The organism is Rhodospira trueperi, from assembly GCF_900101965.1.
GTDB classification, from domain to species: Bacteria; Pseudomonadota; Alphaproteobacteria; order Rhodospirillales; family Rhodospirillaceae; genus Rhodospira; species Rhodospira trueperi.
Genome location: NZ_FNAP01000012.1, coordinates 1 through 57671, shown reverse-complemented (window position 1 = coordinate 57671; position 57671 = coordinate 1). Strand labels below are relative to the sequence as shown.

Sequence of the window (57671 nt, the reverse complement as noted above, 5' to 3'; positions counted from 1 at the left end):
GTGCCCTGTGCCGGGGGCTGGTCTCCCGGGCCGCGCGCGCCGTGACGCGCACACCGGCCGAGACCGTCTTGAATGCCGTCGAAGGTGACGCTGAAGACCACGGCCATGAAACCACCGCAACACCGGCGGTGCCGGACTACTTCGCCTCCTTCGACCAGTGCCACACCCTGATCGCGGAAATGCGGCCGTTCCTGGCCGACGCCATCCGCGACCTGGGGATCGATCCGCGTGGCAAGTCGGATGTCGAGCTTGCGCGCGAGATCATGGCGCATCAGTGCGCCACGCCCGCGAGACAGCGGACCGATGCCGACGACACGACCCCGGCGGATGCGCCGGGGCCGGCCGGCGACCACTAGAAAAGGTCAAGCGCCATGCCATCATCGGAGACCGTGGAGCGCTATGGGGACGGCTACCTAGAGGAACGCAATCTCGTCCAGCGCTGGCCTACCCCCATCCCGCAGATTCTGAACCTGGTCCTGCTCGGGGCCTTGTTCTATGCAACCTGGTGGATTTTCCAGGATCCGCGCGGCTGGATGCGGCTGTACACGCCCTACGTCGGCTACATGTACTGCCGCTGGCTGCTCATCATCCTCATCTGGATGGTCTACATCTTCAACTACTGGCCATTCCGACGGGCCTGGCTGGAACGCACCCATCCGGTCATCAAGGCGGTGCTTCTGTCCGCCATAGCGGTGGCCATCATGGCAGTGGTGATCAAGGGCTTCTTCGAGGGGCTGCTTGGCAACTATGGCATGGCCTACTTCAACCCGGAGCAGATGCAGAAACTCGGCATCACCGACTTCTTCGCCGAGGAGTATGCCGCGCTGGCCATCCTGATGTTCGCCGCCTTGGCCTCGTGGCTGTCGCCGGCCTGGATCGTCGGCATGGAGGGCGCCCCCTGGCAACGGGAACGCCAGCCGGTGCGCGGCCTGACCATCCTGCTGGTGACCTTCTTCCTGGCCACCATCATCTTCTTCATGACCATGCATCCGCACATGGGCATCCTGTACGAGCAGTGGCAGTCCTTCGCCGCTATCGCGCCGCCCTGGTGGCACGAGTTCGCCGACACGGTCAGCGGCAACTTCCATGTCTCGTGGATCATGTGCTGCACGGTCGTGGTCTGGTTGGTGGAGACGATTTGGGAGCGCTATCCGTTCCGCGTCATCCGCCACGACTGGGCGCGCCGCTTCGCGACCTTCTTCGGCATCATCGCCATCGCCTTCGCCTGCCACTTTTTCCTGTATTTCGCGCAGGAACTGTGGTGGGGCGAGGCCGTGCGTGGCACCCGTCGCCTGTATGCGCCCGACTGGCGTTGGCTGCATGTGGGCGAGACGATGATCTTCTTCCTGCTGCCGGCCCTGTTCATCACGTTCTACCTGAACAATTGGCCGCGCAAGGGCAGCCCGACCTATCGGGTCGCCGTACGTACCCTGGTGACCCTGGTCGCCGCCATTGTCATCTACTGGCTGTACTACAACACCAGTCATCTGTTCCTGGGCACCCAGAGGGGCTTCAGCCATCCGCAGCAGTTCCCCATGATCCCGACCATCTGGCTGATCAACATCATGCTGATCAATCATTGGTTCATGGACAACTGGCCGGGCTGGAAGATCGCGCCGCAGACCAGCGCCGAGGCCGCCAAGGACGAGACGGTTCTCGACCCCGCCCTGAAACCCGCCGAATGACGAGAGGTGGACGCCATGAGCAGCTACACCAAGGGCCTTCTGGCCGGTCTTCCGCTGGGCATCGTGCTCTTCTTCATCGTCGTTTACGCGCTGAAGTGGGGCGGCACCTTGCCCGTCATGATGGATTGGTAGGTTGATCCCGACCCGCCGGCCGGCGCCCGGTTCCGCGCGCGCCGGCCCGCCCGGGTCGAAGCACTGGGAGTCACGACAGATGACCGATTCCTCCCAAAGCCCAAGCAACGACCGTCGCGCCTTCCTGCGCGGCGCGGTCGGCGGCACGGCGCTGGGCGCGCTGGGCATGATGGGCGCCTACTCTTACTCGCCCCTGCGCCATGGGCACTTTGACACCGCCGAGAGCGAAAAGACCGACATCGGCGCCGTCAGGTCGCTGAAGGTCACCAACATTTCCGAGACAAGCTGGTTCAGCAACGCCGATCTGATCGGCGACATCCGGGGCGCCGGTGGTCTGCTGGTCAACCAGTACAAGTTCAACTGGCCGCCCTTCGCCGACAAGAACGGCGCATTGGCCGAGGGCTCCTATGCCGACGGCATCAAGCACATCAAGGACGACCTGCCCAACAATCTGGAGCGGGCCTGGGCGTTCCAGATGGAAAATGCCGTGCACCCGGAGAACGCGGGCGGCTATGCCGCGCTGCTGGAAATCGAGATGCGCGACGGCAGCACCAAGAAGCTCCTGCTCGATTCCGGCTGGTCCTACGACTGGATCGACAAGGCGTTCCAGCGCGAGGGCATCGACACCATGCTGGCCAACGGCGAGATCGACGCCCTGATCATCTCGCACGAGCATTTCGATCACTTCTGGGGCTTCCCGGTGAGCATGAAGTATGCCCCGGAGATCGACGTGTATGTCCCGGACGGCTTCTATGAGGAAGGCTTCCAGTACGTGAAGGATTCCGGGCACCGGGGGAAACTGCACGTCATGAAGCCAGGCTTGACGCCGCTGTTCGACGGGGTCGCCATCTACAACTTCGCCATTCCCATCATCACCCGGGTCTACGGCGAGAACTCGCTGTACGTGAACGTCGAGGGCAAGGGGCTCGTGTCGGTGACCGGATGTTGCCACCAGGGCATCATCCGCTTCGCGGAAACGGCGCTCAAGGAAATCCAGATGGAGAAGCTGTACGGCATCTACGGCGGCCTCCACATCAGCCCGTTCGACGACTGGGATCCGAAGTACGACGACCTCGTCTTCACGCTGGGCGACTACGGGTTCGAGAAGATCGGCGCCAACCACTGCACCGGCCTCCTGACGGTGAAGAAGTTCATCGCCCGGGGTTTGCCGGTGGTGCAGGGCACCGCGCGCTTCGGCAGCAAGGATCCGGTCTACCTGGGCAACGGCGACCAGATCGGATTCGGCCGCGAGGTGCCGCTGATGAGTCCGGTCAGCGCCGAAGCCGCGCCCGCCGCCTACAGTCCGCCCGCCAGCGGCGGGGACGACGGCGCCGTACAGGGAGCCACGTACTAGCCCATGAAACACTCCCTCGCGGGGGCCGCGTTCGCGGCCCTCGGCCTGCTGGCGGCGCCGTGCGGCGCGCTGGCGGCCGACATCACGTTCCTTTCGGTGGGCGGCCCGCCGTCCATCGCCAAGGCTCACACCTTCGGCGCTATCCTGCGGGCGCTCGACAGTCAGCACGCGGCCAGTGTCTCCGATGCAGAGGCCGGCGGCCTGCTGGACGCGCTCAAGGCCGATGCACTCCTGGCCACCTTCGACGTGCCGCCGGAGGCGCTGAAAGGCGCGGACCTCGACGCGCTCGGCCTGGTCGATCTGGGGCCAAACCAGATGGGGGCGCTGCCGGAACGGCATACCGTGGTCACGCGCGCCTTGACGGAGGCGGCTCCGGAGGTGGTGGCGTTCCTCAACCTGTTCTTCGTCTCCTCCAGCCGGCTCGACGAGATGGGATCGCTGGTTCAGGACGAGTCCATTGCCCAGGCCGATCTGGACGCCTGGGTCCAGGCCAACGAGCCCTGGATCCGCAACATGCTGGCCCTGTGTCCGCAGTTCAGCGCCGGGGCCTGCGAAACGGACGGCGACAGCAACAGGCCGTTCAAGGCTCAGGACTGGTACGGCACACCCGAGGCCGACCGCTGACCGCGGTACACCGTCCCCGGCCGACCTTCGTGGCCGGTCGGGGTCGGCGCCGGGGTGTGCGATTCTGTTTGCCATGCGCCTCCCTGTTCCGGATTGCTCGGGATTGGCTCTATGCCGCCGCGCTCCGGAGTGCCTGCGCCACCCGCGATGTCGGTTCACGCCCGAGGCTCTCCGAAATCGCCCGGCCGGCCTCGGCGACGCGTTGCAGCGAAACCCCGGTGTGAATCCCCATGCCGTCCAGCATGAAGATCACATCCTCCGTGGCCACGTTGCCCGACGCGCCCTTGGCGTAGGGACAGCCGCCCAGCCCGGCGACGGAGGTATCAACGGTGGGTACGCCCAGTTCCAGGACGGCGAGCAGGTTGGCCAGTGCCTGGCCATAGGTGTCATGGAAGTGCGCCGCCAGACGCTCCACCGGGACATGCGCCGCCACCGCCTCGATCATCCGGCGGGCCGCCAGCGGGGTGCCGACCCCGATGGTGTCGCCCAGCGAGATTTCGTCGCAGCCCATGGCGTGCAGGTCGCGGGCCACGGCGGCCACGGCCTCCGGCGTGACGGCGCCCTGATAGGGGCAGCCAAGCACGCACGAGACATACCCACGCACCCGCCATCCATGCTCGCGGGCGCGCGCCACGACGGGTCGGAAGCGCTCCAGGCTCTCGGCGACGGAGCAGTTGATGTTCTTTTTCGAGAACGCCTCGGAGGCGGCTCCGAACACCGCGATCTCATGGACGCCCTCGGCGGCCTCCGCCGCCGCCATGCCCTTTTCGTTGGGTACCAGAACCGGGAAGCGCACGCCCGCCGGCCGCTTGATGCGGGCCAGCACGGCGTCGGTATCCGCCATCTGAGGGACCCATTTCGGACTCACGAAGGCGCCGGCTTCGATCACCCGCAGCCCGGCGTCGGCGAGGCTGTCGATCAACGCCACCTTGGTGTCGACAGGAACCCTGGTCGGCTCGTTCTGCAAGCCGTCGCGAGGCCCGACCTCGACAATGGTTACGAAATCCGGCAGTGCCATGGGGTCCTTCTCCCTGTCTGTTGGCATGGTCTGTCAAGAGTGATCCGCTCAGGTCTTCGGCGTGTGGATGGCCACCAAGCACCGGGGGGCACCCCGGATCGCGACGGCGGTTTTCTCAAACATCATACGATCAGAGTGCACTGCGTGAGTCGGAGCGCCCGCAACGGGCTCTAAGAAAACGCTGCGGCCATAACCGGTGCTCAGCGTGACGAGGTCGAGCCCGTTGCCCACACGCTGACTGAGAGGGCTCGGCCCGGTGAACAGGTCGGCGGCTTGGGTCAGGTTTCTGCTGTTCTGTGTTCATGCCGCCGGAGCACCCGCGCAATGCGGTCGGCGGCGATCCGAGAAAGCGGCCCGATCGCGGCGATGGGCCACAGGGGCGACACGGCAAAGGCGTGCCGAACGGTTTGTCCCAGCGTGCCGGACTCTCGACCAGAAACCTGCAATACAAGCCGATGAACAACCTCCTTGGCGTGAAAGCAGAGCAACCTCTTCCTGCTGATGTGATCGACGGTTGGTGCAGCAAGCCAACGTGCGGCTAGGTCCAGGTGCTCACGGACCAACTCTACCTCAGCAGGAGAGCGGTCATGAATGGTTAGTGAGCCTGCATGGGCGCGGTAGATGTAGACCGTCTCTGAGATCGAGCGGATTTTCACTTCAGCGAGCACGGCGCGGAGAAGCCACTCCCGATCAGCGGCGATTCTCAAGCGTTCATCATAAAGGCCAATTCGTTCATAAGTCGTTTTTCGAACGGCGTTGGCGTTTATTGCTGGCGCGCCAAACAAAACGTTCCTCATGGTCAGCGTCGGCAAGAACATATCGTCCAGAATAGGAGCTTTTTGTTCGAGGCCGTTGGTATCGAATCTGACATAACGGGCGACACCTCTTACGATGTCCACGTCCGGGTCGGCAGCGGCGCCAATTGCGGTCAAAGCGCCGGGAGCCAGCCTGTCGTCACTGTTGAGGTGGACGATCAGTTCACCCGAAGCGGCCTGAATCGCACGGTTGAGCGCTTGATAGATACTTGTGCCCGGCGCATCGATCAGCCGTGCAACAGGGTGCGCCGAAACAACCTCGCGCGTGCCATCGGTCGATCCGCCATCAACCACCAAACATTCAAGGACGGCATCCGCTTGGTCCGCGACGCTGTCAAGCGCGTCGGCAATCATCGTGGCCCGATTAAGCACAGGAACAACGACCGAAATCGAAGGCATTAAGGGATCTCTCCGGTGCGGTATTCGGCACGATACCCATGACGCGAGACGGCGTTTTTTTGTACCGCCAGACCAGTCAATCCGATCGTCTGCCGGTACTTAGTCGGCTTTTTGCCGATCCATGAGGTGGCGTTCCCAGTCGAGGGCATTGCGTACGATGCCCTCAAGGTCGGCATGAGCCGGCCGCCAGCCAAGCGCAGTGCGGATCTTATCGGATTTGGCGATGATGGCAGCCGGATCGCCGGCTCGGGCCGGGGCAAGCTCAACCTCGAAGTCGACGCCGGAAACCGACTTCACGGCCGAGATGACCTCTCGAACAGAGAAGCCCCGCGAGTAACCGCAATTGAAAACATTCGATTTGCCGCCGCGACGCAAGTGCTCGAGGGCCGCCACATGCGCCATGGCCAGATCCTTGACATGGATGTAGTCGCGGATACAGGTGCCGTCGGGGGTTGGGTAGTCGGTGCCAAAGATCTGCATCTTTGGCCGGCGACCGAGGGCGGTCTCGCACGCGACCTTGATGAGGTGGGTGGCGCGCGGCGTCGACTGTCCGCCGCGCCCGGCAGGATCGGCACCGGCGACGTTGAAGTAGCGAAGCGCCACGTATTCGAAATCGTGAGCCGTCGCAACATCGGCCATCATCTCTTCGCTCATCAGTTTGGAGCGGCCGTATGGCGACAGTGGGAAGAGGCGCGCGTCCTCGCTCACCGGGTTCTCTTCCGGATTGCCGTAGACGGCGGCGGTGGAGGAAAAGATGAACCGCGTGATGCCGCACTCAACCGCCACCTCGATGAGATTGCGGGTATTGGCGGTGTTGTTGCGATAGTAGAGCAGGGGATTCTCGACCGACTCCGGCACGATGATTGAGCCAGCAAAGTGGATGATCGCGTCAATTTTCCGCTCGCGCAGCACACCGCGAACGAATTCCTGGTCGCCGATGTTGCCGACATGCAGCGGCACGTCTTCGGGCACCGCCCAATCGAACCCTGTCGACAGATTGTCGATCACCGCGACGGTTTCGCCCGCATCACGCAGTTCCAGCACCATGTGGCTACCGATGTAGCCGGCCCCTCCGGTCACCAGGACGGTCATTTTTGACATCTCTTCAAGGCAGTGGCACAGGCGCCTTTGTGTGCTGAGGCACGGTTGTGAAACAGGGTTCTGTGCCGATTACGACGCCCAATTCTCCTCCAAAGTGGTGCGGGACTCAACCCGGCGCTGATCGGGCCCCAAGGCTCCGAACACGGATGACAGGCGTGTTTCGAGGTCGCCGTTGTCTCTCGTTGGCGTCCCCTCTTAACCGGCGGTACACCCACAAAACAGTTCGCTTTTCAAACGAATCGCCGGATCATGGTCGGACGCTCGGACCCGCCGGGCACCCGTCGCGCGCCGAAGCCGGCGTTCGCCGGGTTCTTCCTTGGAGGATCCCACCAATGAGGAAACTGACGGCGCTCGCCGCCGCGCTGGCGATCGGGTGGTCGGCGCCCGCGATGGCGCAGGACCTGTCTTTCATGCTGACCAACAGCACCGGTGTGAGTGTCACCGCGTTTCATGTCTCGCACACGGGAACCAACTCTTGGGAAGAGGACCTGTTGGGCGGCTCGTACCTGCCGCACGGATATGAGGTCGAGGTCTTTATCGCCGACGGACGACGGACGTGCATGTACGACATCCGGTCGGAATTCGCTGATGGCGACGTGGTCGAGGACTTCGACGTCGACCTGTGCTCGTTGGCGTCATACGATCTTCATTAGGGCCTGTTGAGGAACGGGGGATGTGGTCTGGCCTCGGCCTGTGTGGCCGCGCGGGGGCCGCTTGCGGTGCCCGGAGCGTGACGACATGCTCCCGGACCTCTGTCCGGCGCGAACCGAGCCAGGAAACCGAGAGCCGCGCAAGGGCGGCGGTCAGCCGCTTCAGGGTGATCGTCGCCGCAGCCTGCTCACGGATCCCGCCCGCTACTCCGCCGCCGGTTTTTCGGCGCTGTCCGCTGTCTTCGCGGCCTCGATCTCGGCGGCCTTCTTCTCGACCAGGGCCACGACGTGGTCGATCATCTCGGCGTTGCCGATGTTGTGGTCGGCGACCCCTGAAATGTAGACCTTGTTGGCCGAGCCCTCGTTCGCCAGCGTGCCGCCGCCGGTGATGCCGATATCGGTCTCGCGCGCCTCGCCCGGGCCGTTGACCACGCAGCCCAGGATGGACAGCGACACCGGCGTGCCGATATGGGCCAGCCGCTCCTCCAGGATCTCCACCGTCTTGATGACGTCGAAGCCCTGCCGCGCGCAGGACGGACACGAGACGATGCGGACACCCCGGTGGCGCAGGTCCAGGCTCTTGAGGATGTCGAAGCCGACCTTGATCTCCTCGACCGGGTCGGCGGACAGCGACACCCGGATGGTGTCGCCGATGCCCTTCTTCAGCAGCCAGCCCATGCCGATGGAGGACTTTACGGTGCCGACGCGGGTGCCGCCGGCCTCGGTGATGCCCAGGTGAAGCGGGTAGTCGCAGGCCTCGGCCAGGGCCTCGTAGGCGGCGACGGCCAAATAGACGTCGGATGCCTTGACGGAGATCTTGAACTCGCGGAAGTCGTTGTCCTCCAGCACCTTGGCGTGTTCCAGGGCGCTTTCGACCATGGCCTCGGGGTTGGGCTCGCCGTATTTTTCCAGCAGGTGCTTGTCCAGCGATCCGGCGTTGACGCCGATACGCATGGAACAGCCGTAATCCTTGGCCGCCTTGACCACCTCGCGCACGCGCTCCTGCGAGCCGATGTTGCCGGGGTTGATGCGCAGACAGGCGGCGCCGGCCTCGGCGGCCTCGATGGCGCGCTTGTAGTGGAAGTGGATGTCCGCGACGATGGGCACGCCGACCTGCCGGACGATGGCCCTCAGGCCCGCCGTGGCCTCCTCGTCGGGGCACGAGACGCGCACGATGTCGGCCCCAGCTTCCTCCAGGCGCTTGACCTGCGCCACCGTGCCGGCCACGTCGGCGGTGATGGTGTTGGTCATCGACTGCACGGTGACGGGCGCGTCGCCGCCGACCGGCACCGGACCAACGAAAATCTGACGGCTCTTGCGACGCGTGATCTGGCGATAGGGGCGGACGGACATGGGATCCCCTTGAGAGTCTGACCGGACGTTCATGGACGCAGGCGAACCCGCGCGAGACCGGAGTGTGCGAAACGCCCTTGGTATAAGGGGTTCGTGCCGTCCGATTCAAGCTGTCCGGACGGCGTTCAGCAAGTCTCCAAGGGCTCTTGATCGGTCATCGAGGCTGACGTCGGATTGAGGCTTCAGGCCCAGCATCGCCACGGCGCGCCGGCCAGGGCGCGAGGCCGCCACCGCCGCGGCCGCATCCGTCCCGGTTCGAGGCACGGCCTCGAACGCAAGAGGCGCGGTGAGAGGTGGACCGCGTTTTTTCATCCGGTCGGTCAGCCTCTTTTCCCCGTCCAGCAACCATCACCAAGGCTTCTCCGGACCTCTGGTTTGGTGGAGCGGCCGGACCTCGCACCGACCATCCGTCTTCGGGACGCGGCTCAGCCCGATGTCCCGCAGGATCCAGTCGCTCAATCCGGCCGTCTGTCGCCGCGAACGCGCGCACCCCAGCCGACCGCGTGGCGACAACCCAGACGAGACGCGGTCCGGCGCTTGGTCCTCTCTCGGCGGCCCGGCCAATGCCATTCGCGCGGCCTCAAGCAGCGCGCGGATGCTCAGCATGGCGCCCGCCTCCGGGCTGCGCGCAGGCCGGCGCCGATCAGGCCGTACAAGCTGGCGGCCACGACCAGGAACGCCACCACCTCGTGAACCGCGACGGACTCGCCCAGGACGACGACGGCCAGGACCATCGTCACCGCCGGCCACGGTGTGGTGATCGAACTGGCCAGCGAGACGTCGATGGAGCGCACGGCGTGGAACCAGACGATCAGTTCCACGGTATAGACCGCGCCCATCAGCAGCGCCCAGGCCTGGAAGTCCCAGCGCCCCAGACCCTCGGCGAGCACGCCGGGGTCGAGCGCCAATGCGACGAAAAGCAGAACAACGGTCGAGACCATGACCCGAAAGAAGGTCACCTGAACCGGTGTGATGGGGGTGCGGCCCAGTTCCTCCTTGATGAGGACGTGTGCCACGCTCCACAGAAACGGCACGCCCAGGGCAACCAGGAACCACGGCGAGACGCCCGCAATATGCCATGTTCCGCCGGTTCCCAGGTAGTACAGGCCGACCATCAGCCCCGCCGTCAGCGCCAGTTCCAACGGGGTCTTGGCCCGCTTCAGGAACAACGCCTCCCACAACATGGCGAACAACGGATAGGCCTGGATGGCAATGGCGGCGCTGACTGCCCCGGCCCTCTCCACGCCCAGGACATACAGATAGGTCGAAGCGCCGAACATCGCCCCTGTCAGCAGGCCGACCCCGATCAACCGGCGCCGCTCGCGCGCCTCCAGGCCGGTGGCGAAGAGGCCCCGATCCGGTCCGCGCAGTTCCCGGACGAACAGGGGCAGCGTTACCACCACCTGCCAGACCGACAGGAAGACCGCGAACCCCAGCGCGTGGAAGCCATCGGGGCGGCTGTTGGCGATGACCGGCATCATGCCCAGGATGACCAGGCAGACCATGGCCAGCGCAACGCCCCTGGCTGGGTCGTGGGGCCGGGCCGGATGAGGGGGGGCGGTTCGCTGGGACATGACAGGACCTTTCGTCGGTGATAGCATTATCAGTGCATTGACGATTGACTCGATTATTGCTCTGACACAAGGGAAATATTGCGCTCATGGCAATCTGGGTGCCCGATCTGTCCGGGCGGCGCGGGCCGGCCTATCTGGCTATCGTCGAGGCGCTGGCCGACGACATTGCCGCCGGCGCACTGGCGCCGGGCGCGCGCCTGCCGGCCCATCGCGAACTGGCCGACGCCTTGGGCCTGTCGCCCAATACCACCAGCCGCGCTTATGCCGAGGCGGTAGCGCGGGCGTTGGTGCGGGGCGAGGTCGGGCGCGGCACCTTCGTGCGGGCCCCGGGCGCGCTGGTCGAGGCCGCGGTCGCCGGTGATCTGCGCCGTGACGCGACCGGGCCGATTGATCTGTCACGCAATCTGCCCAATCGGGGGGCGGCAGGAGAGCATTTGGCCCGCACCCTGGAGGCTCTGGGGCGCGACGGGGGGCGAACCGGGGGCCTGCAAGGTCTGCTCGACTATCAGGACGCGGCCGATTCGGAGCGCGCCGTCGGCGTCGCCCTGGCCTGGCTGGCGCGGGTCGGCTTGGCGGCGGCCGCTGACGAGGTGGTGGTCACCGTCGGCGCCCAACACGCGCTGCTGGCCGCGTTGCTGGCCCTGACGCGGCCCGGCGATCTGATCCTGACCGAGGCTCTGACCTATGCCCCCGTCAAGGCGATGGCGGCGCGCCTGGGTCTGACGGTGCGCGGCCTGCCCCTGGATGCGGACGGGCTGTGTCCCGACGCCGTGGATGCGGTCTGCGCCGACCACGCGCCGCGCCTGCTGTACCTGACGCCGACCCTGCAGACGCCCACCGCCGGCATCATGCCGGAGGCGCGTCGGCGGGCGCTGGTCGCGGTCGCCGCGCGTCATGACCTGCTGCTGATCGAGGACGATGTGTTCGGTCCCCTGGTGCCGGACGCGCCGCCGCCGCTGGCCCGTCTGGCGCCGGATCGGGTAGTTTACCTCTCAAGTACCTCCAAGGCGCTGGCGCCGGGCCTGCGGGTCGGGGTCGCGCGGGCCCCGGCGCCGCTGGCGAACGCGCTGCACGGGGCGGTGACGCTGTCATGCTGGATGGCGCCGCCCTTGATGGCGGAGATCGCCGGGCGCTGGATCGCCGACGGCACCGCGACTCGCCTGACCGAGGCGCAACGGGCCGTCGCTCGCCGCCGTCAGGCCTTGGCCGTGCGCGCCTTCGACGGGCTGGAGGCCCGCGCCCATCCCTGCGGGCTGCATCTGTGGCTGCCACTGCCGACGGGCTGGACGGCCGACGCCCTGCGGGCGGAAGCGGCGACACGTGGCGTCCGCGTCACCGAAGCGGCGGCCTTCGCCGTCGATCCCGCCGCCGCACCTGAGGCCGTGCGCCTGTGCCTGAGCCACGAACCGGACGAGGATCGGTTGACCCGCGCCCTGGCCACGATCCGTCGGATTCTTGATGCCCCTCCGGAGGCCGGGGCGCTGATCCTGTGAGCGCGCGGAGCAACCGTGTGGGAACACGCGGCCCGGCGGCTGTGATCGTGTTCGACGAACGCGACACCGACAGAGTGACCCTGCTCCAAAACGGTGGACACCTCCGGTAAGCGCCCTTGGGAGCGAAGAGGTGGACGATGACGAGCAAGACACGGTTACCGTTCGTATGTCTCGAAATCCTCCGCGAACCCGGACCCTGCATCGCCGATGGCGATGAAGTCCGCGCGCAATGTTGCCAGCAGGGCCGGCGGAACGTCGCCAAGTCGCACGGGGCGGCCATGGCCGTCGTCGTCGGCCCGGCGCACCGTCAGGCCAAGGAGGGCGCAGGTCTGCCGCTCCTCCGGGACCTGACTGCCCGAGAAGGTGAGGTCCGCGACCAGCCCGGCCCCCGGGACCCGCTTGACGTAGGTCTCGAAGCCGCCGCCGTCGCCGATCGGGCCGCGTTCATAGCCGTGTCGCTTGGCCTGGGCCCGCAGCGTGAACGTGTCGATCAGCCAGCCGCGCCGGTCCTGCAACGCGGTCGCGGCGCGGTCGGCTTCGGACAAGGCGACCGCCGGCGGGAACTGATCGAACAGCGGCGCCACGTCGTAGTCGCGCAGGTGGGCCATCCAGGCGGTCACCTGCTCGGCGCTCAGCCCCCCGGCATGGGCCAGCCGCACGCTCGCGAAGCCCTGGGGGTCGACCTGTTGGTCCTGGACGTCGGTGAGCGTTCCATCCGCCAGCGGGCGGAAGGCCGCCACCGGGTGCCCGGCGGCGTCCATGCCCACCCACACCAACCGCCGGCACAGGCGGCCGGCGATGGGGTGCGCGTTCAGCACATCGGCCCAAAGGTCCCAAGGCCACATGCGGTCCTGGCACAGGGCGCCGAACAGCCGGTGGGAGACCTGGTCCGCCGTCTGTTTTACCTCCTTGCGGATCGCCGTCAGGGCTGACCGGGCGGCTTTCCCCTTGGCCTGTTCCGCCTCGTCGCCAGCGGGGGCCGGCAGTGCCTTCACGGCCTTGCCCTCCGGATTGAGAACCTGAACGGCGGCGTCATCGTCCAGCCGCAGCCCGTAGGTCCGGCCGTTGCCGCAGTCCAGCGCCTGCTGTCCGCTGGCGTCGAAGCCGGCGGTGGGCAGGGTCCGATCGGCCAGTTCCTCGGCCGTCCAGCCCTGCCGGCCCGCGATGTCCTCGACAAGCTCTCCCGCGCGGGCGCGCACGCTCTTCTGGGGCAGGCGATCGGCCGCACCGACGATCACCTGGATGGTGGCCGGATCGGGGATCGCGGCCACCGCCTCCAGCACCGCCTTGGCTTGGTTGGCCCGCTCGCCGTGCTTTTTCAGGTAGGCCCGGGCCAGGACGGCGATGTCGCGCCCCGGCGCCCGGGCACACAGGCCCAGCACGCCCTTGGAGTCGGCGGCGCCGATCGGATCGGCGGCCAACGCCTTGGCCAGAGCCTCGCCCTGTTCCGCCGGGCTGGAGCCCCGATACGCGTCCCAGGACGGAAAATGGGGTAAGCTTCTCCGGCGGACATCCCTGGGGTCCATCGCCGCGACGTCGGCGCGGGCGATGACCTCGCCTTTCGGGGAGAGGTCTCGGGCCGTCCACTGGCGAAAGATCGTCAGGCCCAGCCGCGCCGCGTCCTCCGGCCGCATCTGATCCAGCCACAGGTCGAACAGCGGGTTGCCGCCCGGCGCCTTCAGCTTCACGGCCAGGGCGACCCAGTACTGAAGGACGCTTTCCGGCAGGGGGGTGCCGTCCCGCCAAGCCAGATCGCCCGGGAGCTCCGGCAACAGCCAATGCACCGCGTCCAACCGCAGCGTCTTCAGCGCCGTCTCGGCCTCGCGCGTCAGCGCCGCCGGGGCGAGCCAACGGCCAAGATCGCCGCCCAACACCCGCATGGCCTGCATCAGGGCGGCACGGCCGGCGGGGGTCTTCTCCTTGGCCAGGGCCGCCTCCAGGGCGGGCAGGACCGAGGCATCGCCCCGCCGCCCAAGCCAATGCGCGGCCTCCACCCGCATGTCGGCCTGACCGTCGCCCAGGGCCTCGACGATCAGCGCCGTCGCCGCGCGCGAATCCTTCAGCAACGCCTGGGCGCGGTGGCGCCAGGCGCGTTCCGGCCCCAGCGCGATGCGCATCAGGTCGGGCTGCATGCAGGCCGGCGTTTTCGGGAAGGCCTCCAGCATGGTCAGCGCTGTGGCCACACTTTGGGCAGCATTGTCAGTCCGATGGCGCTTGCGCACCATTGCGCGGTCGGCAGTCCGCAGAGCATCCCGGATGTCCGGCAGGCGGAGCATGAACCCGGCCCACACCAGCGGATGGTCCAGGTCCGCCAGGGTGCGGGGTCGCCAGGGCCTGAGGACCCATCCGACGTGTTCCGGCGTCAGGAACCCGGGAACGGCCAGCGCCACCAGGCGGACGTCCAGGCCGGCGCGGATGCGGCGCCACAGTTCGCCCCATTCCCAGTCCTCCGCCTCGAGCAGCTCCATGTGCGACGTGTCCGTGCTGGCGAGGCGCACCAGGTGACGCCAATGAACGCCGGGGTGTTCGCAAAACGCCCGGGTGTGGTCCAGGATCCGGTCCCACCGGTATCCCCTGCGCTCCCTGAAATGCAGCCACACTTTGAAGAGAGCGTCGTGACTTCTCGTCTTCTCTGGTTTTGTCGGATGCTCGATCAGCGGCTGTCCCATGGCCTTGCGGCGCACGTTCTCGATGGCGGCCTCGTCGATGCGACCGGCCGTGGGGTCATGGTCGTGCTTCTGCCGATATTCGTCGCAATACTGATTGTACAGGGCGGACGCTTGGCGGATGAGGTCCAGGGCCGCGTCCTCCAGCGGCGGACAGGGGTCCTCGGGCGGCAGTGGCGGCAGGGTCACGCGCGTGCCGTCCACGGCCAGATAGCCCGTCAGGTCGTCCTCGCGGGGCGGCGCGGCGTCGTCCTCCGGCGGGGCCTGGCCGACCCGACCGTCCCCCTCTCCCAGCGCCCAGCGTGCCAGGATCCTCTCCAGCACGGCCTTGGGCTTGGCTGCCGTCTCGATCTCCCGCCAGTGTTCGAACAGGGGGCGGACCTCGGCCGGCCGGCGCAGGGCAAGGGTTTCCAGCAGCCGGGCGCGGGCCGCCGGCGTCAGGGTCTCCAGGGCGGCCGTGACGGCGGCTTCCAGGTCCTCGGTCGGGTAGGCCTTCAGGGGCGACACCACGGCGCGCCGCCGCTTCACTGAGGCGTCGGCCGCCGCGCCCATCAGCAGGCTCCGGTACGCCGGCAGAACCTGGAAGTGGGCGGCGGCCTGCAGCACACGGCCCAAAGGCTCTTCGGGCTGTGACCGCAGTTCGTCGCTGATCCGCCCGGCGTTCCGCTCCAGGAAGACCGGAAAGCCGGTGATGTCCCAAGTGATGCCAATGTCATACCATACCGTCCGCGCCCCGGACGGGACATTGGGGTCGAACAATCGAAACATCCGCCTGAAAAGCTGCATGGCGTCCCCGCCCAGCACCTCTCCAAGCCGATCCAGGGTCAGGCCGAGGCTGGGCATCGCCGCGCTCAGGCGCTCATGCCCCTGCGTGAACCCGTCGTTGCGGATGGCGGCCCCGGCACCTCTGCAGAGTCCGATGAGGGCGTCCTCGTCGCTGCACTGGGTGATCCTCCCGGGAGGCCCAATGCGTGGGCCCCGGGGGCCCTCGAAGCCCATGTAGAGCAGCTTGCCAAGGCGGTTGGCCTGCCCGGAATTCCAGGCCGCGTCCGGGTGCAGCGCCGAGGCGAGACCACGGGTCAGGGGCAGAGTGTCCCCAAAACAGGCGCGTTCATGATCGACAGAGCCAAGTTTGTAGCCGGATGTCGAGAAGTCTCCGGGTGTGTCGGGGGCTGTGTCGGTCCGGCCATCCACCCAGCGGACAATGCCGTCGCGGAAGGTCTGCCACGCGTCATCAGGTGCCTTACGGCCGCACGCTGCCCCCATGCGCGCCGACAGACCCGGTTTGGGCGGAGGGGCCGTCGGTCCTGGCCGTGCCGGTGCGCCCTTGGGCGGCTGCTCCTTGGCCAGCCGCGCCAGATAGTCGCAGAACAGCCCGGCCACATGGCCGTACAGGGGCCGGTTCTCGGCGCGGCTCTTTTCGATCAGGGCGCGGTCGAACAAGGGCAGGTCGAGCAGGTCTCTGTCGGTCTGGGTGATGGTCATCGTCGCGGTCCCCGGGATCACGGCCCGTAGTTTTCGAAGTCCTCGGCATAACCGCTGCCCGCGTCGCCGATGGCGATGAAGTCCGCACGCAACGCGGCCAGCAAGGCGGGCGGCACGCTGCCCAGAGCCACCGGGCGGCCGTGCCATCCCTGCCGGGGCTTGCAGACGGCGAGGCCGAGCAACGCGCAGGGTTCGTTCTCTTCCGGAACGCAACTGCCCGAGAACCGCAGTTCTGCTTCCAGCCCGGCCGCCCGGAACCGCTTGACGTAGGTGGTGAATCCGCCGCCGTCGCCGATCAGCCCGCGTTCGTATCCGCGTTTGGTGGCCTGGGCGCGCAGGGTGAAGGTTTCGATGATCCAGCCGCGTCGATCATGAAGTTCGGTCCGTTTGCCCTCGGCCTCGGTCAGGTCAACCGGGGCCAGGAACTGGTCGAACAGAGGCGCAACTTCGTAATCGGTCAGGTGCGCGCGCCACGCCGCGACATCCTCGCCCGTCAGTAGGCCCGCATGCACCAGGCGCACGGCGGCGACGGCGGACGGATCGACCGTGCCGTCCTCGGCGTCGCTCCACGACCCGTCGGCCAGCGGCCGGAAACAGGAGACCGGCGTTCCATCGGCGTCCAGACCCTGCCACACGAGGCGTTGCGCCAGACGGCCGGCCACGGGATGGGTGGCGAAGCAGGCGGTCCAGTCCTCCAGGGGCCAAGCGCGCTCGACGCACATCGCCGTGATCCAGCGGGCGGTCAGGTGTTCGACCGTCTGGGCAAGCTGCTTCTTCACCGCTGTCAGGGTCTTGCGGGCCGCCTTGCCCTTGGCCTGGTCCTCGTCGTCGCCGGCCGGGGCCGGCAGGGCCTTCACCACCTTGCCGTCGGGATTGAGGACCTGGACCGCCGCCGAGTCGTCCAGCCGCAACACGAAGATGCGGCCGGCGCCGCAGTCCACGGCCTGGGTCCCGTCGTTTTCGAACCCGCAGGCCGACACGGTGCGGTCGGCCAGATCCTCGGGAGTCCAGCCGCGAGCGGCGGCAATGCCCTCCATCAACTCCTGGGCAAGCTGCTGCACGGTCTTCTGGCGGGTGTGGTCGGCGGCGCCGACGATCACCTGGATCGCCGCCACGTCGGGGATGGCGGCCACCGCCTCCAGCACCGCCTTGGCCTGGTTGACCCGCTCGCCGTGCTTTTTCAGGTAGGGCCGGGCGAGGGCGGCGATCTCGCCCCCCGGCGCCCGTGCGCACAGCCCCAGTACGCCCTTGGCGTCGATGGCGCTCCTCTCCCGTTCGGCCAGGCCCTTGAGAATCGCTGCCGCCTTCTCCTCGAAGGAGGCCTGGCGGCACGCCTCCCAGGACATGTACCGATAGCTTTCGGAGGTGATCTGCTGGGGGGTCATGGTGGCCATTTCGGCGCGGGCCTCGGCCTCGCCCCGGGGCAGCACGTCGCGGGCGAGCCAGGCGCGGAACAGGGTCAGGCCCAGGCGCGCCGCGTCCTGGGGCCGCAACTCGTCCAGCCAGAGCTGGAACAGGGCGTTGCCGCCGGGCTCCTTCAGCTTGACGGCCAGCGCGATCCAGTAGTCCAGGATCTGCGGCGACAGCGGCGTGCCGTCGGCCCAGCACAGGTCGCGGGGCAGACGCGGCATCAGCCAATCGACGGCGTCCAGCTTCAGGGTTTTGAGGCCCTTTTCGGCCTCTGATTGCAGGGCCGCCGGGTCCAGCCAGCGGCGCAGGTCGCCGCCCAGGGCCTTGACCGCGCCCATCAGGGCGGCGCGCGCATTGGGCAGCTTTTCCTTGGCGAGCGCTTTCTCCACCGCCGGAAGTGCGGAGGCATCGCCCCGGCGGGCCAGCCAGCGGGCGGCGTCGATGCGCAGCGCGCTGTTGCGGTCGCCCAGGGTCTCCACGCACAGCGCGGTCGCCGCCGGATGATCGGCCAGCAGGTCCTGCGCGGGCCGCCGCCAGGACCGTTCCGGTCCCAGGGCCAGGCGTAGCAGGTCTGGGACCACACACATCGGCGCCTTCGGGAACTGGGCCAGGATGGTCAGGCTGTCGGTGACCAGCCTCGCCTTGTCATCCCCGCGGGCGCTGTCCTTGCGTTCGGTGGCGCGCAGGTTCTCCAGAAGCTTCGGCAGGCGGGTCAGGAAGCCCGGCCACAGGGTTTCGGCGGCGTACGGGGATATGTCCAATGATTCGTAGTAGTGCTGGAGGCGGTACGACGCATCTCCTGGCACGGGAAGGAGATCGGGCTTGAAGCGCACGACCCTGCGGATGTCCAGACCGGCCTCGATGCGCCGCCACAGCGCCCCCAGTTCCAGGTGCCGGTCGTCCGCGGTTGCGCCGTACAGGACGTCGAGTCTGCCGAACAGGTTCTTGTTGTTGTTGGACAGGTTGATCAAATGGCGCCAGTCGACCGCCTCCTGGTCGAACATCCGCCGCATCGGCTCGGGGTCCAGGCCGGAAAACGTGGCGTATAGATCGGTGAAGCTCTTCTTCAACAAATAAAGCGCTGTATCCGCGCTGCGACCGTGTGAGTCTTTCGGTTTCGGCAGCAATGTTTGGTTCATGGCTTGTCGCTGGCTGTTCGCTAGGGCAATGGCGTCGATTTCCGGCTTAAAACTCGGCTTGCGGTGCGTCTGGCTCCCGGCCCACCGCAGTTCCTTCTCGTTATGCGCCCTTACCCGTTGATTGTACTCACTGACAAGAGGCCGCAAGGGATCAAAAGCCGCTTCCTCCAGCGGCGGCAGCGGCTCCTCCTCCGGCAGCGGCGGCAGGGTGACGCGGGTGCCGTCCAAGGCCAGGTAGCCGGTCTCGTCGTCGGGGGGCGCGTCCGGCTGGGCCGCCGCGCCCACGCCTGCACCGCCCGCGCCCTGCGCCCAGCGGTCCAGGGCGGTTTCCATTACCGCCTTGGGCTTGGCGGCCGCCTCGGTCTCCAGCCAGCGGGGGAACAGGGTGCGCGCCTCGTCCGGTCGCTTGACCACCAGCATCTCCAGCAGGCGCGCCCGCGCCGCCGGGGTCAGGGTGGCGAACGCGTCCTCGCACGCCGCCTGAAGCCGGTCGGCGGGGTACACCGCAACAAAGGGTTCTGCGGCCTTCCGTCGCGAGACCGAAGCCTCCGCGGCGATCCGAAAGGTGGCCTTGCCGAACACCGGTTCGGCGTCGAAGTAGCGGGCGGTTTCAAGGACCAGACCGATGGCGGTGTCCGGCTGTGCGCAGACCTCCTCGGTTATCTGACCGGCGTGATCCGCCATGAAGCCGCCGATGCCGGTGACCAGAATCGGGCGCGGCGCGATCTTGTAGCGATCAATGGGCGTGACGGTCGGGTTTTCGAAGCCGGAGAACTTGGCCAGGGTCCGAAAGGCGCCCATCGCGTCGACGCCGAGGATGGCGCCGAGACGGGGCAGGGTGAGGCCCAGGGATTCGAAGCGGCGAATCACGGTGCCTGCGGCGTCGATCGTGGCCTTGAACTGTGTTTTACAGCCCTGGAGAACAGCCAGATACTCAAGGGCCGCGTCGTAGTCCGTGATCAGGGTCATGTCGTCCGACGACTGCCCCGGACCCCCGACACGAGCCCGGCTCCGGCTCAATCGCAGGAACTTCCCCAGTCGGTTCGCCCCCCTGGCATCCCAGCAGGCGTCGGGATGCAGTGCGGAACATAGGGCGATCATGTAAGCGTCATCGCCGAAACGCTCGTCCGAGGCGATGTAGCCGGGTGGGATGGCTGGTGCCACGTCGCTCTGGCCCTCGATCCAACGGATCAGGTCATCGCGAAACGTGCGCTCGCGGTCGTTTCCAGCTTGTCCACCGAAGAAGCCAAGGCCGGACAGCCTTGACATCAATCCTTTCGGTTTCGCCGTGTTGGCAGGGCTGCGTTGGGACTGGCGGCGGTCCTGCAGGCTCTTCGCGAGGATATCGCAGTACAGCCCGGCCACATGCCCGAACAGCGGCCGGTTTTCCGCGCGGCTGCGTTCGATCAGGGCGCGGTCGAACAGCGGTGGGCCGAGCAGGTCCTGGTCGGTGTCGGCGGGGGTGTCCATTGGGGTAGCCCTCACGTTTGCGCCTGTCGGTGGCTGAAAACACCCAGGAAGTGTCCGGTTAATCTTTAGATTGTGCGTTAAATTTCCGTTACCGCTTCCGTGTCTGCTGCCGACAGGGCAGCGCGCACTTCGCTCGCCAGGTAGGCGACGGCCAGGATGGTGGCCGGGGTGGGGTCCGCGTAGGCGCGGTCGAGGGCCTCGGACAGAGAGGCTAGGCCGACGTCCGCCATGGTGCGGATCAGCGCCCGGTCGGGCGGTCGGCCGGGCACGGTTACAAGGTCGTGCATGGCCTCCATGGCCCGCGTGGTCAGTCGCAGCAGGGGATCGTCACGGCGCGTCACCGGCGCCGACCGGGTGGGGATCAGGGCGCGCAGGTGGGCGAGCGCGGCCTGTCCGCCGCGCGGCGGCTTGATGGGGTCGAGGGTCAGGTTGACCACGCGCAGGGCGCCGTCCGGCTGCGCACGGATCAGGGACACCGCGTGGACCGCCGTCCCCCGCCCGGGCGCCCGGGCCTCGACGACGATGGCGCGGATGGACCCCGCGACGGCATGCACACGGGCCGCCAGATCGTTTTTCCCAGGCGGCAGGATCAGCGCCAACGGCGCGCCGCTTCGGTCGATCACCGTCAGGCGGTCGTGCTGGGCCAGATCGTCGAAGGTCAGATCCGTGATCCGGCGCGGCAAGAGCATCGCCGGCACCGGTGTCGCCCGGCGCCGCAGGCCTTGCCTCGCCTCGGCGCGAACGTAGGCCCGCCAGGCCCCCCAGTCGTCGAAGCCGGCTGCCTCCAGGACAGCGGTGTCCAGCGGATCATCCAGCGGCACCGCGGGTTCGGGCAGGGTGCGGGCAATCTGCCGGTCCGGGGCGATGCGGGGCGCCGGCAGCCGCAGGCGGCGCCCCATCAGCGCCTGCGCCGTCCCGGCCGCCCACACTCCCCGGCCGTATTCCCTGGCCGCATCGAACGCCGGGTCGATGCCGGCGGCGCGGGCCTCGGTGGTGGCGTGCCAAGTGCCGGTCTCGGGCGCGTAGCCGTAGACCGTCAGCCCGCGCGCACCCGAGGCGGTCTGCCAGGGCACGGCCGCCAGCAGCCACAGGGACATCGGCGCGTCCGGGGCATAGGCGCGGGCCAGCGTGCCGGTCAGCGCCGGGTCACCGGGCGTCTGCGCCAGGGCGGTCACCAGGGCATAGGCGTTTCCGGCGGCGGTCAGGAAGGCGATGGGGTCGAACGCCACATCCCGTTTGGCCGCCAGATCGGCGGCATGGGCCAGCCCCCGCAAATGCGCGGCTAGGCGCGGCGCGGCCGCCGCGCGGGCGGAGATCGCCACATCGAACAGAAGGTCCTGGGCGATGTCGGCGGCCCCGGTCAGCACCGCCGGCACCGCCCGGGTCACGGTGTCGGCAACCGCGTGACAGAATGCGGTGTCCAACGGGGTCTCGGGCTCGGCGTTCCGGCGCCGGTCGTCGGACAAGGCCACCCCGGCCGCCATCCGCAGGCACAGCGCGGCCGCCGTCACATACAGCCGGCGGCGGGTTTTTGGCCCCTTGTAGGCCGCCCCCGCAAGCCCCTGTCCGGCAATGAAGGTGACGCGCCCCTTGGGCTCGGGGAAGGCCACATGGCAACCGGCGCCGTCGTCCTCGATGGAGGCTCCCTCCGCCGCGATCCGCAGCGCCGCCGAAAGGTCGGCGCCGGCGAACGCAGCCAGCGCGTCCTCGGGCAGGGCGGCGACGTCGGCGGCGGCGTTCGGGGGAGCGGGCGCGGGTGAGGCTTCGGGGGTGTCCGGCGGCGGGGAGGGGCCATCCCTGAGCGCGAGCACCGCCAGCAGGATGTGGCGGCAGATCCCGGTGGCCGGGCAATCGCAGCGGGCCGCCGCCGGCCCACGCCCGTCGATCTCCACCGTCTGCCCGTCGGCCTGCACCCGGGCCTCGCCGCCGGTCCGCTCCAGGACGGAGGCCCGACCCGCCTCGTGGTCCCGCCGCGCCCGGCGCAGCAGGCCCTTCGACGCCAGGCCCTCCAGCGCCAGGTCGGAATGGGCGGCGAGCATGGCCTCCAGCGTCATGAGATCACGTCCGCCAGCCATCGGGCGAAGCGGTCGGGCGTCATGGCCCCGACCGGCATGCCCAGGTCGGCCAGCCTTTGGGCAATCACCGTGTTGTAGGCCGCCGTCCCCTCGTCATCCAGGGCCGCCAGCCCGATCAGGCGGACACGCGCCTCGGCCAGGCGGGCGACCGTCCCGAACAGGGTTTCGGGCGCGGCCCCCTCGCCGAAGTCGCTGACCACGGCGAGAAGGGTGCGCTCCGGTGTCGTCACCAGGGTTTCGCAGTAGGCCAGCGCCGCGCCGATGTTGGTGCCGCCGCCCAACTGGACGGACATCAGCGTCTCCAGGGGATCCGACAGGCGGTCGGACACATCGACGATGGATGTGTCAAACAGCACCATGCGGACGGATACGCTCGGCAGACCACTGAGGATCGTGGCCATGACGGCGGCATGGATGATGCTGTCGCTCATGGAGCCCGACTGGTCGACGCACAGGATGATACGCCAGGGCAGGTGGCGGCGGGTGCGGGCGTTGAAGCGCAGGCGCTCGGCGATGATGCGGCGCCGGTCCGCGTCGTAGGTCTTGAGGTTGTCCCGCAAGGTGGCGCGCCAGTCGAAATTCGCGGCCGATTTGAGGGCGCCGCGCTGGAAGCGGTTGCGGCGGCCGGACAGGGCCCGGCGCAGATCCATCCGCAGACGGGCGAGGATCTCCTGGATCACCTGACGGGCAATCGCGCGCAGCTTGTCCTTGACCGCCGGATCGGCACGCCCGTGGTAGCGCAGCAGCACCTTCAGCAGATCGCGGTTGGGTTCCAGGCCCTCAAGCGTCTTGGGGTCGTTGAGCAGATCGAGAATGCCGTAGCGCTGCAAGGCATGGGTCTGCAGGACCTCGAAAACGGGCGCCGGGAACAGCGTGCGCGCCCGGCCCACCCAGTCGATGGCCCGTATCTGGGTGAGGTCCAGGGAGCCGGGTCCCTTGCCACGGCTGGCATTGGCCGGGGCGGCTTCGCCGTTCTGCGGGTCGCCCCCATGGCCCGCACCCGGGCTGCCGCCGCGGCCGGTCAGCGCCTCGACCATCCGCGCATGGAGATGGACCGCTCCGTCCAGCCACCCGGCGGCTTTGGCCTGTAATTGATCGACGGCACCCGGGCGGGTGTCGCGGTGAAGCCCCCGAGCCTCGTATTCCCGGCCATACAGGAACTCCAGCGTTTCGTCGATGCGGGCGTCGCGGCCCTGCACCCCGCCCAGGGCGGGATCGGCATAGCGCCCCAGCACCAGCCGCCACCGCCGTTGTGCCTCCGCCGCCGAACCCATGAATCACTCCCCTAGCAGCCAGGTGCCGAGCCCGTCGGCGGCGATGGAGCCCCGCACGGCCCGGTCCGCGAGGGTGGCGCGCCGCACGTCGTCGGGGCTCCAGGCGGCACCCGGATCCGGCATGAGCGCGGCGATGCCGCAGCCGTGCAGTTCGGCCAGCCGGCGGGCCAGCCGATCGGTCTCCCCCGGGCTTAGGGCGGTGAACGCCAGCCGCAGATGGGGAAGAAGGGTCAGGAAGTCGTCTTCGGACAGGCTGGTCAGAAGGCGGTCGATGCTGCCCAGCAGGGCCTCCACCTGCCACACCAGGGCCGGCGCGGTGGCCAGAACGCCGCGCACCACGCCGGTGCGATCCTCCGGCGAGGCCAGGGATCCCGCGAAGTGTCCCTCCGTCGCGGCCACCAGATCGGCGTCCGAACGGCGCCCGGACTGGACGCACAGGGCCAACACCGCCCCGAGGATCTCCGGCCTGGGCTGGGCATCGACGACGCGGTCGATGGCGTCGTCGAACAGGTCGGGGTTGAGCGCCTCTCCCCCCGGTCCCCGCAGGACCTCGATGACTACGCGCAGGCCCCGCAGTCGCGCGGCCACCAAGTCCGCCGGGGTCTGCGGCAGGGTGTCGCAGAGGAACACCAGGCGGTGATAGGCCGTGCCGAGCAGGTCGGTGACATCGATCTCTGGCGGGATGCCCAGCGGACCGCGCGACAGGGCCAGGACCTGCAGCCGGCGCAGGGCCGCAGCGACGGCGGCGAACTCCCCGTGGCTCCGGATCGCGGCGGACAGGGCCGCCAGGAAGGGCGTCAGCTTCGCCCCCAACCCGACAACAAGGCCCTGGGCGAACAGGCGCAACCATCCGTCCAGATCGTCGCCGCGGCCGTCGTCGGACAAGGCCCGCCAGCGGCGCTCGAACAGCCGCAGGCAGGCCGTGGGCACGTCGTCGCCCAGATCCGAGACCTCAATCAGGCGTCCGTCCACCGACGGGGTCCAGGCGTAGGCCCAGTCCTCGAACAACAGGTCGGTGCGCCGGCCGTCGACGAAGTCCGGACCGGCCTCGCGGCGCGCGAAGCCGGTGCCCAGCATCGCCATGGCATGCAGAAAGCGCGACGCCGCCAGATGCGCGGGCTTGCGGCGCAGATCGAGCTTGCGCCGCCGCTGGGCCGTGTCGTCGATCTCCAGCCGATGGGTGGCCGCGCGGCGGCGGGCGTCGTCCACCAGGGGCAGGGACAGGGCCGTCGACGGAACCTCTCCCAGGGCGGAGCCGCGCAGGAACGCGATCAGCCGAGCAGTCCAGGCCTCTGGCTCGCCGGCCTCGCCCTTGACCAGGGCGGAGCGCGCGGCGTCGATCAGGTCGTGCCGAAAGGCGCCCGGCCGTCCTCGCAGGGTTCCCAGGCCCTCGGCCAGACGCAGCCATTCCACCTGCGTCGGAACCGGAATGGCCTGCCCGGCGGCGCGCATGGCGCCCGCGAACTCCGTTACCAAGTCCAGGGTCGCGTCATGCCAGTGCGGCACCCCGTCGGCGGCCATCGCCCGCTGCCAGAGCGCCGCATAGTACCCCGGCTGCGGCAACCCGGCCGCATAGCCGGACAGTGCGTCCATCGCCGCGTATCCGTACCGGATGAGGTAGGAACGGGTCGTGGCGCGGGTCCCGGGCCGGGAGGGCGGCGGCGCCCCTGGGTCGACCAGGGCGGCCAGATGAAAGCCGCCGATCACCACGACCACCGGTCCTTCATCTTTCATGGCCTCGGCGAGGGCCGCCCGCATGTGGGCTTCGCGCCGATCCCATCCCGACGCGGTGATCGCGGCGGCGCCGGTGGTCCTGCGGATGCCGGTGCAGTAGGCGCCGACCTGTTCGAAAAAGGCGCGCCAGTCCCGGCCGCCGAGCTGCCGCTCGAACAGATGATCCCAGAGTTCGAACCCGTCCCGGCAGCCGGTTCGTCGCGCCAGATCGGCCACGTAGTCGCTGCTGTCGAAACGAGGATCCTCCAGCAGCGGCAGGGGCTGTTCGGCCGGCGGCTCGTTGTCCTCCACTCGGATTGCCAAAGGGAGATCAATGAAGCGCAGGCGGGCGCCCTGGGCGGCCCCCTCGCGCAGGGCCACATACTCCGGCGAGTGGTCGCAGTAGGGGGCGTAGGCCACCACGCGCGGGCGCTGCGGGTGATCGATCAAGGCGGCGATGGCCACCGGCGGGCGGGTCGCCGGGTCCAGCAGCGCCGGGATGTGCTCGTGGAAATCACTGGGGGTTTCGATCAGCACCTGCCGGGGGCGAACATCGCGGATCATCTGCCGGACCGCCCAGGCGCACGCCGGCGAGTGGTGGCGGATCGGCGCGAAATGGAGTCCCCGGTCGGCCTGAGTCAGGCGACGGAGGACCCTGTCGAACAGGGGATCGGCGCAGGGCGGATCGTCATCCATGCAGTCCGGCCTTCACCGTTTTCGCGAAGGCGGCCCAGGCGCGGCTGCGTTCGGCGCGGGCTTGGGCGATGGTGTCGGCGTAGGCGCGTAGCTTGCGGGCGTCGTCGCCGTCGTCCTTGAACGCAACCCCGCGCAACTGCCGGCCGACGTGGGCACCGGTCACCGGCCCCTCGTCCAGGTAGGCGGCCTCCAGGACCGCCGCTTGGGCCACGTTCACCGCCTCGGCCGTGGACATCACGCTTCTGGGTTTGTCGACCGCGGCCCCGTCGGCGGTGCGGCCGGTGCGGAGGTCCCGGAACACCGAGACCAGAAGATCCAAAACGTCGTCGCCCATAGCCACATCAGCGGGATGGTCGGCCATCCGCTCCCGCAGTTGCGTCGCCACCAGGCGTTTCTCGAACACCGGGTCGGCAATGGGGTGGACGGTCTCGAAGTTGAACCGCCGCTTCAACGCGCTGGACATCTCGTTCACCCCCAGATCGCGGAGGTTGGCGGTGCCGATGACGTTGAAGCCGGCCACGGCGCGGACCTCGGCGCCGGCCCCAAGTTCCGGGATGACCACGGTCTTTTCCGACAGTAGGGAGATCATGGCGTCCTGCACCTCGGGCGGACAGCGCGTCAGTTCCTCGATGCGGGCGATCTTGCCCGCGCGCATGGCGGTCAGGATCGGCGACGGCACCAGGGCCCGTTCGCTCGGCCCTTCTGCCAGCAGGAGCGCGTAATTCCAGCCGTAGCGCAGGTGGTCCTCGATCACGCCGGCCGACCCCTGAACCACCAGACGCGAATCCCCGCTGATGGCGGCGGCCAGCAGTTCGGAGAGCATCGACTTGGCGGTGCCCGGCTCGCCCACCATCATCAGGCCCTGCTGGCCCATCAGGGAGACGATGCACCGGTCGACCAGTGAGTCGTCACCATAGAACTTCTGGACGATGCCAAGATCGGGGTCGCCCAACACGAACCGGCGCACGGCGCGCGGCGACAACACCCACCCCTTGGGTTTCGGCCCGCGATCCACGGCGGCCAGCCGGGCCAGATCCTCGGCGTAGCGCACCTCGGCGGGGGCTTGCTGGATGTCCGGTTCCATGGCTGTTCCGTCGCTCCTTGACCAGAGTTCCCGGCCGATCCGCCGCCGGCCCCTAACCACAACCATGCCGCGACGGCCTGACCCTTGGGCCGGCCCGCGTCGCGCAGGTTTTCGGGCGGGACTTGGCCCCAGAACCGGAGGGAGATGTGCTCTCCCTACCGCGGGGGGATCGATAACTCGTGATTTTGGCATGATAGGGCGGCCGAAGCCGCAGAACAACGCTACCGTGACAGTGACATGGCCTAGCGTCGTAAGGTGGTAGGTCCGTTGGGAAACAACACTTCATGGATTGGCGCGGCATGAATTGGCGCGACACCCACGGAAGGGTGGCGCCCGCCCTGGGGAACGTGATCCACTGCGTTGTTCCGTCCCTTCGGATCCGATACCATCTCTCTGAACCCCCTCCATATCCTCTCCTCCGGTTTTCGGTGCCTCGGCGGTACCTCGGAAGGGAGCGGCCGATGCCGAACACGAAGCTCACCGCAGCGGCGGTCACACGCCTCTTGCCGCTGCCGAGTTCATCACCAGCTAAGCCGAGCGCAACACCCGTCCCGGGGCCGTGCGCGAGTATCGCTGTGCGTTGCCAATTGAGCCTGGCGTCACCTCCCGGCAGGGCCGGCTGATCAGCACCATTGCCAAACGCGATGTTCTTGCCGTGCTGGACGGCATCGTGGCGCGGGGTACGGAGACGACGTCCGCCTACGGTGAAGTGAGGAATCGCGGGAGCCTTCCAACGAAACCGCGCTATTTTTCAGACGATCCGGGTGCTAGGGCTAACATCCAAAGCTCTTCCAGGGGGGCAACGTTGAGTGACGCAATGTTGTCTTTTTTCCGCGATTGAAGCAGTATGGCCTCTAACACACCAAAGCGCAGTCGGCGGTTGACTGATGTCTGATGGACGCCTTTTGGACGAAGATGCGTCATTCACATTTGCTGAAGACGACGTCGAAAGTCCATCCGAGGTACTTCAATCTTGGCCCGTCCTCGTCGTCGATGATGAGGTTGATGTCCATGAAGCCACGCAGCTCGCCTTGCGTGATCTGCTTATCGAAGGGCGGATGGTTCGGCTCTTTCACGCGTATTCGGCGGAGGAGGCCTACCAGGTTCTGGGCGACCAGACTGACATCGCAGTCGTGTTGCTCGACGTGGTCATGGAAACCGAAGACGCTGGCCTTCAACTGGTCCGCCGGATCCGCAACGAACTGGAAAACAGGTCGGTTCGGATCGTTCTCCGGACGGGCCAGCCGGGTTACGCACCGGAAATCGATACGATTCGCACCTATGATATCAACGACTACAAGACCAAATCCGAACTGACCCGCATTCGTCTGTTCACGACCTTGGCGGCGGCGATCCGGTCCTACTGGCAAATCCACCAGTTGGAGATGAACCGGAAAGGCCTGGAGTTGATCATCTCCGCCAGCACCGGCCTTGCGAAGCTGCGGGCCTTCCGGCTCTACGCGGAGGGCGTCGTCACGCAGCTCAGCGCGATGCTGGGGATCGAGCCGGAGGGCCTGATCTGCGCCGTGACCGCGTCGGACGGCTCGCCGCCCCGGGTGATCGCCGCGGCCGGCCGGTACCGGGACCTGATCGACCGCCTTCTGGAGGACCTGCCGGACAGCGCCATGCGCCGTGCCCTGTGCGACTGCCTGGACAGCCGGCAGCACGTGATGGCGCACGGCATGTGCTTCTTTTTCGGCGTCAGTGAGACAGCCGGTATTGCCGCGTATATCGACGTGGAAAAAGAGCCCGACGCGGTCAGCAAGAACCTTCTCGAGGTGTTCTGCGCCAATGCCACGGTGGGATTCGAGAACGTCCTGCTCCAGCAGCGCCTTTACGACTACGCCTACACGGATCCACTTCTCCGCGTGCCGAACCGCAAAGGGTTCATCGAGATCGTCGACGGGCGTGTCAACGGCAAGGACACGGTTCTCGCTTTGGTCGACGTGGATGACTTCGCCGAGATGAACACGGTGCTCGACCACGACTTCGGCGACCGGGTGTTGGAGGCCGTCTCGCGCCGGTTGACCAGTGTCTTCACGCCGGCGGCGGTTCTGGCCCGGGTCGGCAGCGACACGTTTAGCGTGCTTGGATCGGCGGACCTGGTCACGTCCAGCCGGATCGAGGCCATCTTCGCCGCGCCCTTCGATTTGAATGGCGAGATGCTGCGCGTGTCGGCGACCGCCAGCCTCATCAAGGTCGGCCAGCAACAGAACGCAAACGCGGACATGCTGAAGAATGCCAGCATTGCCCTGAAACAGGCCAAGGTGCTCAAGCGTGGCCGGGCAACCTTGTTTTCTGAAGACCTCAGCGCGGCGGCCCGGGAACGCATCCGCATGTTGACGGATTTGCGGGTGGCGTTTTCCGCAGAACGCCTCTTCCTGGCCTACCAGCCGCAGGTCGATCTGATCAGTGGCAAGGTCCTGGGCGCGGAGGCGTTGCTGCGCTGGCAAACGGACGACGGCCGGTCGATCCCGCCGGACAAGTTCATCCCCCTGGCGGAGCAATCCGGCCTGACGGTCCCCATCGGCGAGTGGGTCCTGCGCACGGCCTGTCGGCATTTGAAGCGTCTCACCGACCTTGGCCATGTGACCTTCCGCATGGCCATCAACGTCTCCCACACGCAGTTTCGCGAACCTGGGTTCGTTCCTGCCTTGGGACGCGCCGTGCACGACTGCCAGGTGGACCCGGGGCAGCTTGAACTGGAACTGACCGAGTCCGTGGCCATCGGCCACATCGACTCCACCACGGCCAAGATCCAGGAGATCCGTCGCATGGGGATCTCCGTGGCGATGGACGATTTCGGAACCGGGTATTCATCCCTGAGCGTGCTCAAACAGCTCAACGTCGACCGCCTGAAAGTCGACCGCAGCTTCGTCAAGGAAATCGGTGAGGACGGCGACGCCACGGGCATTGCCGAACTGGTGATCGCGCTGGGACACCAGTTGCATCTCGTGACCATCGCCGAGGGCGTCGAGCAGGAGGAGCAGCGCCGGCAACTCCTGAAGATGGGATGTCAGGAGGGCCAGGGGTATCTGTTCGGGCGGCCCATGCCAGCGAAAGAGTTCGAAGCTTGGTTGGCCGCGCAGCGATAGAGGCCGTTGAACCTGTCCTTGCGCCGGCCCCTTTGGGGGCGGGCTTGGCCCCGTCAATCGACCGGCAGTGGAGTTGACCGTGAACTCCCAATCTGCCTCGCACGACGACGATGCGCTGGTGTTCTGGATCGACCCGGACGGTCGCATCCTTGATGTCTCCGAGCCGGTGTGTGGGTTCCTCGGATACAGTCATGACGAACTTGTCGCCTTGTCCATCTGGGACATTAATCGGGACTTCCCGGCTGAACGGTGGCCCGAGCATTGGGCCTCCTTGCGCGCCGCCCGCCGACTCCGGTTTCAGGGCCGGCATTGGCGACGCGACGGATCGACGCGTGACGTCGAGGTCGTCGCCCACCACGTCCGCATCGGCGGGCAGGAGCATAACTGCGCCATCACTTACCCCCTAACGAATGGCCAGAGGTCCTACGTGACCTTGCGCGAGAGCGAAGCACGCCTGGCGCTCGCGCTCGATGTGTCGGGACAGGCGTTGTGGGAGCTGGACCTGAACACCGGACAGGCTGTGTTCAGCGAGGCGCATGCCACCCTGCTCGGGCGCCCCGATATGAGCCGTGCGGTGGACCTCGCGACATGGCAGGGGTGGGTCCATCCGACGGACCAAGATCAGATCGCAAGCCTCTACGACGACTGCATATCGGGCCGCCGCACGGACATCGCCGTCGATTTCCGCTTTCAGCATGCGGACGGTCACTACATGTGGTTTCGAGCCGTTGCGCGCGTGGTGCAGTGGGACGAGATGGGTCGCCCGTTTCGGATACTGGGCACACACCTGGACATCACCGAAAGCAAACAGGCCGAAAAGGCCCTTCAACTGACCCAGATCTCCATTGACCGGGCGTCCATCGCCATCTTCTGGCACGACAGCGACGGGAAGCTTATCTACATAAACGACCAGGGCTGTCGGTCCCTCGGATACGATCGTGACGAACTGATCGGAACCGGCGTCGAGGTGTTCGACCCGGATTTCTCCCGCCAGGCTTTCTATGAAGTCTGGGCTCAACTGCGAAAAGATCACCTTCACGTTTTTCAGACGCGACATAGGACAAAAGACGGTCATTTCTTTTCCGTCGAAATATCAGCAAACTACATATCAGTCGGGGACAAGGAAATAATCCTGTCTTTTGCCCAAGATATTACTGAACGCAAAAAAGCGGAACAAGACATCCGTTCATCTGAGGCGTTCCTGAACAGCATCATTGAACAAAGCCCCATGCCATTGATCATTTTCGACACGACGGGGCGTGTCGTCCGCTACAACCACGCTGCCATTGCGCTTTTCCGCGCGACTGGCGCACCCGAGGTCCTCAACGACTACAAACTGTTCAAGGACGACCGGACCCAGAACGGCGGGCATCTAGAGCTGATCCGGAGGGTCCTGTCCAAGGGAGTGACCGCCCGCTTTCAAAGCCTTTTCGAACTGCGAAGAACGGGCCCCGGCGAGGTTCTGCACCTGGACACGAGCGTGTTCCCGATCCGGAACGCCGAGGGAGCCATCACGCACCTCGCGATCAGTCACCTCGACATCACGGACCTGAAAGAGGCCGAGGCCAAGCTGCGCTACCACCTGGATTCCGAACAGGCGCTCGGCGACATCTCCGCCTTGATGATCAAACCGGGGTGGGACGACCTTGATACGCGGCTCGATTGGATGCTCGCGCGCATCGGGGACCTGACGCGGGCGGATCGGACGTACCTGTTCTCCATCTCCCCCGACGGTAGTACCGCGACCAACACGCACGAGTGGTGTGCGCCTGACGTCGTCCCGCAAATCCAGGACCTCCAGGCGCTGCCCGTCTCGGACTACGCGTCGTTTTTCCACAGGCTCGGAGAGGGGCAGGTGATCGCGGTCCGCACCAGCGATTCTGACCATGACCTGCGGTTCAAGCCGACATTGCTCGAACCCGGCCTGCATGCGCTGATCTGTATTCCCGTGATCGGCGGGAACCGGTTGCTTGGTTTTCTTGGGCTGGATGCTCTCAAACGACGGCGTCCGTGGTCGGAGAACGATGTCCGTTTCCTGCGTCTCGTGGCTGAGATCATCGCCCACACTTGGCAACATCTTGCATCCTATCAGGCCCAGCGCGAGCATATGCGGTTCCTGGAAAGCCTGGACCGCATTTCCCGGATCCTGACCCGGCCCGAGCGAGACGCCTCAATCCTGGCAGATCTCACCCAGGAGCTTCGCGACATCTTCCAGGCGGGCCGGGCCTATCTGCTGCACCCATGCGATCCCGACGCCAAAACCATCGAGGTCACCATGGAGGCCGCCCAAACCGACTATGCCGGGGTTTTGCCAGAGTCGCGTGTCATCGAACCGAACGAAACATTGCGGGCCGTGTTTCGGCAGGCGCTGGCCCGCAAGGGACCCGTCATGACAGGCTTCGAGCCGGAGTCGGAGGACTTCAAGGCGTACGGGACGCGCAGCCGCATGGCGATCGCGCTTCGCCCTCAGGCACAAGAACCCTGGCAGCTTGGGCTCCACCAATGTGATGCGCCGCGCGACTGGACCGAAAACGAGCAACGGCTGTTCCAGGCCATCGCCGAGCGGATCGAGGACGCGCTGTCGGGTTGGCTCTTGCTCCGGCAACTCACGGAGAGCGAGAGCCGCTACCGCGCCGTGTTCGACAATGCGATGGATGCTATCATCGTCAACGACACCGAGGGTCGGATCCTGGCCGTCAACGACTCCATGCTCAGAATGTTCGGACTGGAGGACGGCGAAGCATCGACCTACTCGGTCATGGACCTGGGCGGCCCGGAACATGACGCACACCAGCACCGCGCGTTGTGGAGCCGCCTCATAGAGGGCGGGATCGAGCGCTCGGAGTGGATCGCCAGAAGGCCCAAGGACGGCTCCCTGTTTCCTGTCGAGGCCCTCATCCGGGCCATTCCCTTCGGGGACGGCCGGGCCATCCTGGCCAATGTCCGGGACATGACGGATCGCAAACGCGCCGAGGAAGCCCTACGCCAGAGCGAGGAACGGTTCGCCAAGGCGTTCCGGGCCAACCCGGCGGCCATGATCATCTCGACCATCGAGGACGGCCGCATCATTGACGCCAATGATCGCTGGCTGGACCTTTTCGGAGCCTCGCTTGAAGACCTGATCGGCCGGACCACCACAGAGGCCGGTGTCTGGCAATCCCCCCTGGATCGCACCAACGCGATTGAGCAACTCCAACGGGACGGCATGGTCCGGGACATCCCGATTGTGTTCTATACCAGCACCGGAACACCGCTCGACATCCTCTGGTCCGCCGAAATCATCTCCATCGGCGACGAGAAAGTGTTCCTGTCTTCGATCCACGATCTTACAGAGCAGAAACGCGCCGAACGGGCCCAGCGTGAAAGCGAGGCCCGGCTGAGCGCGGCCATTGAGAGCATTCCCTTCGACTTCTTCCTTCTCGATATCGACGGCCGCTACGTTATGCAAAATTCCGCATCCAGGCGGCGATGGGGCGATGTCATCGGCCAGCGCGCGGCGGATACGACCGTCCACCAAGGACGTGACGCTCGGTGGGAGGCGAAACTGAATGGGGTGCGGGCTGGAGAGATTGTCGACGAGGAACTCCAGGTGGCGGCGAACCGCGACGTCCGCTTTTTCCGCAACGTCCTCGCCCCCGTGAAGGACGGAGAGACCCTCCGCGGCATTGTCGAATTGACCGTGGATATCACCGCGCGGAAGAACGCGGAAAACGAGCTTAACACTTATAGAAGCCATCTTGAGGATCTGGTGTCCGAACGCACCGCCGCCTTGCAGCAGGCCATGAACCAGTTGATGCAGGCCGAGAAACTGGCGTCGTTGGGAAACCTGGTCGCCGGCCTCGCGCACGAACTGAACACGCCGCTGGGCAATGCCCGCATGGTGGCCAGCACGCTTGGCGAGCACCTCGTGGGCCTGGCCACCGCCGTCGAGGGTGGCGCGCTGCGCCGGTCGCACCTGATGGAGTTCCTGCAAACCGGACGCGAGTCCGTCGACCTGCTGGAGCGCAACACGGTGCGCGCGGCGGACCTGATCAGCCACGTCAAGGAAGTCGCCATCGATCAGACCAGTGTCCGCCGCCGCGTGTTCAACCTGTTGCAAACCACCGAGGAAGTCCTGTCCACCATGCGCCCAACGCTGAAGCGCACGGACCACCGGATCGAGGTCGACATCCCCCCCGACCTGGAGATGGACAGCTTCCCCGGCCCCTTGGAACAGATCATCACCAACCTCGTCTCAAACTCCCTCACGCACGGCTTCGCTGGCAAGCCGTCGGGCGTGATCCGGATCGGAGCGCGAGCCCTGGGTCAGAAGTCCATCCTGTTCTCGCATGCCGATGATGGCGTCGGCATTCCGCCCGACGTGCAGGCACGGGTGTTCGATCCCTTCTTCACCACGCGGCTCGGCCAGGGCGGCAGCGGACTGGGCCTGTACATCGTCTACAACCTTGTGACCGGTGCGCTCGGGGGAAAGATCGAGGTGAAGAGCGGTAACGGTGAGGCGGGCACAACCTTCATTCTGACCTTGCCCCACTGTGCCCCTGAGCGAGAGTCCTCGCAGAAAATCGGTGCCTAGCGCGGATTTTTCACCAGCCCGCCCCCTGTGTTGCAGATGGCCGAGGTCGCGGTCCCGCGCGGCCTGTTCCGGCGCATCCTCGACTCGACCGGTAATCTCCGAAAGCGGGACGCGACATAATGCCAACGATTTTGGTCGGTCATACGGAGAGGGCGACAGCCGAAGTGCGTCCGCATCGTCGCGGAATGGACCGGTATCGCGCCTTTCGGGTCGGGCAGGGCGGGCGGAACGACGGTGGTGCGGCGAAGAACGCGAGGGCACGGTCCGTGAGTTTTGACTTAGACAGCGCGCCCTAGTCATTTGATATTTAGGGAAATCGTCGTTGCGAGCCGGTCCGGATCGCTCGGGTGGCGCTCTCTCATCACATCATTCCGCCTTCCGAATGCACCGATATCAGGCTATTCTGCCGTTTGTTTGGAATGGATGGGCCGCTCAAACGGGAAATGTCGGACCAAATTAAAGCGGTTTCTGGCGATAACATCATCTTTGGAGTTTCATGTCGCCGTTTCGGGTGCAGGTGCGACGCAATTCCGATGATCAGCAGTCAGGACTCAAACGGAGGTCGGTCGTTTCCAACGTGGAGCTTGTGAGCGGCGAGGGAGGGGTCTTCAATCGCCTGAAAACTGGGATGTGGCCGTGTTTCAATCTTTCTTTGCGCGAACCACTGCGGTATCAGGTCACGATGCGGGGCCGCTTTCCATCGCCGCGCCGGTTCTAAACCGGCCCCTTCGCCAACAGGTCCTGCTGCCGCTGACACTGGGGCTTGTCCTCTTGGTGGTTGCCTTCGCCGCGTTCCAGTTGTTCCAGGAGCGGCTTGCCCTGAACGCCCGAAGCCGGGACATCGCGGAGGGCGTGACCCAGGACTTGGGCGCGGCCCTTCGTCAACAGGCGAAGGCCCTGTCGGCCCTGGTGACCCTGGTCGCGCGCGACCCGGAGACCTGCCGCGGGTTGGAGGCGCTTGACCGGGACCGCCTCCTGGCCCTGCACGCGGACACGTTCGCGGACCTGCGACGGCGCCACGATATCACCCATTTCTATTTTCACAGGCCGGATCGGGTGAACCTGCTGCGCGTTCACCTGCCGGCCCGGCACGGCGACCGGATCGGGCGCGCGACCATCATCGAAGCTGCGCTCAATGGTGAAGAGTCGTCCGGCATCGAACTGGGGCCGCTTGGCACCTTCACGCTGCGAGTCGTCCGGCCCATCTTCGCGGACGAGAGGTTGATCGGCTTCATCGAACTGGGCATGGAGATCGAATCGCTTCTGGAAGAGGTCGGGAACAGCCGGGACGTCTCGCTTGCGCTGCTGATCGACAAGGCCTTCCTGAACCGGTCCGACTGGGAACGCGGCATGGCGATGCTGGGTCGTCCGGCACAGTGGGACCTTTTTTCCCGGGCGGCCCTGATCTACCGCTCGGATCGGCCCATGCCGGACGGCTGGCAAGGTTTCGCCACATTGGGCGACGGAACACGTGCTCCGCGCCTTGTGGCGAACCTCGTCGACGGTCACGCCTGGCATCTGATTGCGGCGCCCATGTTCGACGTGTCCGGAACCAATGTCGGCCGCCTGCTCGTGGCGCGCGACATCTCGTCGAGCGTCGCCGTCTTCCTTCAGCACCTGGGGATTGTGTTTGCGCTGGCGGCGGCGGTGATCGGCACCCTGATGGTCGCCCTGTCGCACTTGCTTCGCAAGGCCGACCGCACCATCGCCGCCCAGCAGGCCGGCCTGGCCGTCAGCGCCGAACGACTGGACCTCGCCACCGCGGCCGCTGGCATCGGCATCTGGGACCTTGACCTGGATATGGGGTCGGGGTTGTGGGATGCCCGCATGTTCGATCTGTACGAGCTGCCGGCTCAGCCGCGACCGCCGTCCATTGACATGTGGTTGTCCATGGTCGACGCGCAGGACAGATCGCGGGTCGAGTTGGATGTGAAGTCGGCGCTGGCGGGAACCGGCTACGTTGACACGGCGTTCCGGGTCAACCTGCCGTCGGGACGGACCCGGCATGTGCGCTCCATGGCCCGGGTGGTGACGGACTCCGGCGGGCAACCCCGGCGCATGATCGGCGTCAACTATGACGTCACGGATCTGGTCGAGGCGCAGCGCAGCCGGGCCGCCCTGGCGGCCGTGGTCGAGAACACGAACAGCCTTGTCGCCGTCAAGGATCTGGACCTGCGCATCATCGGGGCCAACCAAGCCTATGTCGACCGCGCCGGGCACGCCTCCATGGACGACCTCCTGGGCCGGACCGAAGCCGAGGTGTTCGGTGAGGATACGGAGCGCGTCCGCGCCAGCATGACCGACGATCGCCGGGCCCAGGCCCTGCCGCGCGGTGCGGTGATCGAGCGCGAGGAGACGATCCTCCAGCCCGACGGCGGCTTCAGGACCTATCTGACCCGCAAGCATCCGATCTACGGCCAGGACGACGCGGTGATGGGCACCGGCACCATTGCCCTCGACATCACCGAGCGGAAACGGCTGGAGGTCAGCCTCGCCGCCTCGGAGCGGCGGTTCCGGGATCTGGTCGAGACCACGTCGGACTGGATCTGGGAGGTGGACCTGGACCTGCGCATCACCTTCTGCTCGGCCAACGTTGAGAGTGTCCTGGGGTATACGCCGGAGGAACTTCTCGGGCACACGAACATGGATTTCATCAATGCCCCGGAAAGTCTGCCCGCCGTCAAGAGGACGTTGGAGACCGCCATCGCCAACCGCGCCCCCATCCGTGACATGGAACAGTGGCTGCGCACGCGCGAGGGCGAGTTGGTCTGTGTGGTGACCAACGCCGTCCCGATCCTGGACGAGCACGGTGCCCTGATCGGCATGCGGGGCACCAACCGCGACATCACCCTCCGGCGGCGCATGGAGGATATGCTCAAGCTGCGCAACCGCGCGCTGGCGGCGGCGGCCAACGGCATCGTCATCACCAGTGCCGAGGACGATCAGCCGGTGGTCTACTGCAATCCGGCGTTCCAGCAGATCACCGGCTACACCGCCGACGAGATCATGGGCCGCAACATGCGGTTCTTGCACGGCGACGACGAGGACCAGGAGGCCTTGGCTGAACTCCGGATCGTGCTGAAAGAGGGATTCCGCGATGGCCAGCTCTTCCACGGCCTGCTGCGCAACTACCGGAAGGACGGCACGATGTTCTGGAGCCGGCTCAGCATAGCGCCGGTGGTGGATCACAAGGGTCGTGTCAGCCACTTGGTGGGGATCCAGGAGGACGTGACGGAAACCAAGCAGCGGGAGCAGGAGTTGCAGCAGGCCCGCGAACAGGCGGATCAGGCCAACCGGTCCAAGTCCGACTTCCTGGCAAAGATGAGCCACGAACTGCGTACGCCGCTGAACGCCATCATCGGCTTCTCGGATGTCATGAAAGCGGAGATGTTCGGTCCGCTCGGAGCATCCCGATACCTGGACTACATGGAGCACATCCACAACAGCGGCGGGTTCCTCCTGGCGATGATCAACGACATCCTGGACATGTCGAAAATCGAGGCCGGCCGCATGGTCCTGCATGAGGCGATCGTGTCTTTGCCCGACGTGGTCCGGTCCGTCCAGGAGATGACCCGGGCCGACGCGGACCGGCGTGGTGTGGCCGTGCGGGCCGAGACCGTCGAGGCGATGCCCTGCGTTTGGGCGGACGAGCGGGCCGTCAAGCAGATGCTGATGAACTTGGTCTCCAACGCCATTAAGTTCACGCCGCGCGACGGGGTCGTCACCCTGTCGGCCGCGCTGGCCGACAACGGGGGGGTGGTGGTCGAGGTCGTCGACACGGGAGTCGGCATCCCACCGGAAGACCTGGACGCCGTTCTGGAGCCCTTCCGCCAGTCCGGACCCAGGCATGACACGAATGAGCCGGGGACGGGCCTGGGCCTGGCGCTCGTGCGCTCGCTCATCGAACTCCACGGTGGGCACATCAAGCTGAGCAGTACGGTCGATGTCGGCACGCGCGTCTACCTCCGGTTTCCGCCCGAGCGATCACGGGCACCGGCCTCCGTCTCGGCTGACTAAGCTGGCGCAGCGCCGTCCTGCCTGCACCCTTTTTTTGCACCGTCGGCACCGACGGCCCACACCGGGCGGTTCCGGTCCACTTCGCACCGCTCAAGCTCGCCCATTTTCGCCGACGCCGATACGCTCAGGCGGCCCGGTTCAGCGGCAGAGTGATGATCGCCTTGGTCCCGGGGCCTTTCCGGGTTGCCACGGCAAATGCATCACCATGAAGTTCAGGAAGACCATTCACCAGGGGAAATCAAGATCCGCGCCTTCGGAGCGCCTTGAAAATTAAGACTCCGCGTGCCCGAATATCTCCATGGTCGTCACGAGTTCCTGCCCCGTCATGTTCATCCCGAGTTCGGTTGTGCGGTTTGGTAGTTACTTTCTTTAGGCAATAATTTCGCTTTTATTTATGAAGTCGATATCCGGCTTCAACTTGATCACTTTGATGTGTGTGTGAGTGTGGCCCGATCTATTCGCCTCGTATCCGCGCACACCTGGGACAGATCGTCCGGACCCTCGGTGACGAGGATGACGCCTTGGGTCTGTGCGCGGTATCCGCCTTGCCCCCGTCCGCGCGGAGGCAGGGCGGGCAATACTGCCCAGGGCCGGGTTTAGGTCCAACGTTCGGTTCAGTGGGCGGGAATGTTCTTTCGCTTTTCAACTTGGTGTTCGTTCCGATGCCATTGAGGTTAAGGTTGCGAGGCACATAGTAGGGAGTCACATAGTATATATTGATTTCTGCAACTTGCGTCAGAGCTTGCTTTGCGGGCAGGATGGCCCGCTGGTTCAGTGTGGGCTGCCACAAGCAGTCAGGCAGAGCTGGCGGCAACACAACGCTAAGGACGGAGCCTGGTGGATAGCAACGTTTTAGACATTCTGTGGATCATTGTTTCCGCGGCGCTCGTGTTGTTCATGCAGGCTGGGTTTCTGTGTCTTGAGACTGGGCTGACCCGCTCCAAGAATAACATCAACGTTGCGATGAAGAACACGGTGGACTTCACCGTGTCGATGATGGCCTTCTGGGCCACCGGCTTTGCTCTGATGTTTGGCGGCTCCTGGGCCGGGCTGGTCGGCGCCGAAGGGTTCTTTCTCCGTGGCGTCGAGACGCCCATGGAAATGGTTTTTTTCCTCTTCCAGGCGCTGTTCTGCTCGACTGCGGTGACCGTGGTTTCGGGCGCGGTCGCTGAGCGGCTCTCTTTCGCCGCGTACGTGGGCCTGTCGCTTCTGGTCGCCACCCTGATCTATCCCGTGTTCGGCCACTGGGCCTGGAATGGCCTGGACGACCCTGCCATGGGCGGTTGGCTGGGCAAGGCCGGGTTCGTCGACTGGGCTGGCTCGTCGGTGGTTCATTCGGTGGGCGGGTGGGTCGCCCTGGCCACCCTGCTGATTATCGGCCCCCGGGCCGGACGCTTCAGCGCCGACGGCTCGGTCAACGACATCAGCGTTGCCAGCCTGCCCCTGTCGGCCCTGGGGGCGTTGATCCTGTGGTTCGGCTGGCTCGGTTTCAACGGCGGCTCGACCCTGTCCCTGACACCCGACATCGCTGGCATTGTCGCCAACACATGCCTGGGCGCCGCGGCGGGGAGCGTGCTCGCCCTGGTCATTGGCTGGGTGCGCGACGGCAAGCCGCATGTCTTGCCGGCGATCAACGGCATTCTGGCCGGATTGGTGGCGGTCACCGCCAACTGTCACGCCGTCTCTCCGGGTGCGGCCGTGGTCATCGGCGGCCTCGGCGGCGCGGTGGCGATGGGCCTGGCCTCCTTGCTCCTGCGCTTGAGGATCGACGATGCCGTGGGCGCCGTTCCGGTCCACCTGGGCGGCGGTATCTGGGGGACCGTGGCGGTCGCCCTGTTCGGCGACCCGGAATCGCTGGGCACCGGTCTGGGCTGGACGGAGCAGCTTGAGATCCAACTGACCGGCGTGGGCGCCTGCTTTGCCGTCGCGTTCGTTCTGCCCTTGGGTTTGCTGTTCGTCCTCAACCGGGTCTACCCATTGCGGGTCAGCCCGGAGGTCGAGCACATCGGCCTCAACGTCGCGGAACACGGCGCACGCACGGAGACCTTTGACTTCTTCCGGGTGATGGAGGAGCAGGCGATGAGCGGTGACCTGTCGCTGCGCGTCGAGGCCGACCCCTTCACCGAGACCGGCCAGATCGCGGCCCGCTACAACCAGGTGATGGACCACCTGGAAACGGCGGTGGCGCGAACCCGGGCAATTGTCTCGACCTCGGCCGACGCCATCTTTGTCGCTGACCCGGCCGACCACGCCATCCTGTCGCACAACCCGGTCGCCGAGACCCTGTTCGGGCTGGCCGGATCGGACCTAGAAGGCCGGCCGCTGGACGCCCTGCTGCCCGGCCTGCTGATCCCCGGCAGGGACCGGGCGGAGGGAACCCGCGAGGTGATCGCCCTGCGTCAGGATGCCTCGCGCTTCCCGGCCGAACTGACATTGGCCCGGGCCGCCAGCCCTTCGGGCGAGCTTCTGATCGCGACGGTGCGCGACATCACGGAGCGACGGCACGCTGAATCGGCCCTGCGAGAGAGCGAAAGCCGCTTTCGCACCATCTTCAACACCGCCGGCCTGGGGATGGCGGTGATCGACCCAGAGGGCCGCATTCTGGACGCCAACCCGGCCCTGGCCCGGATGCTGCTTGGAAGGGTTGACGAGGCCAGTCGCGCCGAAATGATCGGACACGATCTGGGCCCCCGGGTTCACCCGGCCGACTTCCCCACCCTGAACCGCGCCGTGCGCGCCAAGATCGCAGATCCGGCCAGCGCCGAGCAGAAACTGGACGTGCGCTTCCGACTGCCCGACGGCGTGACCATTTGGGCCTTGGTCGTGCTCAACCAGATCCGTCTTGAGCGCTTGTCCGATCAGCCTCTTTGCATTGCCATCCTTGAGGACATCACCGAGCGCAACCGCACCCGCGAGGCGCTGCGCCTGTCGGCCATGGTCTTCGAAAGCACCAACGAGCCGATTATCGTCTTCAATGCCGGCGGTCAGGTGGAGCAGGTCAACCAGGCGCTGCTCAAGACCCTGGGTTACGCCGCGCGAGAGGTGCGCGGCTTGGACCTGCCCCAATTCTGCTCGGTTCGGTACGAGCGCGCCTTCTATGAAGATGTCTTCCGGACCCTTGAGCAGAGCGGCCGCTGGCAGGGCGAGGTTCTGGCCCGGTGCAAGTCCGATGAGTTGATCCCGGTCTGGATGAGCCTGTCGGAGGTGCGCGACGGCGATGGCCAGCGGACCAACACCATCGCCGTGCTCAGTGATCTGAGCGAGCGCAAGCAGCGCGAGGAAACCGTCTGGCGGCACGCCAACTTCGACCAGACCACCGGGCTGCCCAATCGCCGCCTGTTCCTGGATCGCCTGAGTCGGGCGGTCGCTCAGGCGGCGCGCTCCGGCGAGAAGGTGGGGCTGTTCTTCCTCGATCTCGACCGCTTCAAGGCGGTCAACGACACCCTTGGCCACCGGGCCGGTGACGCCCTCTTGGCCGAAACCGCACAACGCCTGATCCGGGGGGTCCGGGCCTCCGACACCGTGGCCCGGATTCACGGCGACGAATTCACCGTCATCCTGCAGAATCTCAGCCGCTCCGACCAACTTTCGGTGGTGGCCGACACGATCATCCAAATGCTGGCGCAGCCCTTCAACCTGCCCGAGGGCGAGGCGAACATCTCGACCAGCATCGGCATCGCCGTCTATCCGGATGACGGCACCACCCCGGAAGACCTGTTGCACCATGCCGACGCCGCGCTCTACCACGCCAAGGAGCAGGGCCGGGCCAACTATCAGTTCTTCACCAAGGAACTGAATCTTCGTCTGGCCCGCCGCAACGCCCTGGAAAGCGACCTCAGGCGGGCCATCGGGGCCGGCGACCTGTTCGTCCTCTACCAGCCCCAGGCCCGCATCGCCGACGGAATGATCGCCGGAGCGGAGGCCCTGGTCCGCTGGACTCGCCCGAACGGCGGACCCGTGTGCCCCGACGAGTTCATTCCCCTGGCCGAGGAAACCGGCCTGATCCATGCCTTGGGCGAACACGTCCTGGCCCAGGTTGCCGCCGACATGCGAGACCTTGCCGACCAGGGCCTTGGGCATCTGGACATTGCGGTCAATATCTCGCCGCGCCAGTTCCACGCCAAGTTGGGATTGGAGGACACCATCGAACGGGTTCTCGGCGAGGCCGGCCTCTCCCCCAGCCAACTGGTGGTGGAGATTACCGAAGGCGGCATCATGGCCGATGAGGAGCAAAGCCTCGCCATTCTGAAGCGACTCGCCGAGCACGGCATCCGGGTCGCCCTGGACGACTTCGGCAAGGGGTACTCCTCCCTGTCGCGGCTGAAGAACCTGCCCATACAGGCGCTCAAGCTGGACCGCGAGTTTATCGCCGGCATCCCCGACGACCATCGCGACTGCGCCCTCGCCACGGCCATGATCCGCATGGCCCGCGACCTGTCCATCGAGGTGGTCGCCGAGGGTGTGGAAACCGACGCCCAGTTGGAATTCCTGAAAACCCTAGGCTGTTCCAAGGTTCAAGGCTACCTGATAGGTCGCCCTACCTCGCTTGAGCATTTGATCGAACTGGCCCAGGCCGGTGGCGCCAGCACCGCCTGATCATCCCCAGCCAGGACACGGCCATGGCCTGCGATCAACGCGCCATTTGCGGCCGCGAGGCAGGGCAGGGCGGTGACATCGCCCTGGTGGACATCGCCCTGGTGGACATCGCCCTGGTGGACAGGGGGCGGCACCGCCCGGCATCTTCGGGCAGCCGCCGTGGTGCGTGGTGCGACGGTCCCTTCCGCTGCCGCCGGGGTGGACGCCGATTTCCAGGATGTCGCAAGGATGGGTCAGGCGGTCGAATAGCGCGGTAGCCCTCTTGGCCTCGCCGAATTCGTCGAGAACCAAGAGGTTCAGCGGACGTGGCCGTCGATGTCGGCCTTGTGTTCTTCGTCGTGCCGGCCGTGCTGATGGGGATCAGTCGGGTTGTCGGGATCCGCCGGTGTCGGCCCGTTCGGCCACCATGTGCCAGTGCCAGGAGCCGGGCCGGTGGTGAACGACGTCACGCAGCGACAGCAGTTCGAACCCATCGAACAGCGCCACCAGTTCGCAAGCATTGCAATAGAAGTGCGGGTGCGCCTTGTCGGACACGCCGTCGAGCACGAACGTGTCCGGGGCAACCTCCGTGCCCTTGCCATAATCCGTGTTGCGCTTGGACAGCATGGTGCCCTGGTACAGCCCGCCAGGACGCAGAACCCGCCGGATCTCGGCGATGGCTCGCTCCACGATCGGACGGTCGCCGTGATAGATCACGTTCCAGGCCAACACGACATCGAATGACGCGTCCGGGAACGGCAGCTCGGTCATCACGCCTTCGCGCAGATCCAGCGGCAGCCCGGCCCGATCCGCGGCCAAGCGGGCCTGGGCCAGACCCTCGGCGGCGCCGTCCAGCCCGGTGACCCGCAGGCCCCGGGCGGAGGCCAGCAGGGCATGCCGGCCCACGCCACAGCCCAGGTCCAGGAAGGTCGCGGCACCGCGCGCCTCGGCGAGGTCGAGCAGGTCATGCACGTCGGGTTCCGGCGTCAGCCAGTCGGCGCGCCCGGCCGCGTCGGCCCAGGTTTCGTTCCAGTGGTGGTGCGCGGTATCGGTGGACCGGGTCTCCGGCATGACGTTCCCTCCCAAACGCGGCCGCAGGGGATCAGATCAGGCGGGCGCGCAATGCGCTGCTCACCCGCTCGACGCCCGCGACCAGGATGAAAATGGCGATGATGATCGTGGCGGCTTGGTCGTATTCGAACATGTCCATGGAGGCCTTCAGTTCGATGCCGATGCCGCCGGCGCCGACCAGACCGAGAATGACCGACGAGCGCGTCGCCTGCTCCAGGGCGAACAGGCTGCTGGCGATCATGGAAGGCAGAGCACTTGGGATCACCGCGCCGATGATGACACCGGCGCGACCGGAGCCGGCCGTGCGCAGGGCCTCCTGTGGTCCGGTGTCCACCTCTTCCATGGCCTCGGCAAAGAACCGGCCGCAGTAGCCCATGGTGTCCACCGTCAGGGTCAGGACGCCGGCGAACGGTCCCAGGCCCACGGTGACGACGAAGAAGATGGCCCAGACCAGATCCGGCACGGTGCGGAAGAAGGTGATGAGCGCCCGGGCCAGATAGTAGACCGGCCGCGCCGGCGACAGTCCGCGCGCCGCCGCCACCGCCAGCGGCAGGCTGAGCAGGACGCCGAACAGCGTGCCCACCAGAGCCATGCGGAAGGTGTCCAGCAGGGTTTCGGCGATGTTTTCGAGACGGCTGGTGGCCGGCGGCATCATCTCGCCCAGCAACCGCGCCATCTGCGGCAGTCCGTTCACAAGCCGTGACAGTGACAGCTCGGCGGTTTGCAGACTCCACAGCAACAGGGCCGCCGCGCCGACCCAGAGCGCGAAACTCAACGCGGATGGGCGGACGAAGCGCCCCGGCGCCGGTGGACCGGAGCGGGCGGGTTCAGCGCGCATACAGGTCTCCCAGGGCGTCGAAGGGCACGCGGGCGGTCTCCAGATCGAAGGACACCCGGCCCCCGCGGAGCGCCACCACGCGGCCGGCGTGTTGCCGGGCGTGCTCCAGATTGTGGGTGGTGAAAACCACGGTCACGGCCTCGTCGCGCATCAGGCGGGCGAACAGATCCATCACCTCGGCGCCGGCGCTCGGGTCCAGGCTGGCGACCGGCTCGTCGGCCAGCACCACCTCGGGGCGCTGCATCAGCGCGCGGGCGATGGCCACACGCTGGGACTGCCCGCCCGAAAGCTGGTCGGCGCGCCGCCGTGCCAGCTCGGCCAGCCCGACGCGCTCCAGGCAATGCATGGCTTCCCCGCGCATCGCCGGGGACGCGGCGCCCTGGTGCCAGGCCAGGGCGCCGGTGCGGCCCATGGCGCCGTGGATCACATTGCTCAAGACCGACAGGCGCGGCACCAGATTGTGGCGCTGGAAGACGAAGCCCACCCGTTGCCGCACCCGCCGCAGGACGCGACGGCGGGCGGCGGTCACGTCGGTGTCCAGGATTCGGACGCGGCCGGCGGACGGCTCGATCAGGCGCACGCAGCAGCGCAACAGGGTGGACTTGCCGCTGCCGTTGGCGCCGATGACGGCCACCGACTCACCCCGAGAGACGCTCAGCGTGACAGCGGACAGAACCTCCAGGTCGGGGCCGAACCGCTTGCACAGGGCGTCCACGGCCAGCACCGGCGTCGGGGACGCCAGCGGGATGACGGTCGGAGGCGCATCGACCGCGCCTCCGACGGGCTGGTGGGCCAAATGGGCCATGCCAATCAGGACCTTCGATCAGTCGCCGACGAATTCGCCGAACTCGGGATGGCCGATGGTGGCGTAGGCCTTGCGGATGTAGTCGTAGTCGCTGTCTTTGACCTCGGCGATGAACTGCATGCCGTCGTACTTCTGGTTCTCCTCGCCGCCCTCGGCGACGATGGCATGGATCAGGTCGTCGGAGTGCTCCACCACGGCCGCGCGGATGGTCTCGGCAATCTCATCCGAGACATGCGCACCGACCATCATGATGTCGTTCGGCAGGTCCGGGCCGCGGGCGATGACGCGGAAGGCGCCGGGCGAGAGCGCCGTCTCGGCGGCGCGCAGCGGCACGAAATCGCTCATGTAGTTGGTGCCCCAGGCGGCCACGTCGCCACGCTTCAGGGACTCGTAGCCGATCTTGTCGGCGGTATGGATGACCTCGATGTCCTGGGTCGGGTCGATGCCGTAGTCGGCCAGCACGGCGGAGGGGCCGAGATGCGACGAGGTGGAGCCGATGTCGCCCATGGCCACCTTCTTGCCCTCCAACTGGGAGACGGCGGTGATGCCGGAGTCGGCCATCACGATGATGCCGGAGAAGTAGTCCGGCCGGCTGAAGCCCAGGAGAGGCTTGGCCTCGGTCAGCTTGTTGATGACGACGTACTCGGCCGGGCCGGTCAGCACCAGATCGACGTTCTCGGAGCGCAGCAGCTCCACGGCGGCGGTGCGGCTGGTCACCGGCGCGAATTCGATGGTGTAGCCGGTGTATTCCTTCATCTTCTCGGTGAAGGCGCTCCACTCGCGGCGGAGCTGTTCCAGGCCCGCGACATCGGTCACCGCCATGCGGACGGTCTCGGCGGCGGCAGTGGCGGCGGACGCGGCGACACCCAGCGCCACGACGGCGCCGGTCAGGAACGAACGCAGGGACATGGTCGTCTCCTTATCCTCGGTCAGGGAACATGGGATGGAGCCCGACAAAGAATGCAGGAAAACGACGACAGAAGCATGACGGGGGAATGACTCTTTTGCAAAATAAAATAAACATGCGGAACAATATAATATTTGTCTATGTTTAACAGAACTGCAATAAACGAAGTTATGTCTCGGTATTGCGTCGCGTTGTCGCTGTGCTATTCTTCACGCGCATCACTCTTCTAGGGTTGTTTTGCCGGTTGCCTGCGGGTTATCCGCGACGGCGTGCGATGGGGACACACCACAATGATGGGCTTGGAGATCACAGGCGGGCGGGTGTTGACCCCCGACGGCGGGCTGGAGGTCGGCACGCTCCGCCTTGCCGACGGGCGTATCACCGATGCCCAGGGTTCGACGCCGGATCGGCGCTGGCGCGCCGACGGCCTGCTGGTGCTGCCGGGCATGGTGGATCTGCACGGCGATGCCTTCGAACGCCAACTCATGCCGCGCCCGGGGGTGCATTTCGACCATGCCATGGCGTTGCTGGACACCGACCGGCAGATGATCGCCAACGGCATCACCACCGCCTATCACGGGCTGACATGGTCGTGGGAGCCGGGGCTGCGCGGTCGCGACGCGGCGCTGGCCTTCCGCGATGGACTGGAGGCGACGCGGCCGGTGCTGGCCTGCGATACGCGGCTGCACCTGCGCTGGGAGACGCACAACCTCGACGACCTGGACGAGGTGGCGGCGTGGATCGCGGACGGGCATGTAGACCTGCTCGCCTTCAACGATCACATCGGACACATCGCGACCAAGATTGGGCGCCCGGAGTCCCTGGGCGACTATACGGCGCGCACCGGGCTGACCGCCGACGCCTTCGTCGATCTGTTCCAGCGCGTGGCGGCGCGCGGCTCCGACGTGCCGGCGGCCATCGCGCGTTTGGCGGCGCTGGCACGCGCCAAGGACCTTCCCATGGCCTCGCACGACGACGAGACGCCGGACATGCGGGCGGGCTTCGACGACCTGGGCTGCCGGCTGTGCGAGTTTCCCGTGGACGAGGACACGGCGCGGCATGCTATCGGCAACGGCGATCCGGTGATCCTGGGCGCGCCCAACATCCTGCGCGGCGGCAGCCACTGCGGCCGCCTGGACGCCGCCGACGCCATCGCCAAGGGCCTATGCACGGTGTTGACGTCGGACTACTACTATCCGGCGCTGCTGACGGCGCCGTTCCGGCTGGCGGTCATGGGCGCGGCGCGGTTCGCGGACGCCTGGCGGTTGGTCTCCACCAAACCGGCGCGCGCCGTGGGGCTGGACGACCGGGGGGACTTGGCGCCGGGGCGGCGTGGCGACGTGGTCCTGATCGACGACAGCCGGCCCGACCTTCCCCGCGTTGTGGCCACCGTGGTGGCCGGTCGGCCGGTGTTCCAGGCCGAAGACCTATCGTGCTGAGAGGGTTCAGGAAGGGCATGTCTTGGACCAACGGCCGCGAGCCGTTTTGCGTCACCGGCATCACAGCGGATCCGAATAGAGTGCGCATCAAGCGATGTTGGCGGCACCGGTGACACGCCGACGGACGGCGGCACACCTGAACACGATTGAGTGTGGTCAGCGACGCCCGTCCGAATGCGCGGGCGGTAAGGTTCGTGTACATGGATCGAACAGGTGTGCCACGATGCCGGTGACCATCCCGCCCATGATCCGGCGCGTCGACCGGAACGCTTGAGCTGCTCCGCATGGAGACTCCGCATGGTGTCCCTTCGGCCCCCCCCTGGCCGCCGGCGTCACCATCCTGCTGTGGGCGCCGGGTCCGCCGGCGCGCCGGGATCACGCCGACGGTGCGCCGACACGGGGGCTTTGCCGGCCCCATGGCGTCGCCGCCTCCGCGCCGACCCAGTCCCTCAGGGCATCCAGAAGGCCGACCAGACCGGTCGCCGTCACCAGCGCGCCGACCGCCGCCAGCAGGCCGCGCATCAGACGGGAGCGCCCGAACAGGCGCGCCGAGGCGGTGCCGAACGCCGCATAGGCCATGAAGCTGACCAGCGCCACGCCCACCAGCGGCAGGAACAGCGCCGCCAGATCGGCGGCCTCGCCGGCGCCCGGTTCCACGAACTGGGGAAACAGGGCGATGAAGAACAGCACCGCTTTGGGGTTGAACACCGTGATCAGTACGCCGGTCAGGAACCGCCGCCGCCGCTCGGCCGCCACCGAGGGTACGCCGTCCGCCGTCAGCCGGGTGCGTAGGGCGGTGCGGACCAGACTGATGCCGATGACCATCAGCACGACCGCGCCCACACCCTGGGTGACCACGAACACGCGCGGGTCGATGGCGGTCACCGTGCGTAGCGCGACATAGGCGGCGCCGGCCTGAAGCAGGGTGGCGACGACGTTCCCCAGCGCCGTGGGCAGCGTGCCGAGGATCCCGAAGCGGGTGCCGTGGGCGAACGCCAGCGCCATGCTGGGGCCGGGCAGGATGGCCACGGACAGGGCCGTGATCGTGTAGATGACAAGGGCGGTGGTGTCCATTGGGGGGCGCATCCTTGCTCATGAGGCCGGCAACGGCGATGCTCGCACGAGGGCCAGGGCGGCAATGGACAGCACGAGCCGGTCTCCGGTGCGTTTGTGCCTCGATACACCGGCGTACCACGGCTGACCAGACCTTGATGCCGCTGCCGCCCGGGCCGGCGCGGTTGTTGCTGTGGGCAACGGCCGGCGCAATCTTCGAAAGCCGGGTTACGTCGGGGTCTCCTGTTCCGGCTTGGATGAGGGTGTGGGTTTGGGCAGGCGCCCGGTCATGCGCAGGCCATCGCGCATGTTGAGGCCAAGCAGGGTGATGTTGACGGCGCCGGCGATCAGCTCGACCGCCTGGACGGCGTAGAACGCCCCGTCGAAGTCCCCGGCGCGCGCCTTGGCGGCCAGGAACAGCGCGGCGGGCACCAGGACAATCAGGCCGTTGGCGGCGATGAGGGGCATTCGCCGACGTTTTTCGCCGGCCAAGCCGCCCGCGCCGCCCTTGGCGAGGCGGATCCCGCTGCCGCCGGCCGCCGCCAAGGCGGGGATCAGCAGCAGGAACGCCCAGGGGATGGCGCTTTTGACCGCAACCACGGCGCCCGGCGAGCCGAACACCTCTGTGATCACGGTGGAGATCCAGAACGTGACGATCATCAAGAGCGCCAGCGCGCCGGCGATGGGATGGATGGCTTTGGGCATGGACCACGCTCCTTCGCGATGTTGTGGATAACACGCTATGTAACAGAAGAATAGCGCGCTATGCAAGTGCCGTTCGAACGCTCCCGTGTCCGGTCGTGCCGGTGACCGACGCGATCCTTGAACCCTGGCCTTGAGCGCTGGCCTTGAACGCTGCCCTTGAACGCTGGCCTTGAGCGCTGGCCTTGAGCGCTCGGGAATAGCGCGCTATGTAAGGGCGCGTGATCCCTGCGAAAGACCTCCGGCCCCATGACGTTCAAAAAGACCGCCTTCACCAAGACCACCTCCGCCGGCTACCTCGCCAACCACATGGCGCGGCTGTTCGGGCACGGCCTGCACCGACGCATTCAGCCCCTGGGACTGGCGCCGGCACAGTTCATGACGCTGCTGGAGCTGTGGGGCGAGGACGGCCTGACCCAGAAGCAACTGGTCGAGCGGCTGGACGTCGAGCAGGCCACCATGGCCAACACCCTGCGCCGCATGGAGCGCGATGGCTTGATCACACGCTGCCCGCACCCGGACGACGGCAGGGCGCATCAGACATGGCTGACCCCGACCGCGCGGAACCTGCGCGAGGCTGCCACCGCCGCCGCCCAGGCCCAGAACGACCATGCCCTGTCCGATCTGTCGGAGGACGAGAGGGGCGTGCTCCTGGACCTGATGCGTCGGGTCGTTCGCACCATGAAGGACAGCGAGGACGGGTAGGCCCGCCACCCGGTCCCCGTCCAAGGACTCCTGACCTATTATGCCGGCGAGGTCTGGCGGGAAGGGTCCACCGACCGCGTGAGGGCCGCCGCCACGCCGAGTGCCATCGACCCGGCTGCCAGCAACACCAACCAGCTTTCCGGTCGGACGGCTCCACAAAAGACGATCAGGCCGAACACGGGCAGGTTCAGGACATGTGTGGCGCGAAATCCCGGGCTGAGGACCTGCGTCCGACCATCCTTCGCCAGAGTGATGTCGGGAGCCAGTGCGGCCCGCGCCCGCGACCATGCCCGTCTTGTGCGAACACGACCCAAAGCCGTGATCTCGCCGGCCTGGACCAGAAAAAGCCCTGCCATGACGGCAATCCAGGGATGGTCCGGAACCCAGTAGCCTGCCACGATGATCAGACTTGTCCCCGTGACGGCAATCACACCGGCCCCGGGCAGCGTGAGGACCGTATTGAACCGAAGGGCATACCGCAGGGCCTCGGTCAGACGGGTGGCGTCCAAGGCCATGAGGGCCTGGCGTTCAACCACGAACGTCGCCAGCAGACCGGCGCCGAACAGAATGACGCCGACGAGGTGTCCGAACTTCAGCAGGGTGAACAGGTCCATGATCTCTCTCCTCTGCCCTACGGCGTTTCGGCGCGACGGCCGCTGATGCGTGCGTTTCTTTGGTCCGCAGCAAGGTCTTTGTCCTTTGCCGTGGACGCGGAGGAGAGGACGGGACGGGCCTGAAGGCCGCTCCGTTCGCCCCTGGGACCCGACGGCGGACACATAGCGCGCTATATATAAAAAAATAGCGCACTATGCAATAGGGCGCGCGTCCCTTTTTTCGGCGACCTGTCCCCACGGACCAGGGCTGCTATTCCGAGGCCAGCGCGAACGCCACGGCGGCGTGGCAGTGGAGCTGGGCGGTATCGAACATCGGCAGGTCGGGACGGTCCTCTGGCCGCAGCAACAGCGGGATTTCGGTGCAGCCCAGGATCACGCCCTGCGCGCCCTCGTCCCGGACCAGCCGGTCCACGATTTCGAGATAGCGCCGGCGGGAGGCCTCGCGGACGTCGAACTTGACCAGTTCATCGAAGATGATGCGGTCCACGTCGGCGCGTTCGTCGGCGTCGGGGACCAGAATCGTCAGGCCGAAGCGCTGTTCGTAGCGATCACGCAGATAACTCTGCTCCATGGCCGGGCGGGTGCCCAACAGGATGATCCGGGCCAGCCCCCGCTCCTGGATCGCCGCGCCGGTGGGATCGACGATATGGATGAAAGGCGTCGTCCGCCCCGCCATGATCGCTTCCAGCGGGCGATGCAGGGTGTTGGAAACGCCCAGGATCACGTCCGCTCCACCGGCGATCAGGCGCTCGACATGCCCTTCCATATAGGCTTGCAGGCCGGCCCAGTCATCGGCGCGCAACAGCGCTTCGATGTTGCCGAAGTTCATGCCGGCGATCAGCGTCTCGGCGATGTCCCACCCGCCCAGGCGTGCGTTCGCGATCTCATTGATCATGCGGTAATAGTCGGCGGTGGCGACATTGCTGCTGCCGCCGAGGATGCCGATGGTCATCTGCGAATAGGGGCGTTGCGGCATGGCGGGACCTTTGTGTCTGTCTGATGTAACTCGATGGTCTACCTCAGCGGTGGCGCCCGCCGAGCGTTGAAGCCATGCCACTCCATAGCATAAAATAGCACGCTATTTAAAAGGGCCGCTCCCTATCCTTGCCAGTGCATCTGTCTCGAAAAAAGTCTGTCGCGCGTGGCGGTCTGTCGCACCCAGCGTGCTCTAGGGCAGCGACGCATTCAAGGGATTCCCCTTGAATGCAGACGTCGCTGCACAAAACATTGTTTCTCGTGCACTTTCGATCCAGACAAAAGAATGCAGGCTGCATCTTTTGTCAGGATCAGGGCACTAAGGCCAACCGCCGCATCCGGGGGGTGTTCGATCATCCGGGCCGCGCCCATGCCGGCGACAGGCACGCGGACTGGCCCCCGAGCGGGCATGGCAATCCGGCATGACCGGACGTGGCCCTTGGTGGAATGCCCGGGGCCAGCGTCATGACCCAAGCGGTGCCGACATCCGTGTTTCGGTCTCTCGTCCTGCCCCCGTTCATCGACCACCGATAGCGCGTCCAGCGGTCGGCATGAACCGCCGTGAACGGCCCCGGACGCACGGTGGGGTGGGGTGGGAGGCGGGGACCCGAGAGGCCTCCTCCTCCCGATAGGCCGACTCTAAGCCTCTTCGCTCTCCCGTCCCGTGCGCTCGCTGACGAGTTGTTGCAACGAGACCAGCAGCGCGTCGCGGTCGAACTTGGCCACGTAATCGTCGAAACCGGCCTGGCGGCCGCGTTCCAGATCCCGCTCCGAGGCATGGGAGGACAGGGCCACCAGCGGCGTGTCCGCCCAATCCGGGGTCTGGCGCACCGCCGCCGCGAACGCGAACCCGTCCATATCCGGCATTTCGATGTCGCTGACGATGGCATCGAACACAGCGCCTCGTTCGCGCAGACTCAGGGCCTCGTCTGGGGCGCTGACGGCGGTGACGCTGAAGCCGGCGGCCGACAGCAACGGGGAGAGAAGGTTGCGGAAGAACGCGCTGTCATCCACCAGTAGCACCGTGCGTCCGCCCGTGGACCGGCCGGCTTCGTTGTCGTCCAGGCTGCCGAACCAGTCGCCGAAGGCCTGGGTGAGGTAATAGCCGGTGTCGATGATGTCGGTGGACTTGCCGTTCAGCACGGCGGTGCCGATCACCCCCATCTGCTCGGCCTTCAGTTCGACCTTCAGGTGCTCCTCGACGATATCGACGATTTCGTCGACCATCAGGCCCATGGACCGTTCGCGGTCGGAGAACACCAGCACTGGCTGACGGCCCTCGGTCTTCATGCCCATCATCCCGTCGACGCCGATCAGCGGCATCAGTTCGCCGCGATATTGCACCAGCGGCTTGCCGTAGCTGTATTCGACCTTGTCGAGTTCGATTTCCTCCAGGCGTGCCACCAGTCCCAGTGGCACCGCCTTGAGTTCTTTGGAGCCGGCGCGGAAGATGAGCAGTGAGGTGGTGTCCTGGGAACTGCGGCTTTCGCGCGCGGCCAGGGTCTCGGCCGCGGCGCCGGTGCCCAAGGAGGACTCTCCCGTGGCGCCAGCGATGCCGTTCGGGTCCAGGATCATGATGACGCTGCCGTCGCCCAGGATGGTGTTGCCGGAGAACATGCTGATGTGACGCAGGATGGGCGCCACCGGCTTGACGACGATTTCCTCGGTGTCGAACACCCGGTCGACGATGATGCCGAAGGTGTAGGTGCCGACCTGGGTGACGACGATGAAGGTCTCCTCCTGACCCTTGACCTCGTCCTCCAGATTGTCGCGCTCCTCGTCCAGGCGCAGCAGCACGGCCAGCGACACCAGGGGCAGCAGGCGGTTGCGCAGCCGCAGCACCGGGGCCTTGTTGATCCGCTCGATTCGGGTTTCCGACTTGTCGGTGACCCGCACCAGTTCCAGCACGGAAATCTGCGGGATCGCAAAGCGCTCGTCGGCGCTCTCGACGATCAGGCCGGAGACGATGGCCAGGGTCAGCGGGATCTTGATGATAAACGTCGAGCCCTTGCCGGGCCACGTCTTCAGTTCGACGGTGCCGCCGATCTGTTCGATATTGGTGCGCACCACGTCCATGCCGACGCCACGCCCCGAAACACTGGTCACCTTCTCGGCGGTCGACAGACCGGCCTTGAAGATGAACTGGGCGATCTGCTGTTCGCTCATGCCCTCCAGCTCGGCCTCGCTGGCGAGGCCATTGGCGAGGGCCTTGTCCTTGATCTTCTGGATGTTCAGGCCGCGCCCGTCGTCGGAAATCTCGATGATGATGTGGCCGCCCTCATGATAGGCGTTCAGCTTGATGACACCGACCTCGGGCTTGCCGACGGCCAGACGCTCGTCCGAGTTCTCAAGGCCGTGGTCGCCGGAGTTGCGGACCATGTGGGTCAGCGGGTCCTTGATGAGTTCGAGGACCTGCCGGTCGAGTTCGGTGTCCGCGCCGTACATCTGCAGGTCGATCTTCTTGCCCATTTCCTGAGCCAGATCGCGGACGATTCGCGGCAGCTTGGCCCAGGCGTTTCCGATGGGCTGCATACGGGTCTTCATCACCCCTTCCTGCAGGTCGGAGGTGATGTGGGACAGGCGTTGCAGGGGTGCGGCGAATTCGGAGTCGTCGCTGCCCCGGACCATCTGCAGAAGCTGGTTGCGGGTCAGCACCAGTTCCGAGACCAGGGTCATGAGCTTTTCCAGCAAATCGACGCTGACGCGGATGCTCTGCGCCGCGACCGATTCCTTACGGGCGCCGTCGCCGCCATCGGGCTGCGCCGTCTGCGCCGGCACCTGCGACTTGGGCTCGGCCTTGGGCTTGCCGGCCTTGGCGGCGGCGGCCTCCGCGGCCTTCCGGGCTTCGTCGCCGGGGATCGTCGCCTTGGCGGCCTCGGCCGCCTTTTCGCGCTCGGCTTCCGCGGCCATCTCGGCGGCCAGTTCCGCCTCGGAGGCGGCGCGCTTGCCCTGTCCGATGGCCGCCTCAACCTCGGCCAGAAGTTCCGCCGCGACCGGGAATCCGTTGTCATTCTGGACCGGGCCGGAGCCGGCGGGTTTGGCCTCCGGCTCCACGGGCTCCCCGGCGGCGGGTGCGGGCGCGGGCTCGGACGGAGGGGGCGCCGCCGCCGCGCCGCCGGTGCGACCCTCGGCGAAGGCGTTGAGTTGGTCCTTCAGGTCCTGGTCGGTGCCCTCGGGCTCGCTTTCGGTCTGTTCCAGATGGCCCAGGATGTCCTTGATCCGGTCGATGGTGTGCAGGATGACCGTCACCGCATCCGGAGTGACCTCCAGTTCGCCGTCGCGGAACTTGCCCAGCACGTTCTCGCCGGCGTGGGCCAGCGATTCCAGGCGGGGCAAGCCCAGAAACCCGCAAGTGCCCTTGATGGTGTGAACAAGCCGGAAGATGTTGGACAGGATGTCGCGGTCGTTGGGGTTCTGCTCCAGGTGGACCAGTTCGACATCAAGCGTGGCAATGCTTTCCGACGTCTCGGTCAGAAATTCACTGAGCAGATCATCCATGGCGGGGTTTCTCCTGCGACGTCGCCAACAAAAGACCTCTGCGGCCTGTGTCCGGCCAGAGGACGCGGCCCGTGCCTGCTCCGCATGCTTGCACGCACGACTTCGGTATCTTGACCCTACCGCGCAGAGAATTAAAGGAAAAAAGGCCCCGTCGTCCAACGAATCAAGACGGGCGCATCGCGGCTGTCACGCCGTTTGTTTGACATGGAAGTGCAGAACGCCGGGCATCGGCTCGACCCGCACGGCGACGCCCAGGTGACGGGCCGTCACGCCCGCGTAATATGCCAGCACGGCGCGCGGATCGGTCACGGCGGGGCCGCCGTCCAGGCCCGCCGCCAGAGCCTCCAGCCCGTCCGGCCGCGCCGCGCCGCCGCCGTTCACACTGACCTGGATCGTCCGGGGCAGGGCGCCGCCGATGGCGATGTGCTTGGCGTTCGGCATCGCGTCCAGGGCGACGACGGCCAGCGTCAGCACGAGCTGGATCAGGCGGCGGGTGCGGTCATCCGTGCTGTTTGTCTCCAGGGTCCAGGACAGGTCCGCCGCCCGAGCACCGCCCGCGCCGGCGAGGTGATCGGCCAGCACGGCGCGTGCCTCATCCGGGCTGAGCGAACCGCTGGCCGGCCGGCCAAGCACCGCCCGCAGCAGCCGCAGACGCTGTGCGGCGGTGGCGGCGCTACGGGCCAGCAGGGCAACCACCTCGTCATCCGCCTCGTCATCGAGCAATTCGGCCCCGGAGCCGATGGCCCCCAATGGGCCCGCCAGATCATGACACAGGCGCGAACACAGCGCCTGGGCCATCACCAGAGCGTCATGATCGGACATGGCGGTCGTTCCCCCAAAACAATGCGCTTAGCCAAAGGGTTGCGGCAGAATTGGCGGCCCGCTGACCCGACTTTGGCGCACGGGTATTGTTCCTCTGTCTTCCGTTATGTCATACTCAACGGTCGCCGGGTTGTAACAGACTCGGCCCCTGTGTTGCCACGCCGGAAACGGCGGGCCGCTCCCCGAACGCCCGGCACGGACGAAACCGTCCGCCGCTGGCCAGCGAAAAGAGGACAGCCATGGCCCCGGACCTTATGTTCAGTGATTCCGAGATCGTCACGCCAGGCGCTTGGATCCGACTGCCAGACCAGCCCGATTGGGGAAAGGGGCAGGTTCAGTCCGTGGTCGGCCCCCGCGTGACCGTCAACTTCGAGAACCGGGGCAAGCAGGTCCTGAACACCCATGCCATCGTGCTCGATGTGGTCCAGGAAGCCCGCCCGCCCAGAGGGTAGGGCGCCCGAGGGTAGGGCGCCCGAGGGTAGGGTGCCCGTCTCCGGTCCGTCCCAGATGAACGGGCTGACCGGGGACGACGGGTGGTTCTTCCTCTGCGCATCACGCCGTGATGCGGCCAGTGGAGGACGACTCGCCGCGCATGGTCCGTCCGGCGGACACCAGCGAGGGGATCAAGGGGGCGCCCCTTGGGTCGACGGCGCCGGTCTCCGCGCCCCGTTTCGGAGCCAGGGCAACGGGCTCAGGTTAACGGCCGAGGGCTGATTTCAGTGGCGAACGGGATTCGAGGGTGATTCAACAGGCGTCTGCCCCCCAGAACCGG

Annotated in this window: 35 protein-coding genes (1 of these 35 running past the window's edge); 14 read left to right on the top strand and 21 right to left on the bottom strand. The window is 66.7% G+C overall.

Going from position 1 to position 57671, the window contains the following annotated elements:
* From BLS85_RS14420 to BLS85_RS14405, 4 genes are all read left to right on the top strand, one after another.
* Positions 1-356 carry the 3' portion of a hypothetical protein gene (locus tag BLS85_RS14420; RefSeq protein ID WP_092787440.1) on the top strand. It extends 25 nt beyond the left edge of the window, so only the last 356 of its 381 coding nucleotides appear in the window; the start codon falls outside the window, past its left edge; its stop codon occupies positions 354-356.
* Positions 357-371: 15 nt separating this feature from the next.
* Positions 372-1685, top strand: coding sequence for a hypothetical protein (locus tag BLS85_RS19165; RefSeq protein WP_218128441.1), 1314 nt, complete (start codon positions 372-374; stop codon positions 1683-1685).
* Between the two features lie 211 nt (positions 1686-1896).
* Positions 1897-3171 (top strand): MBL fold metallo-hydrolase, encoded by a 1275-nt coding sequence (locus BLS85_RS14410; RefSeq protein ID WP_092787439.1) that lies wholly within the window; start codon positions 1897-1899, stop codon positions 3169-3171.
* Positions 3172-3174: 3 nt separating this feature from the next.
* On the top strand, positions 3175-3795 hold the full coding sequence (locus BLS85_RS14405; protein WP_092787438.1) for a type 2 periplasmic-binding domain-containing protein: 621 nt from the start codon (positions 3175-3177) through the stop codon (positions 3793-3795).
* Positions 3796-3904: 109 nt separating this feature from the next.
* Here BLS85_RS14405 and BLS85_RS14400 read toward each other — a convergent pair whose 3' ends face one another.
* From BLS85_RS14400 to galE, 3 genes are all read right to left on the bottom strand, one after another.
* A complete protein-coding gene (locus BLS85_RS14400) occupies positions 3905-4813 on the bottom strand; it encodes a hydroxymethylglutaryl-CoA lyase (protein WP_092787437.1) in 909 nt (302 codons plus the stop codon).
* A gap of 278 nt (positions 4814-5091) precedes the next feature.
* Entirely contained in the window at positions 5092-6027 is a 936-nt protein-coding gene (locus BLS85_RS14395) for a glycosyltransferase (RefSeq protein WP_092787436.1), read from the bottom strand.
* Positions 6028-6126: 99 nt separating this feature from the next.
* Positions 6127-7119, bottom strand: a complete 993-nt coding sequence (gene galE, locus BLS85_RS14390; protein ID WP_092787435.1) for a UDP-glucose 4-epimerase GalE — start codon at positions 7117-7119, stop codon at positions 6127-6129.
* Between the two features lie 341 nt (positions 7120-7460).
* Between galE and BLS85_RS14385 the strand changes: the two genes are divergently transcribed.
* On the top strand, positions 7461-7781 hold the full coding sequence (locus BLS85_RS14385; RefSeq protein WP_092787434.1) for a hypothetical protein: 321 nt from the start codon (positions 7461-7463) through the stop codon (positions 7779-7781).
* 201 nt (positions 7782-7982) lie between these two features.
* Here BLS85_RS14385 and ispG read toward each other — a convergent pair whose 3' ends face one another.
* Together ispG and BLS85_RS14370 are read right to left on the bottom strand one after the other, a co-directional pair.
* Positions 7983-9131, bottom strand: coding sequence for a flavodoxin-dependent (E)-4-hydroxy-3-methylbut-2-enyl-diphosphate synthase (ispG, locus tag BLS85_RS14380; RefSeq protein ID WP_092787433.1), 1149 nt, complete (start codon positions 9129-9131; stop codon positions 7983-7985).
* Between the two features lie 599 nt (positions 9132-9730).
* Positions 9731-10705: a DMT family transporter gene (locus tag BLS85_RS14370; RefSeq protein ID WP_092787431.1), complete on the bottom strand. Its 975-nt coding sequence runs from the start codon at positions 10703-10705 to the stop codon at positions 9731-9733.
* An 86-nt stretch (positions 10706-10791) separates the two neighbouring features.
* Here BLS85_RS14370 and BLS85_RS14365 point away from each other — a divergent pair, with 86 nt between their 5' ends.
* Positions 10792-12198 carry an aminotransferase-like domain-containing protein gene (locus tag BLS85_RS14365; RefSeq protein ID WP_092787430.1) on the top strand — a complete coding sequence of 469 codons (1407 nt, stop codon included), beginning with the start codon at positions 10792-10794 and terminating at the stop codon, positions 12196-12198.
* 155 nt (positions 12199-12353) lie between these two features.
* Here BLS85_RS14365 and BLS85_RS14360 read toward each other — a convergent pair whose 3' ends face one another.
* From BLS85_RS14360 to BLS85_RS14335, 6 genes are all read right to left on the bottom strand, one after another.
* Positions 12354-16349, bottom strand: coding sequence for a DUF4132 domain-containing protein (locus BLS85_RS14360; protein WP_143027202.1), 3996 nt, complete (start codon positions 16347-16349; stop codon positions 12354-12356).
* 17 nt (positions 16350-16366) lie between these two features.
* A complete protein-coding gene (locus BLS85_RS14355) occupies positions 16367-20368 on the bottom strand; it encodes a DUF4132 domain-containing protein (protein ID WP_092787428.1) in 4002 nt (1333 codons plus the stop codon).
* A 77-nt stretch (positions 20369-20445) separates the two neighbouring features.
* Positions 20446-22422, bottom strand: a complete 1977-nt coding sequence (locus BLS85_RS14350; RefSeq protein ID WP_092787427.1) for a hypothetical protein — start codon at positions 22420-22422, stop codon at positions 20446-20448.
* Complete coding sequence (locus tag BLS85_RS14345; RefSeq protein ID WP_092787426.1) at positions 22419-23717, bottom strand: VWA domain-containing protein; 1299 nt, start codon at positions 23715-23717, stop codon at positions 22419-22421. Before BLS85_RS14345 ends, BLS85_RS14350 begins: the two co-directional genes overlap by 4 nt.
* Before the next feature lie 3 nt (positions 23718-23720).
* Positions 23721-26126, bottom strand: coding sequence for a DUF5682 family protein (locus BLS85_RS14340; protein WP_092787425.1), 2406 nt, complete (start codon positions 26124-26126; stop codon positions 23721-23723).
* Positions 26119-27210 (bottom strand): ATP-binding protein, encoded by a 1092-nt coding sequence (locus BLS85_RS14335; protein WP_092787424.1) that lies wholly within the window; start codon positions 27208-27210, stop codon positions 26119-26121. Before BLS85_RS14335 ends, BLS85_RS14340 begins: the two co-directional genes overlap by 8 nt.
* Positions 27211-28097: 887 nt before the next feature.
* Between BLS85_RS14335 and BLS85_RS14330 the strand changes: the two genes are divergently transcribed.
* From BLS85_RS14330 to amt, 4 genes are all read left to right on the top strand, one after another.
* Positions 28098-30305 (top strand): putative bifunctional diguanylate cyclase/phosphodiesterase, encoded by a 2208-nt coding sequence (locus BLS85_RS14330; protein WP_092787423.1) that lies wholly within the window; start codon positions 28098-28100, stop codon positions 30303-30305.
* A gap of 79 nt (positions 30306-30384) precedes the next feature.
* Positions 30385-34878: a PAS domain S-box protein gene (locus BLS85_RS14325; RefSeq protein ID WP_176793761.1), complete on the top strand. Its 4494-nt coding sequence runs from the start codon at positions 30385-30387 to the stop codon at positions 34876-34878.
* Positions 34879-35514: 636 nt separating this feature from the next.
* A complete protein-coding gene (locus tag BLS85_RS14320; protein ID WP_176793759.1) occupies positions 35515-38895 on the top strand; it encodes a PAS domain S-box protein in 3381 nt (1126 codons plus the stop codon).
* 837 nt (positions 38896-39732) lie between these two features.
* The gene (gene amt / locus BLS85_RS14315) at positions 39733-43491 is read left to right on the top strand and encodes an ammonium transporter (RefSeq protein ID WP_092787420.1); all 3759 of its coding nucleotides are present in this window, start codon (positions 39733-39735) and stop codon (positions 43489-43491) included.
* A gap of 360 nt (positions 43492-43851) precedes the next feature.
* Here amt and BLS85_RS14310 read toward each other — a convergent pair whose 3' ends face one another.
* From BLS85_RS14310 to BLS85_RS14295, 4 genes are read right to left on the bottom strand one after another with little or no spacing between them, the layout of a single operon-like run.
* The gene (locus BLS85_RS14310; protein WP_092787419.1) at positions 43852-44541 is read right to left on the bottom strand and encodes a class I SAM-dependent methyltransferase; all 690 of its coding nucleotides are present in this window, start codon (positions 44539-44541) and stop codon (positions 43852-43854) included.
* 31 nt (positions 44542-44572) lie between these two features.
* Positions 44573-45379: a phosphonate ABC transporter, permease protein PhnE gene (gene phnE, locus BLS85_RS14305; protein ID WP_092787418.1), complete on the bottom strand. Its 807-nt coding sequence runs from the start codon at positions 45377-45379 to the stop codon at positions 44573-44575.
* The gene (locus BLS85_RS14300; RefSeq protein WP_092787417.1) at positions 45369-46184 is read right to left on the bottom strand and encodes a phosphonate ABC transporter ATP-binding protein; all 816 of its coding nucleotides are present in this window, start codon (positions 46182-46184) and stop codon (positions 45369-45371) included. The genes phnE and BLS85_RS14300 overlap by 11 nt, the downstream gene beginning before the upstream one ends.
* A gap of 18 nt (positions 46185-46202) precedes the next feature.
* Complete coding sequence (locus tag BLS85_RS14295) at positions 46203-47093, bottom strand: PhnD/SsuA/transferrin family substrate-binding protein (RefSeq protein ID WP_092787416.1); 891 nt, start codon at positions 47091-47093, stop codon at positions 46203-46205.
* Between the two features lie 288 nt (positions 47094-47381).
* Between BLS85_RS14295 and BLS85_RS14290 the strand changes: the two genes are divergently transcribed.
* Positions 47382-48530 (top strand): alpha-D-ribose 1-methylphosphonate 5-triphosphate diphosphatase, encoded by a 1149-nt coding sequence (locus BLS85_RS14290; protein ID WP_218128439.1) that lies wholly within the window; start codon positions 47382-47384, stop codon positions 48528-48530.
* A 375-nt stretch (positions 48531-48905) separates the two neighbouring features.
* On the opposite strand, the gene BLS85_RS14285 is transcribed toward BLS85_RS14290, so the two are convergent.
* Together BLS85_RS14285 and BLS85_RS14280 are read right to left on the bottom strand one after the other, a co-directional pair.
* On the bottom strand, positions 48906-49604 hold the full coding sequence (locus tag BLS85_RS14285; RefSeq protein ID WP_176793757.1) for a LysE family translocator: 699 nt from the start codon (positions 49602-49604) through the stop codon (positions 48906-48908).
* Positions 49605-49811: 207 nt separating this feature from the next.
* Complete coding sequence (locus tag BLS85_RS14280) at positions 49812-50288, bottom strand: hypothetical protein (RefSeq protein ID WP_092787414.1); 477 nt, start codon at positions 50286-50288, stop codon at positions 49812-49814.
* A 246-nt stretch (positions 50289-50534) separates the two neighbouring features.
* On the opposite strand from BLS85_RS14280, the gene BLS85_RS14275 reads away from it, so the two are divergent.
* Positions 50535-50990, top strand: a complete 456-nt coding sequence (locus BLS85_RS14275; RefSeq protein ID WP_092787413.1) for a MarR family winged helix-turn-helix transcriptional regulator — start codon at positions 50535-50537, stop codon at positions 50988-50990.
* Between the two features lie 38 nt (positions 50991-51028).
* On the opposite strand, the gene BLS85_RS14270 is transcribed toward BLS85_RS14275, so the two are convergent.
* Positions 51029-51604, bottom strand: coding sequence for a DUF2269 family protein (locus BLS85_RS14270; RefSeq protein ID WP_092787412.1), 576 nt, complete (start codon positions 51602-51604; stop codon positions 51029-51031).
* Positions 51605-51854: 250 nt separating this feature from the next.
* Positions 51855-52580, bottom strand: coding sequence for an aspartate/glutamate racemase family protein (locus BLS85_RS14265; protein ID WP_092787411.1), 726 nt, complete (start codon positions 52578-52580; stop codon positions 51855-51857).
* 227 nt (positions 52581-52807) lie between these two features.
* On the opposite strand from BLS85_RS14265, the gene BLS85_RS18795 reads away from it, so the two are divergent.
* Complete coding sequence (locus BLS85_RS18795; RefSeq protein WP_143027201.1) at positions 52808-53005, top strand: hypothetical protein; 198 nt, start codon at positions 52808-52810, stop codon at positions 53003-53005.
* Positions 53006-53218: 213 nt separating this feature from the next.
* Here BLS85_RS18795 and BLS85_RS14260 read toward each other — a convergent pair whose 3' ends face one another.
* On the bottom strand, positions 53219-56077 hold the full coding sequence (locus BLS85_RS14260; protein WP_092787410.1) for a hybrid sensor histidine kinase/response regulator: 2859 nt from the start codon (positions 56075-56077) through the stop codon (positions 53219-53221).
* Between the two features lie 186 nt (positions 56078-56263).
* Positions 56264-56899, bottom strand: coding sequence for a histidine phosphotransferase family protein (locus BLS85_RS14255; protein WP_092787409.1), 636 nt, complete (start codon positions 56897-56899; stop codon positions 56264-56266).
* 239 nt (positions 56900-57138) lie between these two features.
* Here BLS85_RS14255 and BLS85_RS14250 point away from each other — a divergent pair, with 239 nt between their 5' ends.
* Positions 57139-57351: a DUF3553 domain-containing protein gene (locus tag BLS85_RS14250; RefSeq protein WP_245699245.1), complete on the top strand. Its 213-nt coding sequence runs from the start codon at positions 57139-57141 to the stop codon at positions 57349-57351.
* The last annotated feature ends 320 nt before the right edge of the window (positions 57352-57671 follow it).

Coding starts and splice junctions, on each gene's coding strand:
- BLS85_RS14295 (WP_092787416.1), bottom strand. CDS start 47,093: ATGTCCCTGCGTTCGTTCCTGACCGGCGCCGTCGTGGCGCTGGGTGTC.
- BLS85_RS14260 (WP_092787410.1), bottom strand. CDS start 56,077: ATGGATGATCTGCTCAGTGAATTTCTGACCGAGACGTCGGAAAGCATT.
- BLS85_RS14250 (WP_245699245.1), top strand. CDS start 57,139: ATGGCCCCGGACCTTATGTTCAGTGATTCCGAGATCGTCACGCCAGGC.
- BLS85_RS14335 (WP_092787424.1), bottom strand. CDS start 27,210: ATGGAACCGGACATCCAGCAAGCCCCCGCCGAGGTGCGCTACGCCGAG.
- BLS85_RS14300 (WP_092787417.1), bottom strand. CDS start 46,184: ATGGCCCATTTGGCCCACCAGCCCGTCGGAGGCGCGGTCGATGCGCCT.
- BLS85_RS14340 (WP_092787425.1), bottom strand. CDS start 26,126: ATGGATGACGATCCGCCCTGCGCCGATCCCCTGTTCGACAGGGTCCTC.
- BLS85_RS14355 (WP_092787428.1), bottom strand. CDS start 20,368: ATGGACACCCCCGCCGACACCGACCAGGACCTGCTCGGCCCACCGCTG.
- BLS85_RS14410 (WP_092787439.1), top strand. CDS start 1,897: ATGACCGATTCCTCCCAAAGCCCAAGCAACGACCGTCGCGCCTTCCTG.
- BLS85_RS14290 (WP_218128439.1), top strand. CDS start 47,382: ATGATGGGCTTGGAGATCACAGGCGGGCGGGTGTTGACCCCCGACGGC.
- BLS85_RS14370 (WP_092787431.1), bottom strand. CDS start 10,705: ATGTCCCAGCGAACCGCCCCCCCTCATCCGGCCCGGCCCCACGACCCA.
- BLS85_RS14405 (WP_092787438.1), top strand. CDS start 3,175: ATGAAACACTCCCTCGCGGGGGCCGCGTTCGCGGCCCTCGGCCTGCTG.
- BLS85_RS14360 (WP_143027202.1), bottom strand. CDS start 16,349: ATGACCATCACCCAGACCGACAGAGACCTGCTCGACCTGCCCTTGTTC.
- BLS85_RS14270 (WP_092787412.1), bottom strand. CDS start 51,604: ATGGACCTGTTCACCCTGCTGAAGTTCGGACACCTCGTCGGCGTCATT.
- BLS85_RS14280 (WP_092787414.1), bottom strand. CDS start 50,288: ATGCCCAAAGCCATCCATCCCATCGCCGGCGCGCTGGCGCTCTTGATG.
- BLS85_RS14365 (WP_092787430.1), top strand. CDS start 10,792: ATGGCAATCTGGGTGCCCGATCTGTCCGGGCGGCGCGGGCCGGCCTAT.
- BLS85_RS14395 (WP_092787436.1), bottom strand. CDS start 6,027: ATGCCTTCGATTTCGGTCGTTGTTCCTGTGCTTAATCGGGCCACGATG.
- BLS85_RS14285 (WP_176793757.1), bottom strand. CDS start 49,604: ATGGACACCACCGCCCTTGTCATCTACACGATCACGGCCCTGTCCGTG.
- BLS85_RS19165 (WP_218128441.1), top strand. CDS start 372: ATGCCATCATCGGAGACCGTGGAGCGCTATGGGGACGGCTACCTAGAG.
- BLS85_RS14265 (WP_092787411.1), bottom strand. CDS start 52,580: ATGCCGCAACGCCCCTATTCGCAGATGACCATCGGCATCCTCGGCGGC.
- galE (WP_092787435.1), bottom strand. CDS start 7,119: ATGACCGTCCTGGTGACCGGAGGGGCCGGCTACATCGGTAGCCACATG.
- BLS85_RS14330 (WP_092787423.1), top strand. CDS start 28,098: ATGTCTGATGGACGCCTTTTGGACGAAGATGCGTCATTCACATTTGCT.
- ispG (WP_092787433.1), bottom strand. CDS start 9,131: ATGTCCGTCCGCCCCTATCGCCAGATCACGCGTCGCAAGAGCCGTCAG.
- BLS85_RS14345 (WP_092787426.1), bottom strand. CDS start 23,717: ATGGGTTCGGCGGCGGAGGCACAACGGCGGTGGCGGCTGGTGCTGGGG.
- BLS85_RS14350 (WP_092787427.1), bottom strand. CDS start 22,422: ATGACGCTGGAGGCCATGCTCGCCGCCCATTCCGACCTGGCGCTGGAG.
- BLS85_RS14275 (WP_092787413.1), top strand. CDS start 50,535: ATGACGTTCAAAAAGACCGCCTTCACCAAGACCACCTCCGCCGGCTAC.
- BLS85_RS18795 (WP_143027201.1), top strand. CDS start 52,808: ATGCAGACGTCGCTGCACAAAACATTGTTTCTCGTGCACTTTCGATCC.
- BLS85_RS14385 (WP_092787434.1), top strand. CDS start 7,461: ATGAGGAAACTGACGGCGCTCGCCGCCGCGCTGGCGATCGGGTGGTCG.
- BLS85_RS14400 (WP_092787437.1), bottom strand. CDS start 4,813: ATGGCACTGCCGGATTTCGTAACCATTGTCGAGGTCGGGCCTCGCGAC.
- phnE (WP_092787418.1), bottom strand. CDS start 45,379: ATGCGCGCTGAACCCGCCCGCTCCGGTCCACCGGCGCCGGGGCGCTTC.
- BLS85_RS14255 (WP_092787409.1), bottom strand. CDS start 56,899: ATGTCCGATCATGACGCTCTGGTGATGGCCCAGGCGCTGTGTTCGCGC.
- BLS85_RS14310 (WP_092787419.1), bottom strand. CDS start 44,541: ATGCCGGAGACCCGGTCCACCGATACCGCGCACCACCACTGGAACGAA.